The sequence below is a fragment of the Bartonella sp. AP30XZML genome (assembly GCF_042195945.1).
In the GTDB taxonomy this organism is placed as follows: domain Bacteria; phylum Pseudomonadota; class Alphaproteobacteria; order Rhizobiales; family Rhizobiaceae; genus Bartonella.
On the sequence record NZ_JBHIPJ010000103.1, the window covers coordinates 1 to 57,671 of the forward strand.

46 protein-coding genes, 2 tRNA genes and 1 pseudogene are annotated in these 57,671 nt (G+C 37.9%); 36 read left to right on the top strand and 13 right to left on the bottom strand.

Features of this window, described 5'->3' with window-relative positions; genetic code table 11:
• The 13 genes and pseudogenes from ACFIL2_RS07390 to ACFIL2_RS07450 form a co-directional block, all read left to right on the top strand.
• Positions 1–69: pseudogene (locus tag ACFIL2_RS07390) on the top strand (elongation factor Tu); the annotation flags it as partial.
• Between the two features lie 47 nt (positions 70–116).
• Positions 117–192, top strand: a tRNA-Trp gene (locus tag ACFIL2_RS07395).
• A gap of 196 nt (positions 193–388) precedes the next feature.
• A complete protein-coding gene (gene secE, locus ACFIL2_RS07400) occupies positions 389–601 on the top strand; it encodes a preprotein translocase subunit SecE (RefSeq protein ID WP_273790652.1) in 213 nt (70 codons plus the stop codon).
• 20 nt (positions 602–621) lie between these two features.
• Positions 622–1,152, top strand: coding sequence for a transcription termination/antitermination protein NusG (nusG, locus tag ACFIL2_RS07405; protein ID WP_375632755.1), 531 nt, complete (start codon positions 622–624; stop codon positions 1,150–1,152).
• Between the two features lie 150 nt (positions 1,153–1,302).
• Positions 1,303–1,731 (top strand): 50S ribosomal protein L11, encoded by a 429-nt coding sequence (rplK, locus tag ACFIL2_RS07410; protein ID WP_273723157.1) that lies wholly within the window; start codon positions 1,303–1,305, stop codon positions 1,729–1,731.
• 4 nt (positions 1,732–1,735) lie between these two features.
• A complete protein-coding gene (gene rplA / locus ACFIL2_RS07415; protein WP_375613460.1) occupies positions 1,736–2,440 on the top strand; it encodes a 50S ribosomal protein L1 in 705 nt (234 codons plus the stop codon).
• Between the two features lie 355 nt (positions 2,441–2,795).
• Positions 2,796–3,314 (top strand): 50S ribosomal protein L10, encoded by a 519-nt coding sequence (gene rplJ / locus ACFIL2_RS07420; protein WP_375680283.1) that lies wholly within the window; start codon positions 2,796–2,798, stop codon positions 3,312–3,314.
• A gap of 101 nt (positions 3,315–3,415) precedes the next feature.
• Entirely contained in the window at positions 3,416–3,787 is a 372-nt protein-coding gene (rplL, locus tag ACFIL2_RS07425; protein ID WP_273790654.1) for a 50S ribosomal protein L7/L12, read from the top strand.
• A gap of 290 nt (positions 3,788–4,077) precedes the next feature.
• Positions 4,078–8,226, top strand: coding sequence for a DNA-directed RNA polymerase subunit beta (rpoB, locus tag ACFIL2_RS07430; protein ID WP_375632759.1), 4,149 nt, complete (start codon positions 4,078–4,080; stop codon positions 8,224–8,226).
• Between the two features lie 171 nt (positions 8,227–8,397).
• Entirely contained in the window at positions 8,398–12,609 is a 4,212-nt protein-coding gene (gene rpoC / locus ACFIL2_RS07435) for a DNA-directed RNA polymerase subunit beta' (RefSeq protein WP_375632761.1), read from the top strand.
• A 716-nt stretch (positions 12,610–13,325) separates the two neighbouring features.
• On the top strand, positions 13,326–13,529 hold the full coding sequence (locus ACFIL2_RS07440; RefSeq protein WP_375618381.1) for a hypothetical protein: 204 nt from the start codon (positions 13,326–13,328) through the stop codon (positions 13,527–13,529).
• A 205-nt stretch (positions 13,530–13,734) separates the two neighbouring features.
• Positions 13,735–14,424 (top strand): nitroreductase, encoded by a 690-nt coding sequence (locus ACFIL2_RS07445; protein ID WP_375618388.1) that lies wholly within the window; start codon positions 13,735–13,737, stop codon positions 14,422–14,424.
• Between the two features lie 340 nt (positions 14,425–14,764).
• On the top strand, positions 14,765–16,156 hold the full coding sequence (locus ACFIL2_RS07450) for an L-serine ammonia-lyase (RefSeq protein WP_375632764.1): 1,392 nt from the start codon (positions 14,765–14,767) through the stop codon (positions 16,154–16,156).
• 406 nt (positions 16,157–16,562) lie between these two features.
• On the opposite strand, the gene ACFIL2_RS07455 is transcribed toward ACFIL2_RS07450, so the two are convergent.
• A complete protein-coding gene (locus tag ACFIL2_RS07455) occupies positions 16,563–16,841 on the bottom strand; it encodes a hypothetical protein (RefSeq protein ID WP_375618379.1) in 279 nt (92 codons plus the stop codon).
• A 32-nt stretch (positions 16,842–16,873) separates the two neighbouring features.
• Positions 16,874–18,223 (bottom strand): D-alanyl-D-alanine carboxypeptidase, encoded by a 1,350-nt coding sequence (locus tag ACFIL2_RS07460; protein ID WP_375632766.1) that lies wholly within the window; start codon positions 18,221–18,223, stop codon positions 16,874–16,876.
• Between the two features lie 235 nt (positions 18,224–18,458).
• Here ACFIL2_RS07460 and clpS point away from each other — a divergent pair, with 235 nt between their 5' ends.
• Positions 18,459–18,830 (top strand): ATP-dependent Clp protease adapter ClpS, encoded by a 372-nt coding sequence (clpS, locus tag ACFIL2_RS07465; protein WP_273790742.1) that lies wholly within the window; start codon positions 18,459–18,461, stop codon positions 18,828–18,830.
• A gap of 6 nt (positions 18,831–18,836) precedes the next feature.
• On the top strand, positions 18,837–21,167 hold the full coding sequence (gene clpA, locus ACFIL2_RS07470) for an ATP-dependent Clp protease ATP-binding subunit ClpA (protein ID WP_375680282.1): 2,331 nt from the start codon (positions 18,837–18,839) through the stop codon (positions 21,165–21,167).
• Between the two features lie 28 nt (positions 21,168–21,195).
• On the opposite strand, the gene ACFIL2_RS07475 is transcribed toward clpA, so the two are convergent.
• Together ACFIL2_RS07475 and ACFIL2_RS07480 are read right to left on the bottom strand one after the other, a co-directional pair.
• Complete coding sequence (locus tag ACFIL2_RS07475) at positions 21,196–21,618, bottom strand: HIT family protein (protein WP_375607220.1); 423 nt, start codon at positions 21,616–21,618, stop codon at positions 21,196–21,198.
• A gap of 134 nt (positions 21,619–21,752) precedes the next feature.
• Positions 21,753–22,214 carry a RidA family protein gene (locus ACFIL2_RS07480; RefSeq protein WP_375607219.1) on the bottom strand — a complete coding sequence of 154 codons (462 nt, stop codon included), beginning with the start codon at positions 22,212–22,214 and terminating at the stop codon, positions 21,753–21,755.
• Between the two features lie 145 nt (positions 22,215–22,359).
• On the opposite strand from ACFIL2_RS07480, the gene ACFIL2_RS07485 reads away from it, so the two are divergent.
• From ACFIL2_RS07485 to lpxB, 13 genes are all read left to right on the top strand, one after another.
• The gene (locus tag ACFIL2_RS07485) at positions 22,360–23,196 is read left to right on the top strand and encodes a cell envelope integrity EipB family protein (protein ID WP_375632770.1); all 837 of its coding nucleotides are present in this window, start codon (positions 22,360–22,362) and stop codon (positions 23,194–23,196) included.
• A gap of 167 nt (positions 23,197–23,363) precedes the next feature.
• Entirely contained in the window at positions 23,364–24,143 is a 780-nt protein-coding gene (rpsB, locus tag ACFIL2_RS07490; protein ID WP_273788135.1) for a 30S ribosomal protein S2, read from the top strand.
• Between the two features lie 102 nt (positions 24,144–24,245).
• A complete protein-coding gene (gene tsf, locus ACFIL2_RS07495) occupies positions 24,246–25,169 on the top strand; it encodes a translation elongation factor Ts (RefSeq protein WP_375680281.1) in 924 nt (307 codons plus the stop codon).
• A gap of 157 nt (positions 25,170–25,326) precedes the next feature.
• Positions 25,327–26,046 carry a UMP kinase gene (gene pyrH / locus ACFIL2_RS07500; protein ID WP_273790666.1) on the top strand — a complete coding sequence of 240 codons (720 nt, stop codon included), beginning with the start codon at positions 25,327–25,329 and terminating at the stop codon, positions 26,044–26,046.
• A 37-nt stretch (positions 26,047–26,083) separates the two neighbouring features.
• Entirely contained in the window at positions 26,084–26,644 is a 561-nt protein-coding gene (frr, locus tag ACFIL2_RS07505) for a ribosome recycling factor (RefSeq protein WP_375680280.1), read from the top strand.
• 730 nt (positions 26,645–27,374) lie between these two features.
• Entirely contained in the window at positions 27,375–28,190 is an 816-nt protein-coding gene (locus tag ACFIL2_RS07510; RefSeq protein ID WP_375613469.1) for a phosphatidate cytidylyltransferase, read from the top strand.
• Positions 28,191–28,205: 15 nt separating this feature from the next.
• Positions 28,206–29,354, top strand: coding sequence for an RIP metalloprotease (locus ACFIL2_RS07515; RefSeq protein ID WP_375618369.1), 1,149 nt, complete (start codon positions 28,206–28,208; stop codon positions 29,352–29,354).
• A gap of 203 nt (positions 29,355–29,557) precedes the next feature.
• Complete coding sequence (gene bamA, locus ACFIL2_RS07520; protein WP_375662578.1) at positions 29,558–31,954, top strand: outer membrane protein assembly factor BamA; 2,397 nt, start codon at positions 29,558–29,560, stop codon at positions 31,952–31,954.
• A 64-nt stretch (positions 31,955–32,018) separates the two neighbouring features.
• Complete coding sequence (lpxD, locus tag ACFIL2_RS07525) at positions 32,019–33,065, top strand: UDP-3-O-(3-hydroxymyristoyl)glucosamine N-acyltransferase (protein ID WP_375612127.1); 1,047 nt, start codon at positions 32,019–32,021, stop codon at positions 33,063–33,065.
• 1 nt (position 33,066) lies between these two features.
• A complete protein-coding gene (gene fabZ / locus ACFIL2_RS07530; protein WP_375655237.1) occupies positions 33,067–33,534 on the top strand; it encodes a 3-hydroxyacyl-ACP dehydratase FabZ in 468 nt (155 codons plus the stop codon).
• Positions 33,535–33,558: 24 nt separating this feature from the next.
• Positions 33,559–34,383 (top strand): acyl-ACP--UDP-N-acetylglucosamine O-acyltransferase, encoded by an 825-nt coding sequence (gene lpxA, locus ACFIL2_RS07535; RefSeq protein ID WP_375609506.1) that lies wholly within the window; start codon positions 33,559–33,561, stop codon positions 34,381–34,383.
• Between the two features lie 2 nt (positions 34,384–34,385).
• Positions 34,386–35,258, top strand: coding sequence for an LpxI family protein (locus ACFIL2_RS07540; protein ID WP_375632782.1), 873 nt, complete (start codon positions 34,386–34,388; stop codon positions 35,256–35,258).
• Positions 35,251–36,447: a lipid-A-disaccharide synthase gene (gene lpxB / locus ACFIL2_RS07545; protein ID WP_375680279.1), complete on the top strand. Its 1,197-nt coding sequence runs from the start codon at positions 35,251–35,253 to the stop codon at positions 36,445–36,447. Before ACFIL2_RS07540 ends, lpxB begins: the two co-directional genes overlap by 8 nt.
• Positions 36,448–36,467: 20 nt before the next feature.
• On the opposite strand, the gene ACFIL2_RS07550 is transcribed toward lpxB, so the two are convergent.
• The 7 genes from ACFIL2_RS07550 to gltX (ACFIL2_RS07580) form a co-directional block, all read right to left on the bottom strand.
• Entirely contained in the window at positions 36,468–37,241 is a 774-nt protein-coding gene (locus ACFIL2_RS07550) for an amino acid ABC transporter ATP-binding protein (RefSeq protein ID WP_375655239.1), read from the bottom strand.
• 79 nt (positions 37,242–37,320) lie between these two features.
• Positions 37,321–38,028 carry an ABC transporter permease gene (locus ACFIL2_RS07555; protein ID WP_375632788.1) on the bottom strand — a complete coding sequence of 236 codons (708 nt, stop codon included), beginning with the start codon at positions 38,026–38,028 and terminating at the stop codon, positions 37,321–37,323.
• Positions 38,025–38,747: an ABC transporter permease gene (locus ACFIL2_RS07560; protein WP_375639751.1), complete on the bottom strand. Its 723-nt coding sequence runs from the start codon at positions 38,745–38,747 to the stop codon at positions 38,025–38,027. The genes ACFIL2_RS07555 and ACFIL2_RS07560 overlap by 4 nt, the downstream gene beginning before the upstream one ends.
• 78 nt (positions 38,748–38,825) lie before the next feature.
• The gene (locus ACFIL2_RS07565; protein WP_375612134.1) at positions 38,826–39,578 is read right to left on the bottom strand and encodes a transporter substrate-binding domain-containing protein; all 753 of its coding nucleotides are present in this window, start codon (positions 39,576–39,578) and stop codon (positions 38,826–38,828) included.
• Between the two features lie 465 nt (positions 39,579–40,043).
• Positions 40,044–40,796 carry a transporter substrate-binding domain-containing protein gene (locus tag ACFIL2_RS07570; RefSeq protein ID WP_375618360.1) on the bottom strand — a complete coding sequence of 251 codons (753 nt, stop codon included), beginning with the start codon at positions 40,794–40,796 and terminating at the stop codon, positions 40,044–40,046.
• A 705-nt stretch (positions 40,797–41,501) separates the two neighbouring features.
• Complete coding sequence (gene gltA, locus ACFIL2_RS07575) at positions 41,502–42,797, bottom strand: citrate synthase (RefSeq protein ID WP_375618359.1); 1,296 nt, start codon at positions 42,795–42,797, stop codon at positions 41,502–41,504.
• Positions 42,798–43,058: 261 nt separating this feature from the next.
• The gene (gene gltX, locus ACFIL2_RS07580) at positions 43,059–44,489 is read right to left on the bottom strand and encodes a glutamate--tRNA ligase (RefSeq protein ID WP_375680278.1); all 1,431 of its coding nucleotides are present in this window, start codon (positions 44,487–44,489) and stop codon (positions 43,059–43,061) included.
• Between the two features lie 111 nt (positions 44,490–44,600).
• Here gltX (ACFIL2_RS07580) and ACFIL2_RS07585 point away from each other — a divergent pair, with 111 nt between their 5' ends.
• From ACFIL2_RS07585 to gltX (ACFIL2_RS07615), 7 genes are all read left to right on the top strand, one after another.
• Positions 44,601–46,859, top strand: coding sequence for a ComEC/Rec2 family competence protein (locus tag ACFIL2_RS07585; protein ID WP_375632796.1), 2,259 nt, complete (start codon positions 44,601–44,603; stop codon positions 46,857–46,859).
• Between the two features lie 482 nt (positions 46,860–47,341).
• Complete coding sequence (gene rpiA, locus ACFIL2_RS07590; RefSeq protein WP_375618356.1) at positions 47,342–48,073, top strand: ribose-5-phosphate isomerase RpiA; 732 nt, start codon at positions 47,342–47,344, stop codon at positions 48,071–48,073.
• Positions 48,074–48,151: 78 nt separating this feature from the next.
• Positions 48,152–48,721, top strand: a complete 570-nt coding sequence (locus ACFIL2_RS07595; protein ID WP_375632798.1) for a DUF2059 domain-containing protein — start codon at positions 48,152–48,154, stop codon at positions 48,719–48,721.
• Between the two features lie 204 nt (positions 48,722–48,925).
• The gene (gor, locus tag ACFIL2_RS07600) at positions 48,926–50,317 is read left to right on the top strand and encodes a glutathione-disulfide reductase (protein ID WP_375632800.1); all 1,392 of its coding nucleotides are present in this window, start codon (positions 48,926–48,928) and stop codon (positions 50,315–50,317) included.
• A 68-nt stretch (positions 50,318–50,385) separates the two neighbouring features.
• The gene (locus tag ACFIL2_RS07605) at positions 50,386–51,765 is read left to right on the top strand and encodes a class II 3-deoxy-7-phosphoheptulonate synthase (protein ID WP_375639758.1); all 1,380 of its coding nucleotides are present in this window, start codon (positions 50,386–50,388) and stop codon (positions 51,763–51,765) included.
• 136 nt (positions 51,766–51,901) lie between these two features.
• The gene (locus tag ACFIL2_RS07610; RefSeq protein ID WP_375639760.1) at positions 51,902–53,563 is read left to right on the top strand and encodes an NAD+ synthase; all 1,662 of its coding nucleotides are present in this window, start codon (positions 51,902–51,904) and stop codon (positions 53,561–53,563) included.
• A gap of 10 nt (positions 53,564–53,573) precedes the next feature.
• A complete protein-coding gene (gene gltX, locus ACFIL2_RS07615) occupies positions 53,574–54,947 on the top strand; it encodes a glutamate--tRNA ligase (RefSeq protein ID WP_375632804.1) in 1,374 nt (457 codons plus the stop codon).
• Between the two features lie 60 nt (positions 54,948–55,007).
• Here the strand turns inward: gltX (ACFIL2_RS07615) and ACFIL2_RS07620 are convergent, their stop codons facing one another.
• Complete coding sequence (locus ACFIL2_RS07620; protein WP_375632806.1) at positions 55,008–56,411, bottom strand: DEAD/DEAH box helicase; 1,404 nt, start codon at positions 56,409–56,411, stop codon at positions 55,008–55,010.
• A gap of 146 nt (positions 56,412–56,557) precedes the next feature.
• The gene (locus ACFIL2_RS07625) at positions 56,558–57,331 is read right to left on the bottom strand and encodes an NAD kinase (protein ID WP_375612145.1); all 774 of its coding nucleotides are present in this window, start codon (positions 57,329–57,331) and stop codon (positions 56,558–56,560) included.
• 263 nt (positions 57,332–57,594) lie between these two features.
• Between ACFIL2_RS07625 and ACFIL2_RS07630 the strand changes: the two genes are divergently transcribed.
• A tRNA-Arg gene (locus ACFIL2_RS07630) sits at positions 57,595–57,671 on the top strand.

Genomic DNA, 57,671 nt, shown 5'->3' on the forward strand with positions numbered 1-57,671 from the left:
CTTCGTTTTGCTATTCGTGAAGGTGGTCGTACTGTTGGTGCCGGTATCGTCTCTAAGATCATTGAATAAATAATGCTTGTTAAAGGGGTGTTAAAAGTGTTTTAGTTTTGAGAGTTAGGGGTATAGCTCAGTTGGTAGAGCGGCGGTCTCCAAAACCGCAGGTCGCGGGTTCAAGTCCTGCTGCCCCTGCCAAAGGGGGTACATATAAGGGAGTGGATTTTGCTGCCTTTTTCGCTTTTTTTGATATGGGGCTTGTTTTTTTGTGTGTGAAACGGTATTGAATAGAAAGTAAGGAAATTGCATAAGTCTGAAAGTTGGCTTTTGCATTTTTTTCCTGTTTATTTTATTCTATAAAACACAATAGGACTAGAGAGAGTATAGTGTGACGATGGCATCTAAAACCAATCCGATTACCTTTTTGAAGCAGGTTTATGCAGAAACAATTAAAGTGAAATGGCCTACACGTCGTGAGACGGTTATTTCTACTATTATGGTTTTGTTGGTAACTGCATTGGCTTCAGCTTTCTTTTTTATTGTGGATCAGGTTATGCATTTTGGTGTTTGGCGGGTTATTGATCTTCTGAAATATCTTTTTAGTTGAGAATGTAAGGAAGTGTGACTGTGGCAGCTCGTTGGTATATTGTTCAGGCATATTCAAACTTTGAAAAGAAAGTAGCGGAAGCTATTGATAAGGAGGCAAAGCAAAAGGGACTTGATCATCTTTTTGAAAAGATTTTTGTTCCAACAGAGCGTGTTGTAGAGGTTCGTCGTGGACGCAAAGTTGATACTGAGCGAAAATTTTTTCCTGGTTATGTTCTTGTTCGTGCTGAGTTAACAGATGAAGTTTATCATCTTATTAAGAATACGCCTAAAGTGACAGGTTTTTTAGGATCAGATGCGCGTCCTGTTCCCATTTCTGATCGAGAGGTTGAGCAAATTCTCAAACAAGTTCAGGAAAGGGTTGAGTCTCCAAAATCTTCTGTATTGTTTGAGGTTGGAGAGCAAGTTCGCGTTGCTGATGGTCCTTTTGTTTCGTTTAATGGAATTGTTCAAGAGGTTGAAGAAGAGCGCTCTCGTCTTAAGGTTGAAGTGCTTATTTTTGGGCGTCCTACGCCTGTTGATTTGGAATTTAGTCAGGTTGAAAAACTCTGATTAAACTTAGAGTAGTTTTAATTACTTTAAGGAAGGAGTGGGAGGTGATTTATAGCTTTTGTCGGCTTAATGATCCGAACCACGTGACTGCAAGCGGGTAACGGGCAAGATGAATTGTCAGTATACCAGTAAAATTAAAGGCAGATTGTTATGGCAAAAAAAAGTATAGGTCAGCTTAAGTTGCAGGTCCCTGCAGGAGCTGCTACTCCATCTCCACCGATTGGTCCAGCTCTTGGGCAGCGTGGTATTAATATCATGGAATTTTGTAAGGCGTTTAATGCAGCGACACAAGAAATGGAAAAGGGGGCACCGATTCCAGTTGTTATTACGTATTACCAAGATAAATCTTTCACATTTTCTCTCAAGACGCCTCCTGTATCATTCTTTTTAAAGAAGGAAGCAAACCTGAAATCTGGCTCAAAAGAGCCTGGTAAAGTGTCTGTAGGAAGCATTTCTCGCGATAAAATTCGTTCGATTGCGGAATCAAAGATGAAAGATCTTAATGCGAATGACATTGAGGCAGCAATGCGTATGGTTGAAGGTTCTGCTCGCTCGATGGGCTTGGAAGTGGTGGGCTAATATTATGGCAAAAGTAGCAAAAAGAATAAAAAATATCCGAAAAGATATTGATTTTAATGAACTTTACGCTTTAAAAGATGCCGTTTCAATGGTTAAGGAGCGTGCTGTTGCTAAGTTTGATGAAACAATCGAAATTTCAATGAACTTGGGTGTTGATCCTCGTCATGCTGATCAAATGGTTCGAGGCGTTGCTCATTTGCCTAATGGAACAGGGAGAAATATTCGTGTTGCCGTTTTTGCTCGTGGGGATAAGGCTGAGGAAGCTAAGGCGGCAGGAGCTGATATTGTGGGTGCCGAAGATTTATTTGAAAGCGTTAATAGAGGGACTATAGATTTTGATCGTTGTATTGCAACGCCAGACATGATGCCTCTTGTTGGTCGTCTTGGTAAGATTCTTGGTCCACGGAGTTTGATGCCGAATCCGAAAGTTGGTACTGTAACACTTGATGTCGCCGGTGCTGTCAAAGCTTCTAAAGGTGGTGCTGTTGAGTTTCGTGTGGAAAAAGCTGGTATTGTGCATGCTGGTATTGGTAAGGCTTCTTTTGGTGTTGAAAAAATCGTAGAAAATATAAAAGCCTTTGCAAGTGCAGTTATTAAAGCCAAACCACAAGGTGCAAAAGGTGAGTATATTAAGCGCGTTGCTGTTTCGTCGACTATGGGAATTGGTGTTAAAGTTGATCCAGCAACGGTTCGTTCAGAGCTAGTATAAGCTGATTTATAATTTTGTTTTGGGGTATGGGAATATCAAAATTGTATTTAAAATGCTGATTTTGATCAGCTCGCTATCTAAGCTTTATAGGGCTTAGGTTGTACCGGGAGAAATTCCGGAATATCCTGTCCGAGATTGTAGGTGATGCTTTTAAGTATCTTAATCAAAAAAAACCTGCATGAGACTGGGGTAAAAACTGAGAGTTAAAAGACTTAAAGGGTTTGAGCCAAGGTTGCCTTTGAACGCTGTGCGTGAAAAAGGGGACAGGATCCTCATCGGTGACATGAAGTGTTTTATGTTATCAAAGGTAACCAACAGGTTTGTTTTAAGCAAATCTGTTAAATGGAGAGAGACAGTGAATAGAGCGGAAAAACGCGAATTTGTTACATGGCTTAACGAGGCTTTTCGGAAGTCTGGTTCTGTTGTTGTTGCACATTATTCCGGTCTGACAGTTTCACAGATGAATGATTTGCGTTCGAAAATGGGTGAAGCTGGCGGTGCCGTTAAGGTCGCCAAAAACCGTCTTGCTAAAATCGCTCTTCAGGGCACGGAATCTGAATCGATAGTGGGTTTGTTTACTGGACAAACACTTATTGCTTATTCAGAAGATCCAATCACAGCACCGAAAGTTGCTGTTGATTTTGCGAAAAGCAATGACAAATTTGTCATACTTGGCGGTTCAATGGGTGCAACAAGTTTAACTGTAGATGCTGTGAAGTCATTGGCTTCATTGCCTTCATTAAACGAGTTGCGTGCAAAACTTGTGGGTATGATTTCTACCCCTGCGACCCGTATTGCACAGGTTGTTAATGCCCCTGCTGGTCAGGTTGCACGTGTCATTGGAGTATATGCTCAGGAGGATAAGGCGGCTTAAGGCTGTTTGTATTCACGTTTATGGAAGAGCTTTAATGCTTTTCTGTTTTTTTGAATAAGATTTAATAATGGTTAAAATCTTTTAATTGAAGGAATTTAAAAATGGCTGATCTAGAGAAGATCGTAGAAGACCTTTCTAATCTAACCCTTTTGGAAGCCGCTGAGCTTTCTAAGTTACTTGAAGAAAAGTGGGGAGTTTCGGCTGCTGCTCCTGTAGCTGTCGCTGCTGTTGCTGGTGCTGCTGCTCCAGCTGCTGAAGAAAAAACAGAATTTGATGTTATTCTTGTTGAAGGTGGTGCACAAAAAATTAATGTTATTAAGGAAGTTCGTGCTCTTACTGGACTTGGTCTTAAAGAAGCTAAAGATCTGGTTGAAGGTGCACCTAAGCCTATTAAAGAGGCTGCTTCTAAAGAAGAAGCAGAAAAAATTAAATCTCAACTTGAAGCTGCCGGTGCTAAGGTGGAACTTAAGTAAATTTAATTTTATCGGCGGGCATTTATGTTCGCCGATTTTCTTTCTCTTAATACAAAGAGGGAAAATAATGAGTAAAAAACCTTTTCCCAATGGTTTCGTAACAGGAATGGGATAGGTTTGGATTACTTACCCCTTCATCATAGAGTCAAAGAGATAAATGGCTTATGTTGGTGGGGAAAGTTAATGATGCTCATTATTGAGTGTCAAGTGAACTGGTCTGCATATGCAGGTTAATGGTATAAGGCTTTCAAGGTTGGTCTACCTTGAAGAGTAAAGATCAAGGAGCGACGATGGCTCAGACTCACGCAATGATGTCTCAATTCAATGGTCGTAAGCGCGTACGGAAATTTTTTGGTAAGATTCCTGAAGTAGCAGAAATGCCGAATCTTATTGAGGTTCAAAAAGCCTCATACGATCAATTTCTCATGGTTGAGGAACCGAAAGGTGGACGACCAGATGAAGGTTTGCAAGCTGTTTTTAAATCGGTTTTTCCTATTTCAGATTTTTCCGGTACAGCTATGCTTGAGTTTGTAGGTTATGAATTTGATTTACCAAAATTTGATGTTGAAGAGTGCCGTCAACGTGATTTAACTTATGCTGCCCCATTAAAGGTCATATTGCGTTTGATTGTTTTTGATGTTGATGAGGATACTGGCTCCAAAGATATCAAAGACATTAAAGAGCAAGGCGTTTATATGGGTGATATGCCTTTAATGACGACGAATGGTACCTTTATTGTTAATGGTACGGAGCGTGTTATTGTTTCTCAGATGCATCGTTCTCCTGGTGTCTTTTTTGACCATGATAAAGGAAAGTCCCATTCATCAGGAAAGCTTCTTTTTGCTGCTCGTGTTATTCCGTATCGAGGTTCTTGGCTTGATATTGAGTTTGATGCTAAGGACATCATTTATGCGCGTATTGATCGACGGCGCAAGATTCCTGTTACTAGTCTTTTGATGGCATTAGGTATGGATGCGTCGGATATTTTATCGACGTTTTATGATAAAGTGACTTATGAGCGTGATGGAGAAGGATGGCGAGTTCCTTATTCTGTGGATCGCTTTAAAGGAATGAAGCTCATTTCTGACCTTATAGATGCAGATAGTGGTGAAGTCGTTGCGGAGGCTGGTAAAAAATTAACAGTTCGTACTGCGAAGTCTTTGGTAGAAAAAGGACTTAAAGCGGTTAAAGTTAGTGAAGATGATTTATTAGGTTGTTATCTAGCCGAAGATATCGTCAATTACGAAACAGGTGAAATCTACCTTGAAGCTGGTGATGAAATTGACGAAAAAGTATTAAAAATTCTGCTCGATGTTAGTGCTGATCAAGTCAATATTCTTGATATTGATCACATGAATATTGGCGCTTACATCCGCAATACTTTGAAGGTGGATAAAAATGAAAGTCGGCAGGATGCGTTATTTGATATTTACCGGGTGATGCGTCCAGGTGAACCTCCAACAATCGATACAGCAGAAGCAATGTTCCATTCATTGTTTTTTGATCCAGAGCGTTATGATCTTTCAGCTGTCGGGCGTGTTAAGATGAATTTACGTATGGATCTTGATTGTCCAGACACAGTTCGTATTTTACGCCAAGAGGATATTCTTGCTGTTGTTAAGATGTTGGTTGAATTGCGTGATGGACGTGGTGAAATTGATGATATTGATAATCTTGGCAACCGTCGCGTTCGTTCCGTTGGGGAGTTGATGGAAAATCAATATCGCATTGGTCTTCTTCGTATGGAGCGTGCGATAAAAGAGCGTATGTCATCGGTTGAAATTGATACAGTTATGCCACAGGATTTAATCAATGCAAAGCCTGCGGCAGCAGCGGTCCGTGAATTTTTTGGGTCTTCACAATTGTCGCAGTTTATGGATCAAACCAATCCATTGTCAGAAATTACCCATAAGCGCCGTCTTTCTGCTCTTGGTCCAGGTGGTTTGACTCGTGAACGTGCGGGTTTTGAAGTCCGTGACGTACATCCTACGCATTATGGTCGTATTTGTCCGATTGAAACACCAGAAGGCCCCAATATTGGTCTGATTAACTCCTTAGCAACATTTGCGCGAGTTAACAAATATGGCTTTATTGAAAGCCCATATCGAAAAATTATTGATGGGAAAGTCACAAAAGAAGTTATTTATCTTTCAGCGATGGAAGAAGCAAAGCATTATGTCGCTCAGGCTAATTCTTCATTAGATAACGAAGGTCGTTTTATAGAAGAGTTTGTTGTTTGCCGTCATGCTGGTGAAGTTTTAATGGCGCCGCGTGATCATGTTGATTTGATGGATGTTTCACCAAAACAGTTGGTTTCAGTTGCAGCAGCGCTTATTCCTTTTTTGGAAAATGATGATGCGAATCGTGCGCTTATGGGATCGAACATGCAGCGTCAAGCAGTTCCTCTTGTACGCGCTGAAGCGCCATTTGTTGGGACGGGAATGGAATCTATTGTTGCGCGCGATTCAGGAGCTGCTGTAAGTGCAAAACGTAGTGGTGTTGTTGATCAAGTCGATGCTACCCGTATTGTTATCCGTGCAACAGAAGATTTAGATCCTTCAAAATCAGGCGTTGATATTTACCGCTTACAGAAATTTCAGCGTTCTAATCAGTCCACTTGTATTAATCAGCGTCCTCTTGTACATGTCGGTGATAGGGTAGAGAAAGGTGATATCATTGCAGATGGTCCATCCACGGATCTTGGTGATTTGGCTCTTGGGCGGAATGTTCTCGTAGCCTTTATGCCTTGGAATGGATACAATTATGAAGATTCTATTTTGTTATCCGAGCGCATTGTTGCTGATGATGTGTTTACTTCAATTCATATTGAGGAATTTGAAGTTGCGGCACGCGATACAAAACTTGGACCTGAGGAAATTACGCGCGACATTCCTAATGTTGCGGAAGAAGCGTTAAGAAATCTTGATGAAGCTGGCATTATTTATATTGGTGCTGAAGTTCAACCAGGTGATATTTTAGTTGGAAAGATTACCCCGAAAGGTGAAAGTCCCATGACGCCGGAAGAAAAGCTTCTGCGTGCAATTTTTGGGGAAAAGGCATCCGATGTTCGTGATACTTCTATGCGTATGCCTCCTGGGACTTTTGGTACTGTTGTTGAAGTTCGCGTTTTTAATCGCCATGGCGTGGAAAAAGATGAACGTGCGATGGCAATTGAGCGTGAAGAAATTGAGCGTTTAGCAAAAGACCGTGATGATGAACAGTCTATTCTTGATCGCAATGTTTATGCGCGCCTCACCGATATGTTGACAGGTAAAGTTGCTGTAGAAGGTCCGAAAGGCTTTTCGGGCAGCAAAAAGCTTGATAGTACAGTAATGGGGCATTATCCACGATCCCAGTGGTGGCAATTTGCTGTTGAGGATGAAAAGCTTCAAAATGAAATTGAAGCTTTGCGCAAGCAATATGATGAATCAAAAGAAGCATTACAACGTCGCTTTATGGATAAGGTTGAAAAGGTCCAAAGAGGTGATGAAATGCCTCCTGGTGTCATGAAAATGGTGAAGGTTTTTGTGGCTGTGAAGCGCAAAATCCAACCAGGTGACAAGATGGCGGGACGTCACGGGAATAAGGGTGTTGTTTCACGTATTCTTCCCGTAGAAGATATGCCATTTCTTGAAGATGGGACCCATGCTGATATCGTCTTGAATCCGCTTGGTGTGCCTAGTCGTATGAATGTTGGACAAATTCTTGAAACGCATCTTGGTTGGGCATGTGCGGGGATGGGCAAGAAGATTGGTGCTTTGTTAGAGTTATATCAAGAGACTGGGGATATATTGCCGTTGCGTCAGCGTATTGAAAATCTTATGCCTGATGATAATCATAATGAACCAGTTCGTCAGTATGATAATGAAAGCCTTTACAAATTGGCATTGCAGATGAAGAAAGGGGTTTCAATTGCAACGCCTGTTTTTGATGGAGCACATGAGTCTGATATTAACATGATGCTGGAAGACGCAGGCTTAGATAGTTCAGGGCAGGTTACGCTTTATGATGGTCGTACTGGGGAGCCTTTTGATCGTCCAGTAACGGTGGGATATATTTACATGTTGAAATTGCATCACCTTGTTGATGATAAGATTCATGCACGTTCTATTGGTCCCTATTCACTTGTTACGCAGCAGCCATTAGGAGGTAAGGCACAATTTGGTGGTCAGCGTTTTGGTGAAATGGAGGTTTGGGCACTTGAAGCTTATGGTGCTGCATACACTTTGCAGGAGATGCTAACAGTAAAATCAGATGATGTGGCTGGTCGAACAAAAGTCTATGAGGCAATTGTGCGTGGTGATGATACATTTGAGGCAGGTATACCCGAAAGCTTTAATGTGTTGGTAAAAGAAATGCGCTCACTTGCTCTTAATGTGGAGCTTGATGATGCGCGTGAACTTATTGCACAGCGGGCATTGTCTGATACGGCAGAATAATAATTCAAGGAGCGCACTAGAAAAAGGTGCGCTCTTATTACTTTAAGAGGCTCAATAACCTTATTAAGGCTATACAGGTCATTTTTAAAAGTAAATGTCTTTTAAAGAAGATCTGTTATAAAATAGATGAGATATTACAACAGGTTCTAAGAATCTTTGAAGGAGAACAGCATGAACCACGAGGTCATGAATCTTTTCAATCCTCAAGCGCCAGCGCAGACATTTGACTCTATTCGTATTTCTATTGCGAGTCCTGAGAAAATTTTGTCCTGGTCGTATGGTGAGATTAAGAAGCCTGAGACGATTAATTATCGGACTTTTAAACCAGAGCGTGATGGTCTTTTTTGTGCACGTATATTTGGCCCTATTAAGGACTATGAATGTCTATGTGGCAAATATAAACGCATGAAGTATAAGGGCATTATTTGTGAAAAATGTGGTGTAGAGGTTACTCTTTCCCGCGTACGTCGTGAGCGTATGGGGCATATTGAACTTGCGGCACCCGTTGCGCATATATGGTTTCTTAAATCATTACCAGGTCGTATTTCTACACTTTTAGATTTAACTTTAAAAGATATTGAACGGGTTCTTTATTTTGAGAATTATATTGTAACCGAACCAGGATTGACGTCTCTTAAGCTCCATCAGCTTCTTTCTGAAGAAGAATATATGCTTGCTATTGATGAATTTGGAGAAGATCAGTTTACAGCTATGATTGGCGCTGAAGCTATTTACGAGCTTTTAGCTAGTATGGAGTTAGATAAAATCGCTAATGATTTGCGTCTTGAATTAGCTGAAACAACTTCAGAGTTAAAGCAGAAAAAATTGATTAAACGACTTAAAATCGTTGAAAATTTTCTTGAATCTGGAAATAAGCCAGAGTGGATGATTATGAAAACAATTCCGGTTATTCCACCGGATTTGCGTCCATTGGTTCCGCTTGATGGTGGGCGTTTTGCGACATCAGATCTGAATGATCTTTATCGGCGTGTTATTAATCGTAATAACCGCTTGAAACGGCTGATTGAATTGCGTGCTCCTGGAATTATCGTACGCAATGAAAAGCGTATGGTACAAGAAGCTGTTGATGCATTGTTTGATAATGGACGGCGTGGGCGTGTGATTACTGGAGCCAATAAACGTCCTCTTAAGTCTTTATCAGATATGTTGAAGGGCAAGCAAGGACGTTTTCGTCAGAACTTACTTGGGAAGCGTGTTGATTACTCGGGGCGTTCTGTTATCGTGACGGGTCCTGAATTAAAATTGCATCAATGTGGTCTTCCCAAAAAAATGGCTCTTGAATTATTTAAGCCTTTTATTTATGCGCGGCTTGATGCAAAAGGCTATTCATCAACGGTAAAGCAGGCAAAGAAGCTTGTTGAAAAAGAACATCCAGAAGTTTGGGATATCTTGGATGAGGTTATTCGTGAACACCCTGTTTTACTCAACCGTGCGCCAACATTGCACCGTTTGGGGATTCAGGCTTTTGAACCTATCTTAATTGAAGGCAAAGCTATTCAACTTCATCCACTGGTGTGTACTGCTTTTAATGCAGATTTTGATGGTGATCAGATGGCGGTTCACGTGCCGCTTTCTCTTGAAGCACAGCTTGAAGCCCGTGTTTTGATGATGTCCACCAATAATATTCTTCATCCGGCCAATGGTGCTCCCATTATTGTTCCCTCACAGGATATGGTTCTTGGTCTTTATTATCTTTCAATTGTTTCTGAAAAAGAACCAGGTGAAGGAATGGCCTTTTCTGATATAGGTGAGCTTCATTATGCCTTGGAAAATAAGGTTATAACGCTTCATACGAAGATTAAAGGCCGTGTTAAGAATATGGGGAAGGATGGAAAAGAAGTCTCTAAACTTTATGATACGACACCTGGTCGTTTGATTATCGGTGAGCTTTTGCCAAGAAGTGCGGATATCTCATTTGATATTGTCAATCAAGAGATGACGAAAAAGAACATTTCTAAAATGATTGATCATGTTTATCGGCACTGTGGACAAAAAGAGACGGTTATTTTTTGTGACCGTATTATGCAGCTTGGCTTTTCTTATGCTTGTCGTGCAGGAATTTCATTCGGTAAGGACGATATGGTTATTCCTGATAGTAAGTCGCGTTTAGTCGCAGAAACAGAAGCTTTGGCTAAGGAGTACGAACAGCAATATAATGATGGTTTGATTACACAAGGTGAAAAATACAATAAGGTTGTAGATGCTTGGGGTAAATGTACAGATCGCGTTGCAGATGAAATGATGAAACGTATTCAAGCCGTCGATTTTGATCCTAAAACAGGTCGTCAACGGCCGATGAATTCTATCTATATGATGTCGCACTCTGGTGCTCGTGGTTCTGCTAACCAGATGAGACAATTGGCCGGTATGCGTGGATTAATGGCAAAACCATCGGGTGAAATTATTGAAACACCCATTATTTCCAATTTTAAAGAAGGTCTAACTGTTAATGAATACTTCAATTCCACGCATGGTGCACGTAAAGGACTTGCTGATACTGCGTTAAAGACGGCGAACTCTGGTTATTTAACACGGCGTCTTGTTGATGTTGCACAGGATGCTATTATTTCAGCAGTTGATTGTGGTACCGCAAAAGGGCTTACCATGCAGCCGATTGTTGATGCAGGACAAATTGTTGCCTCCCTTGGGCAAAGAATTCTTGGTCGTACAGCGCTTGTTGATATTCTACATCCTGTCTCTGGAGAGGTTATCCTTGAAGGTGGAGCAATGATTGAGGAAGCTGATGTCGCGAAGATTGAAGCAGCTGGAATTCAATCTGTTCAAATTCGTTCTGCATTAACATGTGAAACACGTCTTGGTGTTTGTGCAAAATGCTATGGTCGTGATTTGGCGCGTGGAACACCTGTTAATCAGGGAGAAGCCGTTGGTGTTATTGCTGCTCAATCCATTGGTGAGCCGGGAACACAGCTTACTATGCGTACTTTCCACTTAGGAGGAACTGCGCAGGTTGTTGATTCATCGTATTTAGAGGCATCTTATGAAGGTAAGGTGGAGATTCGTAATCGTAATGTGGTTCGTAACTCTGAAGGCCATTTGGTTGTTATGGGGCGTAATATGGCTATCCTTATCAAGGATGAGTTAGGAAAAGAGCGCGTTGTACATCGTGTTAGCTATGGTGCTCATATTTTTGTTGATGATGGTGATGTGGTTAAACGTGGCCAACGTATAGCAGAATGGGATCCTTATACACGTCCAATTTTAACGGAAGTTGAAGGCTATGTGGGTTTTGAAGATATGATTGATGGTTTATCTGTCACTGAAACAGCTGATGAATCTACGGGTATTACGAAGCGTTTGGTGATTGATTGGCGCGCTAATCCACGTGGTGCGGATCTTAAACCAGCTATTATTATTCACACGGATAAAGAAGGTGAATCCATTGCTAAATTGTATAAGGGAGGTGAAGCCCGTTATATGATGTCAGTGGAAACTATTCTTTCTGTTGAGCTTGGTGCTCATGTTAAGGCTGGTGATGTTATTGCTCGTTTGCCAATGGAAAGTGCCAAGACGAAAGATATTACGGGTGGTCTTCCTCGTGTGGCTGAGCTTTTTGAAGCGCGTCGTCCAAAGGATCATGCGATTATTGCTGAAGTTAGTGGCACGATTCGATTCGGCCGTGGTTATAAGAATAAACGTCGTATCATTATTGAACCAAATGATGAAACTCTTGAGGCAGTAGAATACTTGATTCCAAAAGGTAAGTTGTTCCATTTCCAAGAAGGCGATCAAATTGAAAAGGGAGATTATATCCTTGATGGTAATCCAGCACCTCATGACATCTTGGCGATTAAGGGGGTTGAAGCTTTGGCATCTTATCTTGTTAATGAGATTCAGGAGGTTTATCGTTTGCAGGGAGTTCTTATTAATGATAAGCACATTGAAGTGATTGTTCGTCAAATGTTGCAAAAAGTTGAAATTACAGAATCTGGAGATTCTGGTTATATTCCAGGTGATAATGTTGATCGTATTGAACTTGATGAAATCAATGATAATTTGATTGCAGAAGGGAAGAAACCTGCATCTGGTAATCCCATTCTTCTTGGAATTACAAAAGCTTCTCTTCAAACGCCTTCTTTCATTTCGGCGGCATCGTTTCAGGAAACAACACGTGTTCTTACTGAAGCAGCAGTTTCTGGTAAAATTGATACTTTGCAAGGACTTAAAGAGAACGTTATTGTCGGTCGTCTTATTCCAGCAGGTACGGGTGGTACAATTTCTCAAATCCGTCGTATTGCTGCAGTTCGTGATGATTTGATTGTAGATGAGCAGCGTAAGTCTAGTAATAACGAAGTGGCTAAGGCTATGTTGACAAATATGACAACCGGGGCCGTTGCTGAATAATTTAAATACAACACCACATAATATAAAAACGTCTGAATAGAAAGTTCAGACGTTTTTTATTTCGAAATGCAGAAGTTGTATATTTTCTTGAAAAATATCAAAAATTATAAGGCGATAGTTATTTTAAACATCTTTAGTAGCTTATTGTTTTGTAATGATGCTTATCTTTCTTGTTGTTTCATTTTAAAGTTTCTTAATTTCTGCAGGCAGTATAGAAAGTTTTTTCCCAAATATGTGAAACTCAAAAATCATATTCAAGGAAAAGAGTTGATTATCTACAAATCAAATAATGATTGATTTTTAACTTTAGGAAAATTTTTAATTGATATCTTCTATAGAGATTTAAAAGGATTTATAATGAAAGATCAATAGTCTTTCTGTAATCTAAAAATAATTGATTCTCTACTATACAATGTTTATGAATGTATTTTCTTCTAAATTAAAATGCAGAAAAGTAGAGATTAAGGTGCTCACTAAGTTTTATAAAAAATAGACATATTTCTTATAACAATGTAATCTATGCAGACAGAATAATAAAATGTACGAATATTATTCAATTGGAAAATTAACACGTGAGTTTTCAATAATAGCTCGAACTTTGCTATGAAGAAGAGGGACTTCTTATCCCTTTTCGGTGTGGAAGTACACGGCTTTATACATAAACGGATCGTCATAAGTTAAAACAAATCCTGTATGCTAACAGAGTAAAATTTTCGTTGTCTGAAATATCTGATATGTTGACAATGGTTGGAAAACCACCTGATGATGAGAAAAAGCTTAAGAAATTAATTGCAGGAATTCATAAAAAACGAACTGATTTAAAGCAGATGCAGCATGATGTTGATGATCTTCTACAGGATTTAGAACGAATTGAAGAGAGTTTTTTTGAGAGCTTAGCGGAGTTGGGGGTTAGTCATTGATTATAAATTTATTTTGTCTTCTTTTAGACAAATTTCTTTCTCTTAAAAGAGATAGATTATACTATCTCTAAGGGGAATATTTACCACTGCGTGAAATGTGTAAGTCATTTAAAGAAATAGAGTGTTTGAAAAAGCTGCAAAGGTATTTTCGCAGTATATTATCCTTGATAAGAAAAAACTATTTTTCATAAAGAAAGTAAAAACAATGACAGTTTCTCCTATGAGTGTTTTTCAATCTATTTTGTCACGAAAGTCAATTCGCGCTTTTACTGATCAGCCAGTTAGTTTGGAAACAATCAAAGAAATCTTAAAACTTGCAGCACGTGCACCATCTGGAACAAATATTCAGCCATGGCAAGTAATTGTGCTTACAGGAAGTGTATTACAGAAAGTAGGGCAAGAGCTTTCACAACTTGTGCTTTCAGGTGTAAAAGGAGAGCGTGAATATAGTTATTATCCACGTCAGTGGCGTGAGCCTTATATTTCAAGGCGTCGAAAAGTTGGTTTGGATCTTTATCAGAGTCTTGGAATTCAAAAAGATGATGAAGAAAAAGTACTTCATCAAAAGGCGCGAAATTTTTTATTTTTTGATGCACCTGTAGGACTCTTATTTACAATGGATCACGACATGGAAATGGGGAGTTGGCTTGATTTGGGTATGTTTATGCAGACCATTATGTTAGCTGCACGTGGATTTGGATTAGATACCTGTCCTCAAGCTGCTTTTGCTGATTATCATAAACAGATTCGTACGCTTTTATCTATTCCTTCTGATCGCCATATTATCTGTGGTATGGCACTTGGTTATCGCGATATGAGTGCTCCAGAAAACAATTTTGAGACAGAACGAGAATCGTTAGAAAAATTTGTACGTTTCATTGAAACATATCCATAAAATATTTTATAAAATTAAGCATACGTTTTGAAGAACTTAGTGCATTATGAAAAATATTTCCGATAAGATTTCTCATCCTTATTGAATTTTAATATTGCATATTAACACTTATTTTACTACGCTTCAAACATTAGGAGTTGTGACTCTAGGGGCATTGTCCGTTTTAAAGGTTGGCTAATGGAAAACACTATAGAAAGAAAGTGTTGGGTGGTAGCAAGACGAGCGACATTCGTGTTTATTGTTGTCATTTTTTTAGTTTATCTCGCAATTTGATTTTAAACGGAAGAAACGTTATGAAAAAGCATATATGCTCAAGCTGTACTATAGTTTAAGGTGATACGTGTTTCTATCTGTTTTTGAACTTTTTAAAATTGGGATTGGTCCTTCTAGCTCACATACGATGGGACCAATGACAGCTGCTAATATGTTTTTGCAAAAGATAGGAGATTTTTCTCAGTCGTCTGATGTTCAAGTTTCTCGTATACGTGTTTATCTTTATGGTTCTTTAGCTTTCACGGGTATTGGTCATGCAACAGATAGAGCTATCATATTAGGACTTTTAGGAGAAAAAGCTTCTACTGTTGATCCTGATAGCATGGGGTTTCTGTTAGAAAAAGTTATACGTGAAAAAAAAGTGCAACCAGTAGGTCATCCCGCTTATCAGTTTGATGTGCAACGTGATCTTATTTTTGAACGAAAGCAAATCCTCCCTGGACATACAAATGGACTAGCCTTTGAAGGACTTGATACTGATGGGAATGTTCTGTTGCGGCAGATTTATTATTCTATCGGTGGTGGCTTTGTTGTGACTGAGGATGAATTAAGCCATATGAATGATAATATACAACCAGAAGCATTTGAGGTACCATATCCATTCGATTCTGCTTGTACAATGTTATCAATGGCAGAAAAATCAGGACTTTCAATTGCTGAAATGAAGCGCTTAAATGAAGAAACAAAGATAGAGCGTTCTTCTCTTGATGTAGGGCTTGATGAAATTTTTTCAGCGATGACAAATTGCATTGATAGAGGTCTTTCACAAGAAGGTGAGTTGCCTGGTGGATTGCGTGTTCTAAGGCGCGCTAAAAAGCTGCATGAAACGCTTTTGGAAAAACAAAAGAAAAATTACAATTATCCACTTTGGGCAAATGATTGGCTTTCGGTATATGCTATAGCCGTCAATGAGGAAAATGCAGCAGGTGGTCGTGTTGTTACAGCACCAACAAATGGAGCAGCCGGTGTCGTCCCAGCCGTTTTGCGTTATTATCTTCAATTTAATGATGATTCAGATCGAGAGGGAATACATAATTTTCTATTAACGGCAGCAGCTATAGGCGGTGTTATCAAACATAATGCCTCTATTTCTGGTGCAGAAGTTGGGTGTCAAGGTGAAGTTGGAACGGCATCTTCAATGGCCGCAGCAGGGTTGACCGCAGCGTTAGGTGGAACACCAGCTCAAATTGAAAATGCGGCAGAAATTGCGCTTGAACATCACTTGGGAATGACATGTGATCCTGTTGCAGGTCTTGTACAAGTTCCTTGTATTGAGCGTAATGCAATGGGAGCTGTTAAGGCGGTAACGGCTTCTTCTCTTGCATTATATGGTAATGGAGATCATTTTGTTTCTCTTGATGCTTGTATAGAAACAATGCGCCAGACTGGTCATGATATGAGTGAACGCTATAAAGAGACAAGTAAAGGTGGTCTTGCAGTCAATGTGATATCTTGTTAAGAGCTGGAACATTTTTCAATCCATAACTGGACTTTTGGGAGAGAGATCGTATTTTCTGATAAAGCTTATGTTTTTTCAGCGTTTATGTTGTATGGGGAGCGTTATTAAGAGGGACTTTCTTTATTGAACTTTTACAATAATCCCATCAAATGATAAGCTTTCATCTAATGAAGCTATTCATTTTTTCCAGAAAGATATCAAGGATAATTTTTTATATTAAATCCAAAAGTGGAAAAATATTGGGTATTTTTATGTCCTTAACAATGTTTTTATTGAAAGCTTGGAGATATTGGATAGTTGGAAAAGCTGTCAGAAAAATTCAACAATTTAAGAAAAAAGTATGTTTATCAAAGGGTTTTCTAAGGCTGTAGATAATGGTTAATAATAAAATAATTTTTTAGAGAAATTAAATATTTGTTGCTCCTAAACGGATTTTAATAGGCACATTACCAGTTTGGCTCGCAACGCGTAAATGAATGCGTACAGGAGGCATTATGAGACGACGGTTGCGTATTGTTTGGCAAATGAGAAGGTGAACAAGAGATTGTGTATCTAATGCAGTCGAATTATATTTTAAACCAGTAAGTTTTGCGGCAGCATCGTGAAGAGAACGCAATGAAAGGAGGGATGATTGCTTCAATAAAATTTCTTTTTTATGGAATGAAGCAAAAGCATTATCTGTCATAATACTATCCTTAACGCAGAATTCAAAATTTTTTAGTAGGCTACAGTATAGCAGTTAAAATTTGCTTTCTTTAATGTAGAGCAAGCATCAAATGCAGCTTTTTTTGATTGAAACCCTGTAAAGCGCGCTCGGTAATAACGCCGCCCATTTTTTTCAAACAGTTGCATGTGTGAAGATGCGTGTTTTAAAATAGAAAAAGCTATATTTTTTGCTTTTAAAAGTAGAGTTTTTGCTTGTTCTTCACTAGGAAGAGAACCAATTTGGATAGCCCATCCGGCATTTTCGGACAAAGAGACTGTTACAATTTTATGAGTCTCAGCCGGTATAGTTTTTTGAGGATTCGGTATTGGTATAATTACCTTATTTACAGCCGTTATTGCGATATTGGAGTTTTTAGGTTGTTCTGCAAATGCTGTCAACATAGTCGAAATTTCATCGTCAAAATTACTTGAATCAGCTTTAATGGTCGGTATAGGAGTATTGGCGCCAGTCGGTAAGTGATAGCGTACAGAAGCCATTAAACGTTCACCACTTTTCATTTGGCTTGCTTTGGGCAAATATTGTTTCAATAGGCTAGCCATATGCTCGTCACGCGCAGTAGATGATTTACCTCCCATAACAACAGCGACAACAGAGCGCCCCTCAAGACGCATCGAAGTTGCTAAATTAGAACCTGACATTTGTGTGTAGCCTGTTTTAATTCCATCGACACCTTTCATTATTTTAACAAGTTTATTGTGGCTGTTAATTTTATGTCCACGGAAATTAAAACTTTTTGTTTTGAACAATTTATATTGTTTGGGAAAATGTTTACGTAAAGCTAATGACAAAGTCGCTATATCTCGTGCTGTAGAATAATTGTGCACATCCGGAAGTCCTGAAGCATTTGCAAAATGTGTATGTTTCATGCCAAGTTTACGAGCTTTTATTGTCATCATTTGAGCGAATTTTTTTTCACTACCTCCAAGATATTCTGCAATGGCAGCAGCAACATCATTTGCGGATCTTGTAATGAGTGCTTTAGCTGCTGATTCTGCAGAAATTGTTTGGCCTGCTTTAAATCCAATTTTTGTTGGTGGACGCATTGCTGCATAATGAGAAACAGGAATTGGTGTATTTGGTGTCACACGACGCATCTGCATAGCTTCAAAGAGTAAGTACAATGTCATCATTTTTGTTAAAGAAGCAGGATAACGTTTCAGTGTTGCATTGGCTTGAAATAGAGTTTTTCCCGTAGTAGCATCTATAACAATAGCCGCATACTTATCAGGATAGGCGCCTTGAGGTGTGGCTGATGCCCAACAGTAAGAAAAAGCTAACATAACAAAAGAAATTGCTATTGTTTTACAGTAGCGCATAATTTTTTGATAATTAATATACACTTGCAGTATCCTATTTCTCCATTTATCCTGAAAAACTTCTATAAAGCTTCCTTTTCTGTAATTTGTTGATGCAGTTTAGGCGAATGGTATTACTAATTTGTTTACAGAAGTTATTTTATGAGTGAGTGATTGAAGTCTAACCATAGAGGGAGATTTTTTTCTAATACAAACAGGTATTGCAATAGTTATGAAAGAATTTAAAATTAATAAAAAATGTGTTGCATGGAAAACGATAATGGGACAGACGCTCATAATAAACTCTATAGCTCATATTATGCATAATGAAAAGGGCAAGAATTGGGATGAAGGTAGGCATGGTGCGGTTATAATGCCTAAGGCTAGAGAAAAACTCGAAAAACCTAAATTATGTCGAGTTTTTTTGCTTAATGATGATTACACACCTATGGATTTTGTTGTTTTCGTTTTGAAGAACTTTTTTAAAAAAAGTTTCGAAGAGGCAACGCGGATAATGTTAAATGTTCATCACAATGGGATAGGAGAATGTGGGACTTATACTTATGAAGTCGCTGAAATGAAAATATTACAAGTGAGGGAATGTGCGCGTCAAAATGAACATCCGTTACAATGTGTAATGGAATGGAAGTGAGGAGCTATGCCATCTTTTACACCTAGTCTTGAAGAGGTTTTGCATCGTGCATTAACAATTGCTACTCAAGCACGGCATGAATATGCAACACTAGAGCATCTTCTACTTGCGCTGTTAGATGATGCCGATGCAAATTCCGTTATTCAGGCTTGCCAAGTAGATGTGGAGGAATTGCGAGAGCGCTTAACCAATTATCTTCGCTCAGAGTTAGATGAACAGATTAGAGCTGATGAGGATACAAAGCCTACAGCTTTTTTCCAGCGTGTTATCCAACGTGCGGTGATTCATGCACAATCAGCTGGAAAAGATGAAGTATCGGGGGCAAATGTTCTTGTTGCAATTTTTTCTGAACGTGAAAGCCATGCAGCATATTTTCTTCAAGAGATGGGAATGACACGCTATGATGCTGTACGTTTTATTTCACAGGGTGTCACGCGTGATGATGGGTTATCCATGTTACTTGAAGGACTTGAAGAGCAATTAGATCAGCAGATTTCGGATAATGGTGAAAGAGGAACAAGTGCTTTAACGAATTATTGTGTTGATCTCAATTGTAAAGCACGTAATGGAAAAATTGATTTATTAATTGGCCGTGAAATAGAAATTTCACGCATGATTCAGATTTTATGTCGAAGGTCAAAAAACAATCCGCTTTTGGTTGGTGATCCTGGAGTAGGGAAAACAGCTATAATTGAGGGATTGGCAAAGCGCATTGTTGATGGGCAAGTGCCTGAAGTTTTATCAAATGCAACAATATTTTCTCTTGATATGGGGGGACTTGTTGCAGGTACACGTTATCGCGGTGATTTTGAAGAACGCTTAAAGCAAGTTATTAAAGAGTTTGAGCTGTATCCAGATGCTATTTTATTTATTGATGAAATCCATACCTTAATTGGAGCAGGAGCAACATTAGGGGGAAATATGGATGCAGCAAATCTTTTGAAACCTGTGTTATCTTCTGGAACTATGCGATGTATTGGTTCGACGACTTACAGAGAATATCGCAAATTCTTTGAACAAGATCGTGCTTTAGAGCGTCGTTTTCAGAAGATTGATATTAATGAACCTTCTGTTACAGATGCGATTAAAATTTTGCAGGGGATGAAGCCTTACTTTGAAGATTTTCATCAGATTAAATATACAGATCAGGCGATGAAGGCATCTGTAGAATTATCTTCACGTTATATAATTGACCGTAGGTTACCTGACAAAGCAATTGATATTATTGATGAAAGTGGCGCAGCGCAAAAGCTTTTGCCACAAAAACAACGCAAGAAGAGTATAGGTGTTAAAGAAATTGAAGCGACTGTTGCTACAATTGCAAGAATTCCACCAAAAACAGTTTCCCGGAATGATCAGAAGATACTGAGTAAGCTTGAAAGAGAACTCAAACATGTTGTTTATGGTCAAGATCAGGCAATTTCCGTCTTAGTTTCATCCATAAAATTGGCGCGAGCAGGTTTACGCGAACCGGATAAACCAATAGGAAGTTATTTATTTTCAGGACCAACAGGTGTAGGAAAAACTGAAGTTGCAAAACAGCTTGCATCATCTTTAGGCATTGAATTATTGCGTTTTGATATGTCAGAATATATGGAACGGCATACGATAGCACGTTTAATCGGAGCACCTCCAGGTTATATAGGGTTTGATCAAGGAGGTCTCCTTACAGATGCCGTTGATCAGAAACCTCACGCAGTTCTATTGCTAGATGAGATTGAGAAAGCGCACCCAGAGTTATTTAATATTTTATTGCAGGTAATGGATTATGGTAGATTAACAGACCATAATGGTAAGAAAATTGATTTCCGCAATGTTATTTTGATTATGACAACCAATGCTGGTGCTTCAGATATGGCAAAATCAGCTATTGGATTTGGGAAAGTACATCGTGATGGTGAGGATATAGAAGCAATCAATCGGTTATTTACACCAGAATTTCGTAATCGGTTAGATGCAATTATTCCGTTTGCACCTTTATCTCATTTAATCATCAATCAGATAGTGCAAAAATTTATTTTTCAGCTTGAAGCACAATTAGCTGATCGGGGAATTTGTTTTGAATTAAGCCCTTCTGCAACTTTATGGCTTTCTAATAAAGGATGCGATTCTCAGATGGGAGCACGCCCATTAGGGCGTGTTATACAAGAATATATTAAAAAGCCATTAGCTGATGAAATTTTATTTGGAAAGTTACGCAATGGCGGTACCGTTCGCGTATTGACACAAAAATCAAATGGCAAAAAAGAAAGCTTACAGTTAGAAATTTCATCTTCCGATATATCTGTAAGTTCAAAGAAAAGTAAAATGGAAAACTTTACAAAAAAAAACGTGTAGAAAAAAAGCACAACAACTTAAGAGTGTGTTATAAAGCTGCACGGATTTTTTTTGCATTCTCTTCAAGTATTTCTGGAGGCGTTACCATATCATTATGAGGGGTAAGCTCTATTCCCTCCATACGTGGTATAATATGAAAATGAAGGTGATAGACGGTTTGTTGACTAGCTGCTTCATTAAATTGCATGACAGTTATGCCATCTGCTTGAAAGGCTTTTTTGACAGCATTTGCAATTTTTTGAACAGCTTTAATAACAGGAAATAATGTTTCAGGATCTGCATCAAGTAAGTTTCTAGAGCCTTTTTTAGGAATGACCAGCGTATGACCTGGTGCCTGTGGCATGATATCCATAAATCCAATAACATCATCATCTTCGTAGACACGAACAGAAGGGATTTCATTGCGAATCAATTTAGCAAAAATATTGTTATTGTCATAAGCTTGTTTCATACAAATATTTCCTTTTATCGTAAGTTTAAGATTCTAATTTAAAAACGAAAAAATGCAAGGTTTATCAGAGTGTAAGACAAAGAAGTATTTTGACTTCAGTTATATTTAGGATAATGCACTGTCTTAATGAAGGTTTAGATTTCTATGATGGCTTCAACTTCTACAGGAACATCCATAGGAAGAGAGGCAACACCAATAGCAGAACGGGCGTGTTTTCCAATTTCACCAAGGATATTGACGAATAAATTAGAAGCTCCATTGGCAACAAAAGGAATATCGGTAAAATGAGAATCTACAGCCACAAAAACAGTAATTTTTACCACACGTTTTATTTTATTTAAGTCACCCAGAGTTGCCTTGAGTTGCGCGAGAATATTGAGAGCGCAAGCTTCAGATGCTTTTTGGGCTTGTTCGGTATTCACAGTTGCACCAACTTTACCGATGGCTATTGGTTTTCCATTAATAAGAGGAAGTTGCCCAGAAATAAAGAGTTGATTGCCACTTTGTGAAGTGGTGATGTAATTGGCAAGGGGGGAGATTACTTCAGGAAGAGTGATCCCGAATTTTTCTAAGTTTTTTTCAATCATATTGGTCATAATTTTAACTCCATAGCTACTTTATAATATATTCATTGCATAATCTATTTTTTGATTTAAGAAAATGTGTGGTTAATTGAGAAATTAGCCTTTTTTGCCTTATTGTATGATGTTATGCAACGGGGATAAAGTTCGGAAGTTGGGAATGATTAGATCATTATTTATAATAGTTTTATATATTGTTTTTTTATGTACTGCGAGAGCTGAAGAGCCCATTTTTATTGTGCCTCATCGAGCAATTTATGATTTTCATCTCGATAGTGTTTCTCATGAAATGACAATTTCTGCGATGTCAGGACGAATGGTTTACGAGCTTGCTGGTTCGGCATGCCAAGGCTATAGCACACGTTTTCGTTTCATTAGCCGTGTTTACATTGAAGATATGCCAGTACGTTTGACGGATCAACAGACGACGAGTTATGAAACAGGAGACAGCCGTACATTTCGTTTTAATATTACAGATCAAGAGGGAGAAGAGGTTGTGCATCGTGCCGAGGGAGTTGCGGAGCGTACGCAAGATGGTATTACAGTTACCTTAAAAAAGCCAAAGGAAAAAGAGTATAAGCTTGCAATGGCTGAATTTCCAATGATGCAACTAAAAAATATTATCCGCCATGCAAAAGCAGGAGATCATTTTTACAATGTTACTGTATTTGATGGGACAAATAAAGCAGATAAAGTTATAAAAGAAAGTATCGTCATAGGGGAAAAGAAGACGCTTTTATCTGATAGCGAAACGGAAAAAGTAAGAAAATTGGATGAAGAAGAATATTGGCCTGTTACAATTTCTTATTTTGATGATGGAGAAAATAAAGATGGTTTGCCGGTTTATCGTAGCAGTTTTCTCTTACATGAGAATGGTGTCATGCGTGATCTTCATATAGATTATGGAACTTTTTCAGTGCGTGCAAAATTGAACAGTCTCGAATTCTTGGAACTTGGAAAAGATCTTAATCAATGTGAAAATGCAAATATTAAATGATTAAAGAAAATAACTTGAAAAAGAATCAAATATTAGTATGTTTGCGCTATTCCACACGCGGAGTCTGGGTGTTTGCAAATGATCTGTGAGAAACTTCTAGCAAGCATCCGCCGGTAGCAGGTCTTCCTGCTTTTTCCGCGGAGGTTGAACCGGAAAGGATAAGATTTATGGCACTACCCGATTTTACTATGCACCAGCTTTTAGAAGCTGGTGTGCATTTTGGTCACCAGACTCATCGCTGGAATCCCAAAATGACTCCCTATATTTATGGTCAGCGTAATAATATCCATATTATTGACCTTGCTCAGACCGTTCCACTTTTACACCAAGCACTTAAACTTGTTTCAGATACTGTAGCGCGTGGTGGTCGTATTCTCTTTGTTGGTACGAAACGGCAAGCATCTGACATTATCGCAGATGCGGCGAATCGTTCCGCTCAGTATTACGTTAATGCACGTTGGCTTGGCGGCATGCTCACAAACTGGAAAACGATTTCCAATTCGATCCATCGTTTGCGGAAGCTTGATAAAATTCTTGCTGCTGAAGCGCAAGGCTTTACTAAAAAGGAACGTTTAAATCTTGAACGTGATCGTGAAAAGCTTAATCGTGCGCTTGGTGGTATTAAAGATATGGGTTCTGTTCCAGATCTTATCTTTGTTATCGATACGAATAAAGAAAATATTGCACTCCAAGAAGCAAAACGTTTAGGTATTCCAGTGATTGCTATTATTGATACCAATTGTGATCCCGATGACGTAACACATCCAATACCAGGTAATGACGATGCTTCACGTGCAATTTCTCTTTATTGCGATCTTTTTGCCCGTGCTGCTCTTGATGGTATTGCACGCCAGCAAGGAGCAATGGGTATCGATTTAGGAGCTCAAGTTGATGCACCTGTGGAGCCTATTTTGGAAGAAAATGCAGTTTCAGAAGTTTCTGAATAATATAAAATGCCTAATTAAGGTACTTTTATTGTCTAAAGAAGAAGTTATAGGCGTGCAGAGGGATTTTGCACGCTTTCACTGTTACAAAATAAAGAGGCAAATATGAGCATTACTGCTGCACAAGTAAAAGAACTTCGAGAACTATCTGGCGCTGGTATGATGGACTGTAAAGCCGCCCTAGCAGAGACCAATGGTGATATGGAAGCTGCTGTTGATTGGCTTCGTAAAAAAGGAATAGCTAAAGCAGATAAAAAGGCTGGTCGTACAGCAGCTGAGGGATTAATCGGAGTCGTATCAAAAGATTCACATGCAGTTTTGGTTGAGATTAATTCTGAAACAGATTTTGTTGCACGCAATGATGGATTCCAAGACATCGTGCGTAAAGTAGCAACTGCTGCCTTAGATACGTCAGGGGATGTTGAATCTGTTTCTGTTTCTCTTTATCCAGGTTCTGAGAAGACTGTAGAGCTTACAATTAAAGATGCAATTGGTACAATTGGCGAAAATATAACATTTCGTCGTTCCGCTAAATTGTCCGTTGAGAATGGTGTTGTTGCGACTTATATACACAATAGTGTGGCTGATGGGCTTGGAAAACTTGGTGTTTTGGTTGCAATTGAAACAACAGGAAATAAAGAGGCTGCTCTTGCTTTTGGTCGGCAGGTCGCGATGCATATTGCGGCAACCAATCCATTAGCACTTACAGCACAAGATGTTGATGCTTCTGCTGTTGAACGTGAAAAAGCAATTTTTTCAGATCAAGCACGTCAGTCTGGAAAACCTGAAAATATCATTGAAAAAATGGTAGAAGGGCGTATGCGTAAGTTTTTTGAAGAGGTTGTTTTGCTTTCTCAAGCTTTTGTTATGAATCCTGATATAACTGTTGAGGCTGCTTTAAAGGATGCTGAGAAATCAATAGGTGCTCCAGCAAAAATTATAGGCTTTATTCGTTTTGCATTAGGTGAAGGTGTGGAAAAAGAGGAGTCTGATTTTGCAGCAGAGGTTGCTGCTGCTGTAAAAGGCTAGTTATTGCAAACTCTTGATCAGAGATTTAAAGTCATATCATTGGTTGTAGAATCTCTGAGGGGAAAAATGTAATTGTTGAGAGGGCGTCACGTGAAAAAAGTGGTGCCCTTCGTGATGTCAAAAGCAAAAAGTAAATGGGCTTTTGGGGAGATTATTAATGGCATTAGCACTTCCGTATAAACGTATTCTTTTAAAGGCTTCTGGTGAAGCTCTTATGGGAGGGCAGAATTTTGGCATTGATGTTTCTGTTGTAGACCGTATTGCCGCTGATATTGCAGAAGTGCGCACAATGGGGATAGAAGTTGCGGTTGTTATCGGTGGGGGAAATATTTTTCGTGGCGTTGCTGTTGCTTCGCATGGTGGGGACCGAGTGACAGGTGATCATATGGGAATGCTTGCAACTGCTATTAACTCTTTAGCATTGCGAACATCTTTGACAAAATTAGGGGTTGAAACTGTTGTACTCTCTGCGATTGCTATGCCACAAATTTGTGAAAGTTTCTCGCAACGTAAAGCAATAGCTTATATGAATCAGGGAAAAGTTGTTATTTTTGCAGGTGGTACAGGAAATCCATTTTTTACCACTGATTCTGCTGCTACTTTACGTGCAGCAGAAATTGGTGCGGATGTCCTTCTTAAAGGAACACAAGTTGATGGTATTTATTCAGCAGATCCAAAAATAGACCCTACGGCTAAGCGTTTTGACCAATTAACACATGTTGAAGTTTTGCAATGGGGATTATCTGTTATGGATTCAACGGCGGTCACTTTAGCACGTGAGAACAATGTACCGATTATTGTGTACTCCATTCATGAAAAAGGCGGTTTGGCTAAGGTCTTGAATGGAACAGGACGCTTTACAATAGTATCGGAATAAGGGTAAGCTTCAAAGGACAATTGAAGGAGACAGAAATATGAATGTTACATCAATTATGGATGATCTGAAACGTCGCATGGATGGTGCCATTACGGCTTTTAAACATGAGTTAGGTGGTTTGCGGACTGGACGTGCATCGGCCAGTTTATTAGAACCGTTGACCGTTGAATCTTATGGTTCTGTTGTTCATATAAATCAGGTTGCTAATATTTCTGTTCCTGAACCTCGCATGCTTTCTGTTTCTGTATGGGATAAAACGATGGTCGGAGCTGTAGAGCGCGCTATTCGCGATTCTGGTCTTGGTTTAAATCCCATAACTGATGGTACGAATTTACGTATTCCTTTGCCTGAGTTGAATGAAGAGCGCCGTAAAGAACTTGTAAAAATTGCGCATCACTATGCAGAGCAAGCGCGTGTTGCTACACGTCATGTTCGTCGGGATGGTCTGGACAATTTGAAAAAGTTAGAAAAAGATGGTGAAATTGGTCAAGATGAAGCCCATAGTTTGTCTGAAAAAGTTCAAAAACTCACGGATGAAACTATTGCTGATATTGATAAAATTTTAGCCGTAAAAGAATCTGAAATTGTGCACGTTTAAGACGATTTTGTCACTAGAAAAAGGATATTTACTCCCAGCCTGTAAATTGTTTCTAGGGATAATTGTAGGGAGTGGTGTGCTCTGTGGTAGCAAGGTGTGATGCAGGAAGGTGTTCTATCATTTTGATATGGGAGAGACTGATTTGAAAGGGCAGATGTTTTTATTTTTTAGTCTGCGTGATAAATCATGCCCTTTGCTGGGAGACACTATTTAACAGCATGGTGCGGTTTTTTAGTTGAGCACGTCTTTGTTAAAATGCATAATGAAAGCATTATTAGAAATTATTCAAATATTCTAAGATGAAGGTTGGGGAAAGAATATAATGCAAAAAACAAGCCTAACCTTTCTCTTATTTCTCATTATAAAACATGTGAGTATAATTGATCAAGCAGATGTTATGTGGCGTAATTCGTTTTTTAATGACGAATAGTTGATAGAAAAGTATTTTTATACGAAACCTATATTAGTTAATTTGTATGGGGCAGAGGTAACTGCTTTTTCATTTTATATTTGAGAAAATATTAAAAAATATTTTATAATTTTGACGGAGATTTTTGAAGCTGTTTTCATTGATTATTAGTTTCATAAGCGCTATCTTAGTAGACTGAATTATTTATGATAAATTATAAGAGAAATTATACAGGTATGAGATAAAAATACTGCGTAGGGGAGTTTTTCTTGCGTTAATTTTAGAGCTTGTATTTTCTATTTTTATTGTTTGGATGTTGTTTTGTCTAATTTGGTTTATCGTATTCTGACAGCTTTTGTTTTTGGCATTATTGCGTTGTATCTAACATGGTTGGGAGGAAACTTCTTTTTTTTATTTGTATGGTGTATTGGCGGTTTTGTTCTTTATGAGTGGATGAGTATTACTAAAGAGAAATGGTGTATTTTACAAAAAATATTAGCAAGTATATTTTATTTAATCTTTGGCTTTTTTTTAGTGTTGAGTGTATCTGCTTCATTGATTTTTTGTGTTTTAATCGTTTTAGCTACAGTATTAGCTATTATATCTATAAAAAAGAGTGGTTGGGTTTTTTGTGGTTTTTTATATGCATCTTTTCCTGTTGTTGCTTTATGCTTTCTACGGGATCATGAAATGTTGGGGTTCCAAGTTGTTATTTTCTTATTTACGATAGTGTGGGGAACAGATATTGGTGGTTATTTTATCGGACGTGCATTAGGGGGCCCTAAATTAGCACCACAATTTTCTCCTAATAAAACATGGTCAGGAGCACTTGGTGGTACATTTGTCGGAGTTTTCGGTGGTATATGGGTTGCTTTTGGATTTTTTGATATAAATTTAGCCAGTTTTTTTGTGCCACTCCTTACACTTGTTTTGTCAATTGTTTCACAATTGAGTGATTTAGGGCAATCATGGCTCAAAAGACGTTTTTCTGTTAAAGATTCTAGTTCTTTATTGCCTGGACATGGTGGTTTTATGGATCGTATAGATGGATTGGTAGGGGCAGCTTTTCTTCTTTATTTAATTGGTTCATTTATGTCTGATATGGATGCGCCTTTTAATCTTTTTAGTATGATCTAATTGGGAGAAGATAGTTTGGAACTTTTAAATCATATCGTCACTATGGGTGATTTTCTTTTAAGAAGTTTGAGTATTCTTTTCATCATTATGATTATCATTTTTGTGCACGAATTTGGGCACTATCTCATTGGTCGGTGGTGTGGTATTAAGGCGTTAATTTTTTCGCTTGGATTTGGACCAGAAATAGCGAGTTATACAGATAAGCATGGCACGAAGTGGCGTTTAGCACTTATCCCCTTAGGAGGTTATGTAAAATTTGTTGGGGATGAGGAAAAAATCGATACGGAATCATCCCAATCATCTCTGATTGTTGATGGTTCATTTGCTAGTGCGCATGCTTGGAAAAAAGCAGCAACTGTTTTTGCCGGTCCTTTCTTCAATGCCCTTTTTACTGTTGTTATTCTAACATTTTTTTTCTTTATCTATGGTCGTGTAGCCATTGAGCCCGTTGTTGGTTCTTTGGTAAAAGATAGCCCTGCTCTTCAATCCGGTTTGGAATTAGGTGATCGTTTTGTTGAAATGGATGGGCGACGGGTTGAAAGCTTTGAAGATTTGATGAATTATGTAGCTTTTCACGGAAGAGAACCCATAGAGTTTAAAATAGAACGCATGGGGCGATTCTTTACAACGATGATTACCCCGAAAGTCGTTGAGCGAGATGATGGATTTGGTAATCGAACACGAAGTGCTATGATAGGTGTAGGTGTTCCTGTTGATTTAAATAATCCTGCACGTTTAGATCCAACTTATATAAAACATATTCGCTATGGTTTTGTAACAGCTGTAAGAAAAGCGTCAGACCGTACTGTGTTTATCGCCACTCAAACCGTTCTTTTTATGAGTCGTTTAATAGGAGGCAAAGAGGATCGTTGTCGGCTAAGTGGACCTTCTAAAACCGTTAAAATTGCTTGGAAAGTGAGCGAGACAGGTTTTATCTCTTTATTGAATTTAGCAGCTTTTCTTTCAATAAGTGTTGGGCTTATTAACCTTTTTCCGATTCTACCGCTTGACGGTGGGCATCTTTTATTGCATGTCATTGAGGTCATTACTGGGAGGAAAATATCTGCTAAAATTCAGGGAATCGTTTTTCGTTTAGGTTTTTCCATTCTTCTCCTTTTTATGATCTTTGTCTTTTTTAATGATTATTTTTGTTGGTTTAGCTAATTAAATTATGGAAAACGCTTTATAAATTAAGTAATAATAGCAAAAACAAATTGAAGGTTGTTTACCATGTCTACAAAATGTTGTGGCGTTGTACATTATAATGAGTAATTAAGGAATGAAAAGTCTCGCTGTAAAAAGGTTGTTATGGCAGTTAGCTTTTTAAGGCATCATGTCTAAGGAACGAGAGTAAGGTAAAAAAGCCAATGACTACGAATTCAAAGTTTTTAAATGCAGCATCTGTATTGGTGTTAAAGATGGGGATGATTGCCCCAGCAACGGTTTTTATGTCAATTGCTGCGGTCGGAGAAATACAAGCGTCTGTAGTCCGCTCTATTGAGGTTCGTGGGAATAAGTTTGTAAGTTCTCAGGCGATTCGAGACAATATGGGGATTAAGGTTGGGCAAGGTGTTTCCAGTGGTGATGTTGATAGTGCTGTGAAGAACCTTTTCGAATTGGGTTTATTTTATGATGTTAAAATAAATCCGGTGGGTGATAAATTGGTTGTATTCGTAAAAGAATATGAGGTTGTCAATCAAATATTGTTTCAAGGAAATAAATCTTTTAAAGACCCAGATCTTAAGCGGTTTATTTCTTTAAAACCGAATGAGCCTTTTAATTCTGCGAAGCTTTCTGCTGATATAAATACAATTCGTGAGGCTTATAAAACTCTTGGTCGTAATAATATCACTGTTAACGTTCAAACGATTAACCTTGGAAAAGGGCGGGTTAATGTGGTATTTAATGTCGTTGAAGGGAAAAAAACAAAGATTGGTGATATCACTTTTAAGGGCAATAGTGTCTTTGGAAGTCGCCGTTTGCGTGATGTGATTTCAACAAAAACTTCAGGAATTTTTTCGAAGTTGTTGGGAGGTGATGTTTACAGTGAAGAGCGCCTCGCTGTTGATGAAGAAGCTTTACGTCGCTTTTATTATAACCGTGGTTATGCAGATTTTCGTGTAGTCTCTTCTAAAGCAACTTTTGATGCAGCAAGCAATACGTATAAAATTTCTTTCGTTCTTGATGAGGGTGCGCTCTATAAAATTAGCGATATTCAGGTTGAAAGTGATGTTGATGGAATTGACGTTCAATCTGTAAAAAGGGTGCTTAAAACCCAGCCAGGTAATGTTTATAGTGCAGAAGATATTGAACAGTCTGTTGCAACTATTAATAACAAAGTTGCTGATTCGGGATATGCTTTTGCTAAAGTTGAACCGCGGGGAAATCGTAATTTAGCAAATCATACAATTTCAATTTTATATAATATTGAACAGGGTACACGTGCTTATATTCAACGTATTGATATACGTGGCAATGAGAAAACGCGTGATTACGTCATTCGCCGTGAGATTGATTTAAACGAAGGAGATGCTTACAATCAAACTTTATTACAGCGGGCAAAACGTCGTCTAGAAAGTTTAGGTTTCTTCAAAGCCGTTAATATTTCAATGGTTCCTACAGATCAATCTGACCAAGTTGTTTTGGTAATAGATGTCGTTGAAGCTTCAACAGGAGATCTCTCTCTTTCTGGAGGGTATACAACAGGGGGAACAAGTCCTGGTATGTCACTTGAAGTTTCTGTTACTGAACGTAATCTTGGGGGACGTGGTCAATATGTTCGTTTAGGATTAGGTGCGGGGCAAGAAAAATCTCGTAATTATAATTTATCATTTGTTGATCCTTATTTCTTAGGGTATCGTTTATCTGCTGGCGTTGATGTTTTTCGTAGTACTTATCGTGCTGATAAAGCCTATGATGTACGGCAGACAGGTGGATCGCTGCGGTTTTCGTTACCTATTAATAATCAATTATCTGCTAATGTAGCTTATTCTTATGTGCAGGAAGAATATGATTTTGGCGGAGAGTATGATTTTGACAAAGAGAGTGACATAATAGAATTATATGGGAAATATTCTGGTGCGATTGTTCAAGCTGCAAAACACAGCCCTTGGAAACGTTCATCAATTAGTTATGGTTTCACCTATAATACGATTGATGATATGAGATCCCCCCATGATGGGTGGTACGTGCATCTGCTTCAGGAATATGCAGGGCTTGGTGGGAGTGCAAAGTTCTTGAAGACCACGGGTAAGGCGATGATGTACAAGACTCTTTCTGACCAGAAGGATATCGTTGGTTTGCTTTCCTTTGGGGGTGGTTATATCCACGGAATGGGCCGAGATGGTGTTCGTATTTTCGATATGTTTAAAGTAAATTCTGATATGATTCGAGGGTTCAAATATAATGGAATAGGTCCGCGTCAGGTTTCCAGTAAGGGTGAGGTTTATTTCTTGGGGGGAACGACATATATGAATGCGACTGCTGAAGTACAGTTCCCTATCCCTGTCGTGCCTGAAGGATTTGGGTTGCGCGGTGCTTTATTTGCGGATATTGCCACGCTTTATGGCAATAATTATAAAGCCGTTTTTAAGGGTGAACCGTCTGTTACCAATACCAAAAGTGCTTGGCGTTCATCTGCAGGTGTGAGTTTGATGTGGGATTCTCCGTTTGGTCCTTTGCGTTTTGATTATGCTTGGCCAATAACGAAGCAGGAAGGTGATCGTTTGCAACAATTGAACTTTGGTATTTCTACGAAGTTCTGATTTGAGCGATTTTAAGAGGGAAAACTTGAAGAGAATAGCTTAAGCTGGGAGAGAAAGTGTTTTGATGGCGGATACATTTTTTTTTACGCCGTCCCGACGATTGACAGTTGCAAATGCTGCTGAGTTGACGGGTGCAAAGCTTCTTAATCCAGAGTTTTCTCATAAAGTTATCAATACTCTTTCTTCACTTGAGAGTGCTGTGGAAGGTTCGCTTGTTTTTGTAGAGCATCGGAAGTTTTCTGATGCTTTACTGGACAGTTCTGCTGTTGCTGTTTTGTGTACGAATGAGATTGTTTTTAAAGTTCCCGAGACTATGGCAATTTTGGTGACATCCACACCACAGCGTGACTTTGCTCAGATTGGTCGTATTTTGTTTCCAGATTCTGTCAAGCCAATGCCTTGGTTGGGGCAGAAGGGGATTTCATCGCATGCGCATATTCATCCAACGGCTAAGTTGGCACATGATGTGTGTATTGAAGCGGGAGCTGTTATTGGTAAAAATGTTGAGATTGGTGCAGGAACTCTTATTTCATCCACAGCTGTTATCGGTGAAAATTGCCGTATTGGATGTGACTGCTATATTGCTCCTAAGGTAACAGTTCAGTGTTCTATAATAGGTGATAAGGTTCAGCTTTATCCTGGTGTTTGCATTGGGCAAGATGGTTTTGGTTATGTTGGGGGCGTTTCTGGAATCGAGAAAATTCCACAGCTTGGTCGCGTTATTATTGAGGATGGTGTAGAAGTTGGTGCGAACACGACAATTGATCGTGGGACATTTCAAGATACTGTTATTGGTGAAGGAAGCAAGATTGATAATCTTGTACAAATTGCCCACAATGTAAAAATTGGCCGCTATTGTCTTATTGCCGCTCAATGTGGCATTGCGGGAAGTACATCTATAGGGGATATGTCTCAGCTTGGTGGAAGTGTGGGAGTAGCTGATCACATCATAATAGGTAAATCTGTTCAGATTGCTGCTCGTAGTGGTGTTATGAATGACATTCCGGATGGCGAAAAATGGGGAGGTAGTCCAGCGCGACCATTTAAACAATGGTTTCGTGAAGTAGCGGCGTTGCGCAGTATGGGAAAAGTTAAAAAGGAGAAACGCTGATATGATCAGCAGTGAAAAAACTAAAAACTTAGAGGCTGTCGATATTGAAAAACTATTATCAATATTACCGCACCGTTATCCATTTTTATTAATTGATCGTATAATTGATATTAATGGTGAACAAGAAGCGATTGGTATTAAAAATATAACGATTAACGAGCCTCATTTTACGGGACATTTTCCCTCAAAGCCTGTTATGCCTGGAGTTTTGATTTTAGAAGCTATGGCACAAACGGCAGGAGCAATAGCACTTTTAAATTTAGGCAATAAGCAAACAAATTTAGTTTACCTTATGACGGTTGATAATGCGAAATTTCGTAAGCCGGTTATGCCTGGTGATCAGCTCAAGATTCATGTTCAGCTTTTGAAAAAAAGATCTGGTATGAGACGTTTTTCATGTGTTGCAAAAGTAGAAGATGTCCGTGTCGCTGAAGCAGAAATTGCTGCGATGATTGTCGAAGAAGAATAAACGATATTTGATGGGAATTTAAAAATGTCCGGTACGAAAATCCATCCAACTGCTCTTGTGGAGAAGGGAGCGCAGCTTGGTGAGAATGTACGCGTTGGACCATTTTGCCATATTAGTTCAGAGGCTGTTATTGGTGATGAATGTAGTTTGACAAGTCATGTTGTAATAATGGGAAAGACAACGTTAGGAGCCAAGAGTAAAGTATTTTCTCATGCCGTTTTGGGGGCAGATCCGCAAAATAATAAACATAAAGGAGGGGCTACAACTCTTTTTATTGGTAAGAATTGTACGATTCGTGAAGGTGTAACAATGCATAGGGGCTCCGATTCGAGTGTAGGAATGACAGTTGTTGGTGATAATTGCCAATTTTTTTGTTATGCGCATATCGCTCACGATTGTTATGTAGGCAATCATGTAACATTTGCCAATAACGCAATGATTGCTGGTCATGTTACTATTGGTGATTATGTGATTATTGGTGGTGGTGCTGCTGTTCATCAATTTGTTCGTGTTGGACATCATGCATTTATCGGCGGCGTATCTGCACTGGTTGGTGATCTGATACCTTATGGAACAGCTGTTGGTGTGCAGGCAAAACTTGCTGGACTCAATATTATTGGTATGAAGCGTGCAGGACTTGAGCGTCAAGATATTCATGCACTCCGTCATGCGGTTGCTATGCTTTTTGATCATAGCAAACCATTTAAAGAGCGTGTCAGTGATGTTGCTTCTTTCTATTCTTCTTCTCAGTCTGTTTCTGAAGTTGTTAATTTTATTAAAGAAGAAGGAAAGCGTTTTTATTGTACACCAAAATTTGAAGGTGTTAGAATAAAAGAACATAAGGATTAAAAATGCCTATTTGGGGAGCCAGAAGTTTTCTTTCCGGCCGTACTGCTATTATAGCAGGAAATGGTGTTCTACCGATTACTGTTGCGCAGACTCTTGAGAAGAATGGAGAAAATCCTTTTCTTGTGCTTTTGCATGGTGAGGCAGATTCTGTTCTTTATCGCTATGAGCATTGCGAGCTATCAATTGTAGAGTTAGCACGACTCGTTAAAATTTTAAAAGAGGCTGGTGTATATAATGTTGTTTTGGCAGGTGGTGTGAAAAAGCGTCCACTTCTTAAACAATTGCGACTGGACTGGACAACATTTTTAGCTCTTCCTAATTTAATCGGAGCTTTGAAGAGGGGAGACGATGCGTTATTAAAAGCTTTTATACGGGTTATTGAAGCACACGGTTTTTGTGTTATCGGTGCTCACGAAATAGTCCCAGATCTTTTAGCTCCCATAGAATTTAATTTAACAGTACGGCGCGCTACTCCAAAAGAGAAAAAAGATATTTTTTTAGCAGTAGAAGCAGCAAAGCTTTTAGGTCAATTAGATATCGGGCAAGCCGTTGTCGTTGTTCAAGGAAGGGTGGTTGCTCTAGAGGGCGCTGAGGGAACTGATAATATGTTGTGGCGTATTTGTGAAATGCGAGAAAGAGGGCAAATTCCCCTTAAAGGTGGCATTCTTGTAAAATGCGCAAAACCACAACAGGATAATCGCGTTGATTTGCCATCAATTGGGCCCGCGACAATAATGAATATTGCAAAGAGTGGTTTATCTGGTGTTGCGGTGGAGGCAAATAGAAGTCTAATATTATCGGTGAAAACAACAATAGAAAAAGCCAACAAATATTCTTTATTTATAGAGACATTTGAAAAGTTTGGTCATGAATAATTGTTTCTTAAAGATTGCAGTGGTTTCAGGTGAGGAATCTGGTGATTTACTTGGGGCCGATCTAATTTCTTGTTTATTACAACAGATAGGATGCAATATTCATTTGATTGGTGTTGGGGGGAGCCATTTAAAGGCATTAGGCTTAAAAAGCTTTTTTGATTCCCATGATATTGCTTTAATAGGTTTAAAGGAGGTGTTGAAAAAACTACCATTGTTGTTGCTACATATTCGCAATTTATCCAAATTTATTGCACAAGAACAACCTGATTGTTTAATTATTATTGATAGTCCTGATTTCACGCATCGTATTGCAAAAAAGGTACGTGCTTTAGCGCCTTCTATTCCTATCATTAAATATATTGCACCAACCGTTTGGGCATGGAGGCCAGAGCGTGCAAAAGCTATGTGTGGATTTGTTGATCATGTTTTAGCGGTTTTTCCTTTTGAAGAAAAGATTATACAAGATTTGGGAGGCCCTGCCACGACTTATGTTGGACATCGTCTTTTGACATATCCTCCCCTTTTGAGAATTCAGTCAGAAAAAAAAAGCCAATTAGAACAAAGAAATTTGATCGATACACAAACATTATCGCCTACATTAGTTATTTTGCCAGGATCACGCAATTCAGAAATTCGTTCCTTAATGCCTATTTTTCGAGAAACAGTAGAGATTCTTGTACAACGTATTCCTCATTTACGTATTATTTTACCAACCTTACCTCATTTGGTAGATAGAATCCGGGACTTTGTGCAGGGCTGGAAAAGCAAGATAGAAATTGTAGTTGGTGAAGATGAAAAATGGCGTGCTTTTGCACAAGCAGATGTTGCTCTTGCTGCACATGGAACTGTTTCACTTGAATTAGCCTTAGCAAAAGTTCCTATGGTTCTTTGCTATAAACTTGATTTCTTTTCTAAATTATTTATTTTTCCTAAAATGATGTTATGGAGTGCTGCTCTTCCAAATATTATTGCTGATAAGCCTATTGTTTCGGAATATTTGAATGAATTAATCCGTCCTGGCATGTTAGCAAGACAGGTAGAACAACTTTTGGCTAATCCTTTATTGCGACAGGCACAACTTGATTCCTTTGAGATGGTAGAACAGAAAATGAAAACTGAAGTACCATCGGGGGTTGTTGGCGCACAAACAATTATCACTATTTTAAAAAGCAGGAATAAAATTGTATAAATAAAGCAATATTTTAATGATTAATATTTAATTTTAGCAAGAAAATTACAAGCACGTTGGCTTTTAGGATTGGTAAAAAATTCTTCAGAGGCTGCATCTTCAACAATTTTTCCATTTTCTAGAAAGAGTATTCTTTCTGAGACTTTACGTGCGAAGCCCATTTCATGGGTAACACAAAGCATTGTGATCCCTGTATCGGCCAATCGAGCCATCACTTCCAAAACTTCTCCCACACTTTCTGGATCAAGAGCAGAGGTTGGTTCATCAAAAAGCATGACTTCAGGTTCCATACAAAGTGCACGGGCAATCGCAACACGTTGTTGTTGCCCACCAGAAAGTTGTAAAGGATATTTTTCACAGTGTTTTTCAATACCAACATGTGTTAAGTAACGAATTGCCCGTTCTTTTGCTTGTTGTTTGGAAAGTCCCTGAACTGTCATAGGTGCTAAAATACAATTTTGTATAACGCTCATGTGGGGAAATAAATTAAAGTTCTGAAAGACCATTCCTATCTTACGAAGAACATTTTTTTGCTGTTGTATAGGTGCAGTATGGATATCAACGTTATGGATACAGATTGAACCTTTTTGTGCTTGTTCTAATTGATTAATACAACGAATTAACGTTGATTTTCCTGATCCGGATGGTCCACAAATAACGATATGTTCACCAGCTTGAACATTAAAGTTGATATCATGTAGGACCTGAAAGTTTCCATACCATTTATTTAGATTTCGAATAGAGATCACTGTTTTTTTACTGGGAGAGATCGATTTATTATTTTTCAAATTCATCTTATTTTATTCTTTCATTGATGAAGAACTTGATTAATTCAACATTTTGGTTTGGTAAAGTTTTTTATGATCATTTTATTTACCGTAAATATCGAGTGAGGCGCTGCTCGATAAAAACAATAAAACGATGAATGAGTTCAACGATAAAGAGATAGATAAGAGCAGCCCAAACGTAAACTTGAAAATCGAAAGTCCGTGAATAAGCGAGTTTAGCAACCCCCATTAAATCATAAACAGTAATAAGTGAGGCAACAGCACTGGATTTAATCATTAAAATCAACTCATTTCCTAGGGGGCGTAATGCTACAATCATTGCTTGTGGAAGAATAACTCTAAAAAATGTGACAGAGTTGCTTAAACCTAAAGCTTTTGATGCTTCGCGTTGTCCAGTTGTTACGGATAGAAAACTTCCTTTAAAGATCTCAGATTGATAGGCAGCAGAATTGAGTGTAAAAATAAAAAGACAACAATACCACGCGTTTTGAAAAAACCACCATAGCCCCACTTGTTGCCAAAAACTGTTCATTGAACCAAGCCCATAATAAAAAAGAAAGAGTTGAGCTAATAAAGGAGAGCCACGGAAAAAATAGACATAAGCATTTGCAAAATATTGTAAAAATGTATTCTCTGATAGACGTGCAAAAGCGATAAGCATACCAAGAAAAAGTCCTAGAGAACAAGAAATAGAAACAAGTTCAACAGTAACAATAAAGCCATTAATAAATTTTGGTCCATAATGACTTAAAAGATCAGGATTAAAAAGAAAATAAAGCCACTCAGGAATCATTGACCTAGCACCTTTTTATAGCCTATTTGAGTGTATGTTTCCAAATGGCGTAAGATTGCAGTAAAAACCGCTGAAAATAACAAATAGAGTAAGCATGCTACAAAATAAAATAGCATGGGTTTATTGGTAGCAGCGACAGCTAGATTCGTTTGTCGCATGAGGTCAACAAGCGCGATGGTAGAAACAAGGGATGTATCTTTCAGTAAAGTAAGCCAATTATTAGAAAGTCCTGGCAAGGCATTTCGGATGAGCTGAGGGAAGACAATACGAAAAAATGTGGTTGACCGTGAAAGTCCTAAAGCTTTAGCTGCTTCATATTGACCTTTATCAAAAATATTAAATGCTCCAAGCCAAACTTCACAAGAAAAAGCTGCAAGAACCATACTAAGGGCAAGAACACCAGCAACAAAAGCATTGATACTGAACATGATTTCAAAACTAAAATAGTCAAATAAATTTTGAATAAGGCTTTGTAATCCGTAGTAAACTAAAAACAAAGTTAAAAGCTCTGGTAGCCCACGAAATATCGTTGAAAAGAGGCGTGCCATAGCTTTGGCCATCTTAATATTGGATCGAATCATCACTGCATTGAGAAGTCCTAGAGGAAATCCTAGAAGTCCACAACATAATGCCAATGACAAAGTCATTCCTGCACTGGAAAGTATAACTGCTCCCCATCCACCATTGCTAAATGATAGCAATGCTAAATTTTCAATCATTCTTATATTCCTCATGAAAGAGTTAGATAATATTTTTTAGCAATAACCAACGGGTTTTATTAAATATCATATTGATATTTAATAAACATCACTTGTAAAATATTTTCTCATAATTTTTTCATAAGTTCCATCCAAACGGATTTCTTTTATTGCTTCATTGAACTTATTTTTAAGATCATTATTATTTTGACGGACTGCAATTGCAACAGGAAATCTTGTTTCTTCTAGAGTTCCCAAGAGGAGACAACAATCTTTTCCTTCATTTTTAAGCCAATTTAATGCTTGTAATTTATCAACAATAATCACATCAAGTCGATGATTTAAAAGATCACGATTCACTTCTATTGTGGAAGGATAGAGTTTTATTTTCACCTCTTCAGAGGCAAAATGATCTTCTGCATAGAAAGCTTGTGTTGTATTTGATTGCACACCAAGATTTTTACCTCTAAAGTCTTTTGTCGAGATTTCTTTAATTCCCGAAGCTTTGGTAACAATAACAGCCAGTGCTGTATCGTAGTAAGGATCTGTGAAGTCAATTTTTTGTAAACGCTCTTGTGTGAGAGAGAGGGAAGCAATGATAGCATCATATTTTTTTGCAATAAGTCCAGGGATCATTCCCTCGAAGTCTTGTGTAACAATAGTACACTCAACATTCATTTTTTTACAAAGTGCATAAGATATATCAATATCAAGTCCCTGCAATTTATTATTTGAGTCAATATAACTGAAGGGAGGATAGGTGCCTTCACTCGCAATTTTTAATGTTTTCGCATCAGCCAATTGGGTGAATAGTGCGGCGCTTATTATAAGAGCTCCTGCTAATAGTTTCATGATGTTCTCCTATTGGATAAGCGGGCAATATGAAATCATTATGTTTTTATAATCTGTAAGCTTTTTGGGAGCAATTCAAAAATTTATTGATGTTTATTTTAGATCATTATGTTGGGCATTATTGATAAAAAAAGAATAAATATCTTATTGCTTGTATGATAGCTTAATTTTCACGAAATTTTTGATTTGAATCATTTCATGAGTAAAAACTGAGGATTTTTCTTGAAAATAAGGCTATTAAATTTGAACATAAAAAAAATTAGATTTTAATACGATAAAAATACAACCTTATTGTTGTCATTAGATTCTACAAAATGTTTAGCTCTCAAGGAGCAATTAAAGTTATTTTGATAAATGTAAATTTTCTTATAAAAATGCCGAATTTCTAATTATACCTGCATGTCCAATAAAGATTTAAAAAATACTCCTTAAATATACAGATTGAGTTTTAATTCATAGTACTATCTAATTGATATCGAAAGTAAAATATTTTCTCATAATTTTCTCATAGGTTCCATCGGCGCGGATTTCTTCTATTGCTTTATTAAAACTGTTTTTAAGATCATTATTATTTTGACGGAGTGCAATTGCAATAGGAAAATTTGTTTCTTTTAGAGTTCCCAAGAGGAGACAGCAGTCTTTTCCTTCATTTTCAAGCCAATTTAATGCTTTTAATTTATCAAAGATGATGATATCAAGCCGATGGCTTAAAAGATCACGATTAACTTCTGTTGCTGTAGGATAAAGTTTGATATTAACTCCTTCAGAGGCATAATGATCTTCCGCATATGCAGCTTGTGTTGTATTTGATTGTACACCAAGGTTTTTACCTCTAAAGGCTTGTGTTGAGATTTCTTTAATTTCCGAATTTTTGGTAACGATAACAGCGAGTGCTGTGTTGTAGTAAGGATCTGTAAAATCAATTTTTTGTAAGCGCTCTTTTGTAGGAGAAAGGGAAGAAACGATAGCATCATATTTTTTGGCAAGAAGACCGGGAATCATCCCCTCAAAGTCTTGTGTGACAATAGTACATTCAACATTCATTTTTTTACAAAGCGCATAAGATATATCAATATCAAACCCTTGCAGTTTGTTATTTGAGTCGATATAACTAAATGGCGGATAAGAAGCATCGCTTGCAATTTTCAGCGTTTGAGAATTGGCCGATAGGGTAAACAGTGTCGCGCTTATTATAAGCGCTCCTGCTAATAATTTCATTATGTTCTCCTATTAGATAAGCTGGCAAATATGAAACCATCATGAATTTTTATAATCTGTAAGCTCTTTTGGAGCAATGTAAAAAATTTATCTGTGTTCATTTTGCTATCATTATGCTGAATATCATTATAAAAAAAGTAATTTCTTTTTATCAAGTATGGGAATAAAAAACACAGGAAAGAAGGTCATCTCTTATTGATTATAGGGTGATTTTTAATAATTTTATTTAAAAATCAATAACTTATCTTTAAAAGAAAAACTATTAACTTAAATACAAAGAAAATTTCAGCTTTTAACAGAACAAAATGTAAAGTGTTTTTATTCTAACTAGAGAAGCACTTAATGTAAGCTTTTTGCAATTTTATCTGAAGAAGATAGAAAGAAAAATTCTGACATTGCTAGATTTTAATATGTAATAAGGCTTTTAAACATGGGGGAATAATAGGGAATACATTTCCATTAAAGATAATGAGGATTATAAGGTAAAATTTTCAATTTCTTTTTGCTAAATGTTTGGCTAATTTGCAGAAGAGTATTCTCAATTTCTTTACAGAGCTAAAACTTAGAATTTTTTAGTAAATTTTTATGATGATGTTATCTCTGTAGAAAGAGTTTTAAAATCACGTTTTATAAAAATTCTTAAAGGATGTTTTTTGATTACTCTCAATAAAGCTTCAGTAAATTGAAGCTTTATTGATTTCTTTTTTAATTTGCACGTTCATCTATAGGAACATAGTCACGCATAGCATAGCCTGTGTAGAGTTGTCGAGGACGACCAATTTTTTGTGCAGGGTCTTCAATCATTTCTTTCCATTGTGCCACCCACCCGACACTGCGCGCCAATGCAAAAAGGACAGTAAACATTTCAGTTGGAAAACCTAGAGCTTTTAATGTAATGCCGGAATAGAAATCAACATTGGGATAAAGTTTTTTCTCAATAAAATATTCATCACTTAAGGCAATTTTTTCAAGCTCTATTGCAATATCAAGAAGAGGGTCATCTTGAATGTTGAGTTCTTTTAAAACTTCATGACAGGTTTTTTGCATGATTTTTGCACGTGGATCATAATTTTTATAGACACGGTGCCCAAAGCCCATAAGGCGGAAAGGATCATTTTTATCTTTTGCACGTGCAATAAATTCAGGAATTCTTTTAATAGAACCTATTTCTTGTAGCATTTTTAGGCATGCTTCATTGGCACCACCATGTGCTGGTCCCCAAAGGCATGCAACACCTGCTGCAATACAGGCAAACGGATTAGCACCTGAGGATCCAGCAAGACGTACGGTAGATGTAGAAGCATTTTGTTCATGATCTGCATGAAGGGTAAAGATTTGATCCATCGCCCGAGCAAGCACAGGGTTTGTTTTATATTCTTCACAAGGAACAGCAAAGCACATATGGAGGAAATTTGCAGCATAACTAAGATCATTACGTGGATAAACAAATGCTTGTCCAATACTGTATTTATAGGCCATAGCAGCAAGCGTTGGAACTTTTGAGATAAGACGAACAGAAGCAATCATTCTCTGGTGAGGATCTGTAATATCAATAGAGTCGTGATAGAACGCAGACATAGCGCCAAGGCAGGCAACCATGACGGCCATAGGATGAGAATCACGACGGAAGCCATGGAAGAAGCGTGCAAATTGTTCGTGGACCATGGTATGCTGCATAATACATCGATCAAATTCATTTTTTTCTTGCTGTGTTGGGAGTTCACCATAAAGTAAAAGATAACAACTTTCGAGAAAGTCTCCTTTTTCAGCCAATTGATCAATAGGATAACCACGATAAAGCAATATGCCTTTATCACCATCGATATAAGTAATTTTTGATTCACAAGAAGCTGTTGAAGTAAAACCAGGATCATAAGTAAAAATATCGGTTTTTTTATAGAGAGAAGCAATTTCAATGACTTCAGGTCCACTCGTGCCTTTACGCAAGGGAAGCTCTACTTTTTTATCATTCACAATAATATATGCGTTATTCTCAGACATTCGGTATTCCTTTCAGATCCTTCACTTCTAAAAATTAAGACTCTGCTTCATCAGAGTAGGGGATGTATAACTGAAGCTTTTCTTACTTATTTAAGGGTAGATTGCCTCTAAAAGTGAGTACATGCAATCTAAAAATATTTCCTTGTTGATCATTATTACTCAATAAGAAATGTATTTCAATGATATAACATAAAAAACTCTTTTAGGGCACGTTGAGATATCTGTATAGATCCTTATTTGAGGAAATATACTCAGTGTCCATCATGGGCATATTGTTGTGATAAGTTGGTCCTTGATGCGATGAAGGGATTCATCGCGTCCTAATAAAATAAGAACATCCAAAACACCTGGTGATGTTGCACATCCTGTAAGAGCTGCGCGAAGTGGTTGGGCGATAGATCCAAATTTGAGATTCTGTGTTTGTACATAAGAGCGAAGTGTTTCATCTAGAGTTTTTGTATCCCAAGAGGGGCAAGCTTTCAGAGCAAGATAAAGATCGTTTAAAATGGTTCGTCCATTTTTATCTAAGAGTATTTGAGCTTTTTCATTAAGTTGTAAAGGTCGTTGCGTAAAAATGAAGGAGGCATTGTCAATCAGTTCGCACAGTGTTTTTGAACGTTCTTTCAAATGCGGGATTGCTTTTAAAAATTGAACACGGCGTTTTTCATCAAGTCTTTCAATAATTTGTGCTCCCCTATCGGTTTCTGGTAGAATATTAAGAGCGGCATCAAAAAGTTCTTGATCATTACTCATACGCATATAGTGTCCGTTGATGGAATCGAGTTTTTTGAGATCAAAACGAGCAGCACCTTTGTTAATATCCTCAATATCAAACCAAGAAATCATATCTTTAAGTGACATCAGTTCGTCATCACCATGACTCCAACCTAAACGGACAAGGTAATTGCGCAAAGCAGCAGGAAGATATCCCATTGTTCGGTAGGCATCAACACCGAGCGCACCATGTCGCTTTGATAATTTTGCACCGTTTTCACCATGGATAAGAGGAATATGGGCCATAACAGGAATGTCCCACCCCATTGCTTTAAAGATAATCGTTTGTCGGGCTGCGTTGGTAAGATGATCGTCACCACGTATAATATGTGTGATGCCCATATCATGATCATCAACGACAACAGCATGCATATAGGTAGGCGAACCATCAGAACGTAAAATAATAAAGTCATCGAGATCTTTATTAGGAAAACGGACATCACCTTGAACACGGTCATGTATGATCGTTTCTCCATCTTGAGGGGCTTTGATGCGAATAACAGGCTTAACACCTTTAGGAGCTTCAGAACTATCACGGTCCCGCCAACGTCCATCATAACGGGGTGGGCGCCTTTCTGTACGGGCTTTTTCACGCATTTCAGCTAACTCCTCAGGTGAAGCATAACAATAATATGCTTTGCCATTCTTGACCAACTGTTCAGCGATTTGGCGGTGACGTTCTGCACGTTCGAATTGCGAAATAGGGGCGCCATCATAACTAAGACCCATCCAGTGCAAGCCATCTATAATGGCTTTTACAGCTGCTTCTGTTGAACGCTCTCGGTCTGTATCTTCAATTCGTAAAAGCATTTTTCCACCGGTATGTTTTGCATAAAGCCAATTAAAAAGAGCAGTACGAGCACCACCAATGTGAAGGAAGCCAGTGGGTGAAGGGGCAAAACGAGTAATAACAGACACGAATATTTTCCTTTAAACTAAGATATTACTTATGGAATTTTATAGAAAAGTCATGTTAGCATAAGTGATGGGGCGTGCAATAGCCGTATTGCGAGTTAAAGTGGGGGACTGATGTTTTATAAAAGTAAAGAGGGTTTATCCGAAAAATCTGTTACAGAAAGAAAAAAGCCATGTCAGATAGGGCAGAGTGTTTTTTCTAGGTATGATGATGCAAAGAACGGTAGCTATAATCAACAAAAACTTTTTTTATTGACACTCTTAAAAGAAGTAATCATTTTTTTTCGCAAATGGTTAGAAGATTGTATTAATAAAGAAGTTTCTTTTGGTATCCTTTTTTCGCTGATTTTAGTCTTTTTTGCCCTAGGAATCATTTTCTATTTTCATTTAGAGTGGGAACCAAGTTGGGGACAATTGGGGGCGTTGGTCAGTATTTTTCTGGGAATATTCTATGTTGCACGTTTTTATCGAAAAATATGGATTCCCGTGGGGTTTCTGTTTTGTATTATATTGGGTGTTTTAGCGGCAAAAATAGAAACGTGGCGTATTGCAACACCCATGCTAAGCAGTGACATTGTCACTACATTGACGGGAAGAATTGTTTCTATTGAGTCAGGTGCCAAAGGAGGATTTCGTTTAGTTTTGGATATTTTGAATACAGAAAATCCCGTATTACGCCATAGTCTTCATCGTGTTCGTTTATCGGCAAGATATTTGCCATCTGGCTTAGCGATTGGTGATGGATTGCATGGAAAAGTTAAGATTCGTGCATTCTCTGGGCCGGTGCGTCCAGGAGGCTACGATTTTAGTTTTCATAATTATTTTAAAAGAATTGGAGCACAAGGCGTTTATTTAGGAAAACCAAGAAAAATATCCGTTTCGCAGCCTGATGGAATATTCGCTATCATTCTACAGAAAATTGAAAATTTACGCACGAAGATGACACAAAGAATCCGTATAGCCCTTGAAGGAGAAAAGGGGAGTGTTGCAGCTGCCCTCATAACAGGGCAGCGTGCTGGTATTTCAAATGAGACAAATGAAGCATTACGTACAGCTGGATTAGCTCATATTTTATCAATATCAGGTTTACATATGGCGTTGTTAAGCTGCATAGTTCTTTTGAGTATCCGTAGTTTTTTAGCATTTTTTCCAGTTTTTTCTTCCTATTATTCCAGTAAAAAATTTGCTGCTATCGTTGCTTTTATGATAACAGCTTTTTATTTGTTATTGTCGGGCTTAGCAATATCAGCGCAAAGAAGTTTTGTGATGATTGCTGTTATGTTGGTTGCTATATTGTGTAATCGCTCTGCTATAACAATGCGTAATTTTTCCATTGCAGGGTTGATAACTCTAGCGATGACACCCCATGAAATATTAGGTCCTAGCTTTCAAATGTCCTTTTCTGCGACTGCTGCTTTGATCGCTTTTTTTGATTGGTGGAGTGGAAGGTCATTTTTTCGTAAAAGAAAAACAACTCCCTCTTATGTTGGAGGAGGAGTGATAAATTTTGTTTTCTTATCGATGCTTTCAACATGTGCTTCTTCCTTTGTTGCAGGGAGTGCAAGTGGAATTTATGCTGCTTATCATTTTTCTAATATGGCATCGTTGAGCATTATCAGTAATGCTTTTGCTTTGCCTGTCATCTCAATTTTTGTCATTCCCTTTGGATTAATCGCAGTTCTTGCAATGTTAGGAGGATTCGAATGGCTTCCTCTTCAAATTATGGGTTTTGGAGTTGATCTTGTAATAAAGATTGCACATGCTATCAAGGCTATTTCTCCTGATTTGAATCCTGGTTTTATGCCGTTATCAGCGTTAGTTTTATTGAGTATAGGCTTGGTTGGACTGACTTTTTGCAAAACACCCATCCGGCTCTTTTTTAGTTTGTTTATTTTGGCAGGTATTTCTATTTGTGTAATGCATTCACCTGTACAACTGATTATAGCAGATAATATGCGTCTCGTGGGCGTTATCCATGATAAAAAGTTATATATTGATCGTTACCATATTTCTAAGTTCACGACATCCATATGGAAAAAGTCATTTCGTGTGAAGGAAACGATTAAACCAACAAAATATGGTCCTTCGTTGCACGGACAATTTATTTGTGATTATCATGTATGTACATCTTTATTGGATAATGGATTAAAAGTGATCGTTTTACAGAGAGAAACAGGTCAATGTGTAGAGGCAGATATTCTCATTCAGACATTTGTGATGCATAATCCAACTTGTTACAAGAAGGCAAAAACAATATTTATACCTCAACAATTGTTATCACGAGGAAGCGTTATGATGACCAAAGGTGGAGATATTATTTGGTCTTCGCTAGGGTTTCATAGACCATGGAATATGCACAGACAGCGTTCATAAAAACATATAATCAGTCATATTTTGCTTCACATTTGGATAATGACAAAACAAAAAATAACAGAAGACTTTTCTCATAATATTTTACGGTATTTAAATTGGTAAGTTTATCAACGTCATTGAAATGAGATAATAATCTACAGTTTTCTAGAAATAGATGATTTTTTATATCTGATCATTTTAATTTTTTCAAAAAAATTGATATGTGCATTTTTGTGCATCCTATTGATAGCACAAAATAAATCAAAAATTCTTATTGAATGAGAAAAATGCTAACAAATATTCTCAAAGAAATAAAAAAGATAATTGTTGATTATTCTATTTTATTCTTATCATATATTTCTATAACGAGTAACATCTCTTCAAGCAAAAGATGATGGTCAATTTAAATAGATTGCGTCAAGAGGTTATCTTTTATTATCATTATTATCGGTGGTAATAGGGGTGATTAATGCTGCTTATACGGATAGAAGGCAAAGTCATTCATGAATGTTCAGCAGTTAAAAAAAATGGCAGCTATTAAAGCGCTTGAGTTTGTGGAAGATGGTATGCGGCTTGGAATCGGATCTGGTTCGACAGTCAATGAATTTATTCGTCTTCTAGGTGAGCGTGTTGCGGATGGTTTGCGGGTGACTGGTGTTGCTACTTCAAAATATTCTGAACAACTCTGTCATAAGTTTGGAGTGCCTGTTAGCACTTTAGAACAAATACCTGAGCTGGATCTTGATATTGACGGAGCAGATGAAATTGGTCCTGAGATGATGCTCATTAAAGGGGGAGGGGGAGCATTGTTGTATGAAAAAATTGTAGCGTCGGCATCTCGTGCAATGCTTGTCATTGCGGATGAAACAAAGGTGGTAAAAAGACTTGGTGCTTTTGCACTACCAATTGAAGTTAATCCATTTGGTATCCACACAACATGCAGAGCCATTGAAAAAGTTGCTGATGATTTAGGGCTTTCTGGAAAAATTGCATTGCGAATGAATGGAAAAAATCCTTTTGAAACAGATGGTGGCCATTTTATTCTTGATGCATTTTGGGGCTGCATTTTGCAACCAAAACCATTATCGGATGCACTTCTTGCTATTCCTGGTGTTGTTGAGCATGGACTTTTTTTGGGGTTGGCTTCACGTGCAATTGTCGCTATGGCTGATGGTCAAACAAAAATTTTAGAATCTTTTGATTTTAGAGAAGACAGTTTCATGACGATATGTTAGCACAGTAAAAAAGGGTCTTAAAGATTTTAGGTAGAATAACGAATTAAAATTATAATTAGCGATCGGGGTAATCATTAAATGAAAATAATATTTTCTTTTCAGCGTTTTGTCGTATATTTGGGTGTAGTTGTCGTTTTTGTTGTGAATATTGGAATGGCTTATGCACAAGGTGTGAGCGATCAACATTTAGATTCAGCTAGAAAAGCTATAAGTGCCATTCACGCAACGGATCAGTTTGATAGTTTTTTACCAAATGCGGTAGAAGATCTTAAAACTGTACTGATGAGGGATGATCCAAACTTGGCAGCGGATATTTCTGATATTGTTGATAAGCAGGCGCTTGCTTTAATTAAAAGGCGCTCTGATCTAGAAAAAGAGATTGCTCATGTATATGCAAAATATTTTACTCAAAAAGAGCTTGATGCAATAACAACATTTTATAATTCTGATACCGGTAAAAAGTTTTTGACAGAAGTTCCCAATATCGCACGTGATTCTTACTCAGCATTTGATATATGGCGTACTGCTTTTATGCAGGATCTTGTAGAAAATGTGAGAAAAGAGATGTCTGAAACACTTAATTTGAATAATTCTACGATGCCTACAAATGTGCCTATAAAATCAGAATCTTCAGGAAATAAAAAATAGCTTGATTGATATCATGACAACCAATGGGCAATTTCTGATTTTTAAAATAGCGGCGGTTTTCCCGCCGTTTTAAATATTTTAATGAGAATAAGTCCTTTTAGAATGCTGCTTTATAAAAAAGGCTTCTTCAAAAGAAAAAAAGACTTTCATTTGATAATAAAAGATCTTAGCCTACTCTTGCAGATGTATAAGAAGGAATAATTCGTGGGCTCTTTTGACTTTGATTTATTTGTTATTGGAAGTGGTTCTGGTGGAGTGCGTGCAGCACGGCTTGCTGGAGGTCTTGGCAAGCGGGTCGCTATAGCAGAGGAATATCGTATAGGGGGCACTTGTGTTATTCGTGGCTGTGTTCCCAAAAAACTTTATGTTTATGCATCACAATATGTAAAAGAATTTAAGAAAAGTGTTGGTTTTGGGTGGAAATATGCGGATCCAATTTTTAGTTGGGAAAAGTTGGTTGCAGCTAAAAATAAAGAAATATCAAGGTTAGAAGGGCTGTATCGTAAGGGATTAGAGAATAACAATGTGCATATTTATGAAAGTCGTGCTACTTTTGTAGATGATCACACATTAGAGCTTTCTGCCACGGGTGAGCGGGTCAGTGCAGAAAAAATTTTGATTGCAACAGGGGCAAAAGTTGCACCAAATACGTCCATAGAAGGCGGTGGATTTTGCCTCACTTCTAATGAGATTTTTGACCTTGATCAACTCCCAAAATCAATAGTCATTGTTGGTGGAGGGTATATTGGTGTTGAATTTGCTAATATTTTTCATGAATTAGGTGTAAAAACAACGCTGCTCCATCGTGGTGATTTAATCCTTCGTGGTTTTGATCATGATTTGCGGCAATTGCTCAGCGATGAAATGACTGAAAAAGGGATTTCTATTCTCTATGGTGTAACAATTTCTAAAGTGCAGGCTGCAGAAAATTGTTATGAAGTTATTTTATCAAATGGGAAAATAATCAGAGCCGATCAGATTATGTTGGCTACGGGGCGTGTACCAAATACAATGGGTTTAAGACTTGAGCGGGCAGGTGTTAAGGTGAATGAATTTGGTGCAGTTGTTGTTGATGAGAAAATGACAACAAATATCCCCCATATTTGGGCTGTTGGTGATGTAACAGGTCATATTCAATTAACACCTGTTGCGATTCATGATGCAATGTGTTTTGTTAAGACAGCATTTGAGAATATTCCAACAACACCTGATTATGATTTAATTACAACAGCAGTTTTTTCACAGCCAGAGATTGGAACGGTTGGTCTTTCAGAAGAGGAGGCGGTAAAGCGTTATAAGCGTCTTGAAATTTATCGTACAGTTTTTCGTCCTATGCGTAATGTTCTTTCTGGTAGTTCAGAGAAAATGCTTATGAAACTCATTGTTGATGGTGAAAGCCGTATTGTTGTGGGCGCTCATATTTTAGGGGAAAACGCTGGTGAGATGGCACAGCTTATTGGGATAGCTCTCAAAGGAAAGCTGACGAAGGATATCTTTGATGAAACGATGGCAGTGCATCCAACGATGGCAGAAGAATTGGTAACGATGTATAAACCAAGTTATATATATGAAAATGGGAAGAAAATAGAAAGTTAAACAGCATATATTGCGGTAAAAAGCTTTTGATATGCCAATCTGTAAGATTAATCTTTAGAGAGAGTGTAATGATAAAAGAATGGGCACCTGACTCTTGGAGAACAAGGCCAATTAAACAAGTTCCGACTTATCCGGATAAGTCTATGTTAGAAGATGTTGAACGAAAACTGAGAAGTTACCCTCCTTTAGTTTTTGCCGGTGAAGCACGTGATTTAAAAAATGAATTAGCAGCTGTTGCAAAAGGACAAGCTTTTTTATTGCAAGGTGGTGATTGTGCCGAAAGCTTTGCAGAACATGAAGCTGATAATATCCGTGATTTTTTTCGTGTATTTTTGCAAATGGCGATTGTTTTGACCTTTGGTAGTTCTAAACCGGTTGTTAAAATTGGTCGTATTGCTGGTCAATTTGCAAAGCCTCGCTCTTCTGATATTGAAAGAAAAGAGGGAGTTGAATTTCCTGCTTATCGTGGGGATATTATTAATGGCATTGAATTTGAAGCAGGTTCTCGTATTCCAGATCCGCAACGGATGTCTATGGCTTATCGCCAATCTGCGGCAACACTTAATCTATTGCGTGCTTTTTCACAAGGTGGCTATGCTAATTTAGAAAATGTTCACACATGGATGTTGAGTTTTGTTTCTAACAGTCCGCAGGGAGAACGTTATGAATTATTGGCAGAGCGTATTTCTGAAGCAATTGATTTTATGCGTTCTATAGGGATTACATCCAAAACACATTCTTCATTGCGTGAAACATCTTTTTATACCAGTCATGAAGCACTGTTGCTTGGTTATGAAGAGGCTTTGACTCGGATTGATTCAACTTCAGGAAATTGGTATGCAACATCTGGTCATATGTTATGGATTGGTGACCGTACGCGTCAGATTGACCATGCTCACGTTGAATATTGTCGCGGCATTAAGAATCCTATAGGATTAAAATGTGGTCCTTCCATTGAGTCTGATGAGCTTTTAAAATTAATTGATATTTTAAATCCTGGAAACGAGCTGGGGCGGCTTACTCTCATTACGCGCTTTGGTTATGATAAAGTTGAAAGTTATCTGCCTAAACTCATCCGTGCCGTTGAACGCGAGAAGCGTGCGGTTATATGGTCATGTGATCCAATGCATGGCAATACAATTACTGCCAATGGTTATAAGACGCGTCCCTTTGATTATGTTTTAAAAGAAGTAGAGAATTTTTTTGCAGTGCATCGTGGAGAGGGAACTTATCCAGGAGGCATTCATATTGAGATGACAGGTCGTGATGTTACTGAATGTACAGGAGGGGCACATGCCATTTCTGTGGACGATTTATCTGATCGTTATCATACGCAATGTGATCCACGGTTAAATGCAGATCAAGCGTTAGAATTGGCTTTTCTTGTTGCTGAACTCCTTAAAAAAAATCGCGTGACTGACTCGTTAGCAATTGCTGCTGGGGGGTAGCAAAAATTTGCCTAATATTTTTTTAGGTCATTATGGCAGAAGAGAATTTTTAAAAATGATATTTCCGATGATGAAGAATAAAGATGATGAAGAATAAAGTTGTGGTTACTAAACTGATGAAATGATACAAAGGCTTATGAAAAATAATTTTCGGGTATCAATTGCTCAATTAAATCCTATTGTCGGTGATATTGAGGGGAATTTTTCTTTAGCTGTCATGGCGCATCAAAAGGCCAAAGAAGAGGGGGCAGATCTTGTTTTATTCACGGAACTTTTTATAAGCGCTTATTCGCCGGAAGATCTTGTTCTAAAACCTGCTTTTACAAAAACATGTGAAGAGACTGTTGAGAAATTAGCAAAGATAACCGTAGGCGGACCAGGAATTGTCATTGGACTTCCATTAAGACGCAATGGCAATATTTACAACGGTGTCATGCTTCTTGATGAAGGGCGAGTCATTGCCGAAAGTTTGAAGTTTGATTTACCTAATTATGCTGAATTTGATGAAAAGCGTTTATTTTCTTCAGGACCACGACCTAAGCCTCTTATCTATCGTGGGGTAGGACTAGGAATAGTGATTTGTGAAGATATTTGGAATGATTCTTCACTTTGTGCGGAGCTTGGTAATAAAGGAGCGGAAATTATTCTTGTCCTTAACGGATCTCCCTACTATCGTAATAAAACCTTAAAACGTATAGATGTTGTTCATACGCAAGCCCTACGATCTGGGGTGCCAATTATTTATGCTAATCAAGTTGGTGGTCAAGATGAGCTCGTTTTTGATGGCGGGTCTTTTGCCTTGAATGGACAAGGCAAAAAGATATTTCAAATGAAACACTTTGATAGCCATATTGCTTTAAGCCATTGGCAAAAAACAACGACGGGATGGCACTGTATTTCAGGTCCTAAAGAAAGTCTTCTCAATGGATTAGCGGCCGATTATCAAGCTTGTGTTTTAGGGTTGAAAGATTACGTTAATAAAAACGGCTTTAAGGATGTTATTCTTGGTCTTTCAGGAGGAATTGATTCAGCCCTGTGTACAGCAATGGCGGTGGATGCTCTTGGTGCTGAGAGGGTTCGCACCATTATGATGCCCTATCATTATACTTCGCAAGAATCATTAAAAGATGCCAAAGAATGTGCTGATCTTTTGGGATGTTGTTATGAAATCATACCGATTGCACAACCTGTTGAGGCTTTTTTAAAGACAATGGCACCTGTTTTTTCAGGGTTATCCTCTGACGTCACAGAAGAAAATCTTCAAAGTCGTATACGCGGTACACTTTTAATGGCGCTTTCAAATAAATTCGGCTCAATGGTGGTAACGACAGGCAATAAGTCAGAAATGGCTGTGGGATATGCAACATTGTATGGGGATATGAATGGCGGGTTTAATCCTCTTAAAGATATTTATAAAATGCAGGTTTATGCATTAGCTGAGTGGCGCAATAAAAATCACTTGCACAATTTGAGAGGACCAGAAGGAATTGTAATTCCATCCAATATTATAGAAAAAGCGCCTTCTGCAGAGCTGCGGGAAAATCAAAAAGATGAAGATTCACTTCCACCTTATCCTATTCTAGATGATATTTTGCAATCTCTTGTAGAAAATGACATGAGTATTGGTGATATTGTTCAACGTGGGTATTCACGGGAAATTGTTGAGAAAATTGAACAGCTTCTTTATAGTGCTGAATATAAAAGGCGACAATCTGCACCCGGTGTAAAAATCAGTTACAAGAATTTCGGACGCGATCGTCGCTATCCTATAGTCAATCATTTTCGCGATAAAAATTGAGTATTATGTTATGGTTAAAGTTCGTTTTGCTCCCTCTCCAACAGGTTATATTCATATTGGCAATATCCGTATTGCGCTTTTCAATTGGCTTTATGCGCAAGCGCATAAAGGAGAATTTATTTTGCGCTATGATGATACAGATGTTGAACGTTCTAAACAAGAATATATTGATGCTATTGCTGTTGATCTTGAATGGTTTGGTATTCAACCAGATTCAATTTATTACCAATCTAAGCGATTTAATCGATATGATGAAGTTGCAGAAATTCTCAAACAACGCGGGCTTCTTTATCCCTGTTATGAGACTGCAGAAGAATTAGAGCGGCGTCGTAAAATCCAGCTTTCACGCAAATTGCCTCCTATTTATAACCGTGCAGCATTAAAATTGACAGCAGAAGAGAAAAAAAACTTTGAATCTCAAGGTCGTAAACCCCATTGGCGTTTTCTTCTTCCTAATTTTGAAAGTGATCCTTTACAAACAAAGCGAACAGAAGTTTGCTGGAATGATGCAATAAAGGGAAAGCAGACGATTGATTTGGCTTCTCTTTCAGATCCTGTTCTTATTCGTGAAGATGGAAGCTATCTTTATACATTGCCGTCTATTGTTGATGATGTAGATATGGCTATTACGCATATTATTCGTGGGGATGATCATATTACAAATACAGGCGCTCAAATTGCTCTTTTTAAAGCTCTTAATGCAGAATTACCGGTTTTTGCTCATACCAATTTATTGGCGACAGTTTTAGGAAAAGGATTTTCAAAACGTAATAATGATCTTTCTATTCGTTCTCTACGGGAAAAAGGATTTGAATCTATAGCTGTTCAATGCCTTGCCGTTTTGATTGGGACATCACAAAATGTACATCCCTATCCCCATCAAGCAGCGCTTTTAGAGCATTTTAATTTACAAGATACATCAAAATCGGTTGCAAAATTTGATATTGCTGATCTTCTTTCTTTGAATAGTCATCTTGTCCATGAACTAAGTTATGAGGACGTTAAAATGCGCCTTAAAAAACTTTCTATTGAGGGAGATAAGGCGGAATATTTCTGGAACGCGATAAGACGCAATATTGATAAAGTCAATGATGCTGTTTTGTGGTGGAAAATCATTCATGATGAACAGAATTTTGATACAGTGGCACTAGAGGATCGTGTATTTGTGCGTCAATCACTCGATTTCTTACCTGAAGGTGCTTTGAATGAGGAAAGTTGGAAAATTTGGACAACAGCATTAAAAGAAAAAACAGGTCGGAAAGGAAAGTTCTTATTTATGCCATTACGTCAAGCACTTACGGGCATGGATCATGGACCTGAAATGGGAAAGCTTTTGCAGCTTTTAGGGCGTGAAAAGGTAATAGAAAGACTCTCTAAGAAATAAGAGAAACTTTTAAAAGGCATCTTTTATTTACTTTATGCTTACAGAGAGTAAAGGACGAGTCTATCTACGCGTCTTTATGAGCATGAATGCAGGAATATCATCACCAAATCCAAGGGGCGTGTAATTCTTATTTTTTCGTGAGCGTTGTTGCTCAGATGGCTTCTCCTTATTATTTGCATTTTTGATATATTCTGTTTTATTCTCTTCTACAGATTTTTTAGTGTGAGCAACAGGCTCTTTTGGAGCAGTTTTCTTTGATGATTTTGAAGATTTTTTCTTTACAACAATATCTTCTGTTTGAGCATCGGCTATTAAAGTTGAAAGATCTCCATTGAGCCATTCAATTTTTTCATTACTCATTTCCTCGATGGCATTGATATATTTTTGATCAGCTTTTGTAACGATTGTAAAGGCTTTTCCGCTGCGATTTGCACGCCCTGTACGACCAATTCGATGGATATAGTCTTCAGCATGTGTCGGAACATCATAGTTAAATACATGACTTACAGCTGGAATATCGAGACCGCGGGCAGCAACATCAGAAGCAACAAGAAGTGTAAGTTTATTATTTTTAAAATCAGCTAGGGTGTTCATGCGCGAATATTGGTCCATATCTCCATGAAGTGCCCCTACATTAAAGTTATGTTTGATGAGCGATCTAAAAAGTTCAGAGATATCTCTCTTTCGATTACAGAAAATGATTGCATTTTGAAGCTCTGCACCTTCATTTTGGATCAGCTCTCGTAAAACCGCTCTTTTATCCCATGATTTATTTCCAGATTTGACAAGCCGTTGTGTAATTGTGGTAGCTGTTGAGGAAGCTTTTGTAACTTCAACAGATACAGGAGAATGTAAAAATTGTTTCGTTAGCTTTGTAATTTCTGGCGCCATTGTTGCAGAAAAGAACAAAGTTTGACGCGTAAAAGGGGTTAGTTTACAGATGCGTTCAATATCAGGAATAAAGCCCATATCCAACATGCGATCAGCTTCATCAATCACAAGGATTTCAACGCCCATCAGGAGCAGTTTACCGCGCTCGCAATGATCAAGAAGGCGCCCTGGTGTTGCTATAAGAACATCAGCTCCCCGTTCAAGTTTGCGATCTTGGAGTTCAAAAGAAACGCCACCAATCAAAAGAGCAACATTTAAACGATGATTTATGCCGTATTTATCGAAATTTTCTTCAACTTGAGCTGCAATTTCTCTTGTTGGTTCTAAGATAAGCGTACGGGGCATGCGTGCTCTTGCACGACCTTTTTCAAGGAGAGTGAGCATAGGCAATACGAAAGAGGCGGTTTTACCTGTTCCCGTTTGGGCGATTCCTAAAACGTCTTTTCTTTGAAGGACATGCGGAATTGTTTCACTTTGAATAGGAGTCGGAGATGTATACCCCGCTGATTTCACCGCATTAATAACCTTTGCGGAAAGACCTAAATCATCAAAACTGTTTAAAGATGGTATCATTTTTTTATCAACTGCTCTGTGATTTTAACTGCGCTATCTAAATGATGATTATAACCAATATTCTACACTCTTTAAAAGTGTTAAGATGTTTTCACAAAAAAACTAACTATAACAATCATATACATATAAAACGCATAATACAATCATTAATAGCGAAATTGTTCTGATAAAATGCGCTCATCCCATGAATGATTTGAGTCAAAAAGGATTGAAGCTGTTACTTCTGTTGCCATTGAAATAGTAACTGAATGAACAGATTTAACTTCAATATTATCTGCAGCAGCGTTTACAGGGCGTTTGTCAGGTTCAAGCATATCAAAGCGCACTGTTACTGTATCGGGAAGCAAAGCTCCATGCCAACGCCGAGGGCGAAAAGGGCTAACGGGAGTGAGGGCCATAAGGGGAGCCATAAGAGGTAAGATAGGTCCTTGTGCTGATAAATTATAGGCGGTTGATCCAGCTGGTGTAGCGACGAGGACACCATCACAACTTAATTGTTCCATGCGTACGTTGTTATCAATGGTGATGCGAATTTTTGCCGCTTGATAAGATTGCCGAAAGAGGGATACTTCATTAATTGCAAGCGCCTCGATAGAATCTTGACATTCAGATTTTGCAATCATGCGCAGGGGATGGATTTCTTTTTTATGTGCGGCAGCAATACGATTGGGCAATTTTTTTTCATGAAATTCATTCATAAGAAATCCTACAGAACCTTGATTCATACCATAAATAGGTTTGCCTGTGTTCATGACATCTCGTACGGTTTGTAACATTGTCCCATCACCACCGATTGCAACAACAATATCAGTTTCTTCCAGAGAAGAATGACCATAAACGGAAATTAATTTATGGGTAGCTTTGATAGCCTCCTCAGTTTCTGCGGAAATAAAATGAAAGCGACTTGGTAATGTAGCCATTTAAAAATTATCCTGATACTTATAATTTATGTTGTAACTTATTTTTGAGAGTTTTGAAGTTGTAATAAAAGCTCTTTTTATAATAAAAAGAGCATTGAATAAAGAGAAGTTATTTCAAGGTAAAGTATCATTAAAAAGTAAAAGGAATGCGTCGTTAGATAAATTACAAACGAGTAATTTTTTTATTAGAATGATAATTTAGCATTGAAGCTAAGAGTATGATTAGTTAAAAGACCATAACTGATTTTAATAATCAGTGTGAAGCACCCGTAGCTCAGCTGGATAGAGCGCTGCCCTCCGAAGGCAGAGGTCACAGATTCGAATTCTGTCGGGTGCACCA

Coding starts and splice junctions, on each gene's coding strand:
- secE (WP_273790652.1), top strand. CDS start 389: ATGGCATCTAAAACCAATCCGATTACCTTTTTGAAGCAGGTTTATGCA.
- rplK (WP_273723157.1), top strand. CDS start 1,303: ATGGCAAAAAAAAGTATAGGTCAGCTTAAGTTGCAGGTCCCTGCAGGA.
- rplA (WP_375613460.1), top strand. CDS start 1,736: ATGGCAAAAGTAGCAAAAAGAATAAAAAATATCCGAAAAGATATTGAT.
- rplL (WP_273790654.1), top strand. CDS start 3,416: ATGGCTGATCTAGAGAAGATCGTAGAAGACCTTTCTAATCTAACCCTT.
- rpoB (WP_375632759.1), top strand. CDS start 4,078: ATGGCTCAGACTCACGCAATGATGTCTCAATTCAATGGTCGTAAGCGC.
- rpoC (WP_375632761.1), top strand. CDS start 8,398: ATGAACCACGAGGTCATGAATCTTTTCAATCCTCAAGCGCCAGCGCAG.
- ACFIL2_RS07445 (WP_375618388.1), top strand. CDS start 13,735: ATGACAGTTTCTCCTATGAGTGTTTTTCAATCTATTTTGTCACGAAAG.
- ACFIL2_RS07455 (WP_375618379.1), bottom strand. CDS start 16,841: ATGACAGATAATGCTTTTGCTTCATTCCATAAAAAAGAAATTTTATTG.
- clpS (WP_273790742.1), top strand. CDS start 18,459: ATGGGACAGACGCTCATAATAAACTCTATAGCTCATATTATGCATAAT.
- clpA (WP_375680282.1), top strand. CDS start 18,837: ATGCCATCTTTTACACCTAGTCTTGAAGAGGTTTTGCATCGTGCATTA.
- ACFIL2_RS07475 (WP_375607220.1), bottom strand. CDS start 21,618: ATGAAACAAGCTTATGACAATAACAATATTTTTGCTAAATTGATTCGC.
- ACFIL2_RS07480 (WP_375607219.1), bottom strand. CDS start 22,214: ATGACCAATATGATTGAAAAAAACTTAGAAAAATTCGGGATCACTCTT.
- ACFIL2_RS07485 (WP_375632770.1), top strand. CDS start 22,360: ATGATTAGATCATTATTTATAATAGTTTTATATATTGTTTTTTTATGT.
- rpsB (WP_273788135.1), top strand. CDS start 23,364: ATGGCACTACCCGATTTTACTATGCACCAGCTTTTAGAAGCTGGTGTG.
- tsf (WP_375680281.1), top strand. CDS start 24,246: ATGAGCATTACTGCTGCACAAGTAAAAGAACTTCGAGAACTATCTGGC.
- pyrH (WP_273790666.1), top strand. CDS start 25,327: ATGGCATTAGCACTTCCGTATAAACGTATTCTTTTAAAGGCTTCTGGT.
- frr (WP_375680280.1), top strand. CDS start 26,084: ATGAATGTTACATCAATTATGGATGATCTGAAACGTCGCATGGATGGT.
- bamA (WP_375662578.1), top strand. CDS start 29,558: ATGACTACGAATTCAAAGTTTTTAAATGCAGCATCTGTATTGGTGTTA.
- lpxD (WP_375612127.1), top strand. CDS start 32,019: ATGGCGGATACATTTTTTTTTACGCCGTCCCGACGATTGACAGTTGCA.
- fabZ (WP_375655237.1), top strand. CDS start 33,067: ATGATCAGCAGTGAAAAAACTAAAAACTTAGAGGCTGTCGATATTGAA.
- lpxA (WP_375609506.1), top strand. CDS start 33,559: ATGTCCGGTACGAAAATCCATCCAACTGCTCTTGTGGAGAAGGGAGCG.
- ACFIL2_RS07540 (WP_375632782.1), top strand. CDS start 34,386: ATGCCTATTTGGGGAGCCAGAAGTTTTCTTTCCGGCCGTACTGCTATT.
- lpxB (WP_375680279.1), top strand. CDS start 35,251: ATGAATAATTGTTTCTTAAAGATTGCAGTGGTTTCAGGTGAGGAATCT.
- ACFIL2_RS07550 (WP_375655239.1), bottom strand. CDS start 37,241: ATGAATTTGAAAAATAATAAATCGATCTCTCCCAGTAAAAAAACAGTG.
- ACFIL2_RS07555 (WP_375632788.1), bottom strand. CDS start 38,028: ATGATTCCTGAGTGGCTTTATTTTCTTTTTAATCCTGATCTTTTAAGT.
- ACFIL2_RS07560 (WP_375639751.1), bottom strand. CDS start 38,747: ATGATTGAAAATTTAGCATTGCTATCATTTAGCAATGGTGGATGGGGA.
- ACFIL2_RS07565 (WP_375612134.1), bottom strand. CDS start 39,578: ATGAAACTATTAGCAGGAGCTCTTATAATAAGCGCCGCACTATTCACC.
- ACFIL2_RS07570 (WP_375618360.1), bottom strand. CDS start 40,796: ATGAAATTATTAGCAGGAGCGCTTATAATAAGCGCGACACTGTTTACC.
- gltA (WP_375618359.1), bottom strand. CDS start 42,797: ATGTCTGAGAATAACGCATATATTATTGTGAATGATAAAAAAGTAGAG.
- ACFIL2_RS07585 (WP_375632796.1), top strand. CDS start 44,601: ATGTTTTATAAAAGTAAAGAGGGTTTATCCGAAAAATCTGTTACAGAA.
- rpiA (WP_375618356.1), top strand. CDS start 47,342: ATGAATGTTCAGCAGTTAAAAAAAATGGCAGCTATTAAAGCGCTTGAG.
- ACFIL2_RS07595 (WP_375632798.1), top strand. CDS start 48,152: ATGAAAATAATATTTTCTTTTCAGCGTTTTGTCGTATATTTGGGTGTA.
- ACFIL2_RS07605 (WP_375639758.1), top strand. CDS start 50,386: ATGATAAAAGAATGGGCACCTGACTCTTGGAGAACAAGGCCAATTAAA.
- ACFIL2_RS07610 (WP_375639760.1), top strand. CDS start 51,902: ATGAAAAATAATTTTCGGGTATCAATTGCTCAATTAAATCCTATTGTC.
- gltX (WP_375632804.1), top strand. CDS start 53,574: ATGGTTAAAGTTCGTTTTGCTCCCTCTCCAACAGGTTATATTCATATT.
- ACFIL2_RS07620 (WP_375632806.1), bottom strand. CDS start 56,411: ATGATACCATCTTTAAACAGTTTTGATGATTTAGGTCTTTCCGCAAAG.
- ACFIL2_RS07625 (WP_375612145.1), bottom strand. CDS start 57,331: ATGGCTACATTACCAAGTCGCTTTCATTTTATTTCCGCAGAAACTGAG.